The sequence below is a fragment of the Streptomyces sp. NPDC036984 genome (genome assembly GCF_055607665.1).
Genome location: NZ_JBVJRL010000010.1, coordinates 111840 through 164978, shown reverse-complemented (window position 1 = coordinate 164978; position 53139 = coordinate 111840). Strand labels below are relative to the sequence as shown.

The 53139-nt window shown below is 72.0% G+C and carries 56 protein-coding genes, 4 pseudogenes and 1 riboswitch (2 of these 61 running past the window's edge); of the genes and pseudogenes, 26 read left to right on the top strand and 34 right to left on the bottom strand.

Annotation, left to right across the window (positions count from 1 at the left end; translation table 11 throughout):
* Nucleotides 1-159 carry the 3' portion of an RNA polymerase sigma factor SigF gene (locus tag ACZ7DL_RS20300; protein WP_470775619.1) on the top strand. 687 nt of this gene lie to the left of the window's left edge, so 159 of the gene's 846 nt are visible here — the last part of the coding sequence; its start codon lies off the left edge, out of view; the stop codon is at nucleotides 157-159.
* Nucleotides 160-165: 6 nt separating this feature from the next.
* On the opposite strand, the gene ACZ7DL_RS20295 is transcribed toward ACZ7DL_RS20300, so the two are convergent.
* The 4 genes from ACZ7DL_RS20295 to ACZ7DL_RS20280 form a co-directional block, all read right to left on the bottom strand.
* A complete protein-coding gene (locus ACZ7DL_RS20295) occupies nucleotides 166-624 on the bottom strand; it encodes a response regulator (RefSeq protein ID WP_470775617.1) in 459 nt (152 codons plus the stop codon).
* A complete protein-coding gene (locus ACZ7DL_RS20290) occupies nucleotides 621-2192 on the bottom strand; it encodes a sensor histidine kinase (RefSeq protein ID WP_470775779.1) in 1572 nt (523 codons plus the stop codon). The genes ACZ7DL_RS20295 and ACZ7DL_RS20290 overlap by 4 nt, the downstream gene beginning before the upstream one ends.
* 100 nt (nucleotides 2193-2292) lie before the next feature.
* Nucleotides 2293-3537: a PP2C family protein-serine/threonine phosphatase gene (locus tag ACZ7DL_RS20285; RefSeq protein WP_470775616.1), complete on the bottom strand. Its 1245-nt coding sequence runs from the start codon at nucleotides 3535-3537 to the stop codon at nucleotides 2293-2295.
* 188 nt (nucleotides 3538-3725) lie between these two features.
* Nucleotides 3726-4175 (bottom strand): MarR family winged helix-turn-helix transcriptional regulator, encoded by a 450-nt coding sequence (locus tag ACZ7DL_RS20280; protein WP_470775614.1) that lies wholly within the window; start codon nucleotides 4173-4175, stop codon nucleotides 3726-3728.
* A 285-nt stretch (nucleotides 4176-4460) separates the two neighbouring features.
* On the opposite strand from ACZ7DL_RS20280, the gene ACZ7DL_RS20275 reads away from it, so the two are divergent.
* Nucleotides 4461-4955: a MarR family winged helix-turn-helix transcriptional regulator gene (locus ACZ7DL_RS20275; RefSeq protein ID WP_470775612.1), complete on the top strand. Its 495-nt coding sequence runs from the start codon at nucleotides 4461-4463 to the stop codon at nucleotides 4953-4955.
* 55 nt (nucleotides 4956-5010) lie between these two features.
* Here the strand turns inward: ACZ7DL_RS20275 and ACZ7DL_RS20270 are convergent, their stop codons facing one another.
* The 5 genes and pseudogenes from ACZ7DL_RS20270 to ACZ7DL_RS20250 form a co-directional block, all read right to left on the bottom strand.
* Entirely contained in the window at nucleotides 5011-6201 is a 1191-nt protein-coding gene (locus tag ACZ7DL_RS20270; RefSeq protein WP_470775611.1) for a PP2C family protein-serine/threonine phosphatase, read from the bottom strand.
* 209 nt (nucleotides 6202-6410) lie between these two features.
* Nucleotides 6411-6854: an anti-sigma regulatory factor gene (locus ACZ7DL_RS20265; RefSeq protein WP_470775610.1), complete on the bottom strand. Its 444-nt coding sequence runs from the start codon at nucleotides 6852-6854 to the stop codon at nucleotides 6411-6413.
* Nucleotides 6854-7114, bottom strand: a pseudogene (locus ACZ7DL_RS20260) (STAS domain-containing protein); the annotation flags it as partial. The pseudogene ACZ7DL_RS20260 and the gene ACZ7DL_RS20265, both read right to left, overlap by 1 nt.
* Nucleotides 7114-7383 (bottom strand): annotated as a pseudogene (locus ACZ7DL_RS20255) (RsbRD N-terminal domain-containing protein); the annotation flags it as partial. The pseudogenes ACZ7DL_RS20260 and ACZ7DL_RS20255, both read right to left, overlap by 1 nt.
* A 132-nt stretch (nucleotides 7384-7515) precedes the next feature.
* Nucleotides 7516-8688 (bottom strand): PP2C family protein-serine/threonine phosphatase, encoded by a 1173-nt coding sequence (locus ACZ7DL_RS20250; RefSeq protein ID WP_470775608.1) that lies wholly within the window; start codon nucleotides 8686-8688, stop codon nucleotides 7516-7518.
* Nucleotides 8689-8890: 202 nt separating this feature from the next.
* On the opposite strand from ACZ7DL_RS20250, the gene ACZ7DL_RS20245 reads away from it, so the two are divergent.
* The 3 genes and pseudogenes from ACZ7DL_RS20245 to ACZ7DL_RS20235 all read left to right on the top strand — a co-directional run bounded on the left by ACZ7DL_RS20245 (nucleotide 8891) and on the right by ACZ7DL_RS20235 (nucleotide 12391).
* Nucleotides 8891-9325 (top strand): MarR family transcriptional regulator, encoded by a 435-nt coding sequence (locus ACZ7DL_RS20245; RefSeq protein WP_470775778.1) that lies wholly within the window; start codon nucleotides 8891-8893, stop codon nucleotides 9323-9325.
* A gap of 809 nt (nucleotides 9326-10134) precedes the next feature.
* A pseudogene (locus ACZ7DL_RS20240) lies at nucleotides 10135-10212 on the top strand (CBS domain-containing protein); the annotation flags it as partial.
* Between the two features lie 394 nt (nucleotides 10213-10606).
* Nucleotides 10607-12391: a SpoIIE family protein phosphatase gene (locus tag ACZ7DL_RS20235; RefSeq protein ID WP_470775606.1), complete on the top strand. Its 1785-nt coding sequence runs from the start codon at nucleotides 10607-10609 to the stop codon at nucleotides 12389-12391.
* Between the two features lie 15 nt (nucleotides 12392-12406).
* Here the strand turns inward: ACZ7DL_RS20235 and ACZ7DL_RS20230 are convergent, their stop codons facing one another.
* Entirely contained in the window at nucleotides 12407-13075 is a 669-nt protein-coding gene (locus tag ACZ7DL_RS20230; RefSeq protein ID WP_470775604.1) for a hypothetical protein, read from the bottom strand.
* Here ACZ7DL_RS20230 and ACZ7DL_RS20225 point away from each other — a divergent pair.
* From ACZ7DL_RS20225 to ACZ7DL_RS20185, 9 genes are all read left to right on the top strand, one after another.
* A complete protein-coding gene (locus ACZ7DL_RS20225; RefSeq protein ID WP_470775602.1) occupies nucleotides 13062-13265 on the top strand; it encodes a hypothetical protein in 204 nt (67 codons plus the stop codon). The genes ACZ7DL_RS20230 and ACZ7DL_RS20225 overlap by 14 nt on opposite strands.
* A gap of 120 nt (nucleotides 13266-13385) precedes the next feature.
* Nucleotides 13386-13646, top strand: a complete 261-nt coding sequence (locus tag ACZ7DL_RS20220) for a hypothetical protein (RefSeq protein ID WP_470775600.1) — start codon at nucleotides 13386-13388, stop codon at nucleotides 13644-13646.
* Nucleotides 13647-13862: 216 nt separating this feature from the next.
* On the top strand, nucleotides 13863-14333 hold the full coding sequence (locus ACZ7DL_RS20215) for a DUF5994 family protein (protein WP_470775598.1): 471 nt from the start codon (nucleotides 13863-13865) through the stop codon (nucleotides 14331-14333).
* A gap of 466 nt (nucleotides 14334-14799) precedes the next feature.
* Entirely contained in the window at nucleotides 14800-15003 is a 204-nt protein-coding gene (locus ACZ7DL_RS20210; protein WP_007383480.1) for a cold-shock protein, read from the top strand.
* A gap of 243 nt (nucleotides 15004-15246) precedes the next feature.
* Complete coding sequence (locus ACZ7DL_RS20205) at nucleotides 15247-16755, top strand: DEAD/DEAH box helicase (RefSeq protein WP_470775596.1); 1509 nt, start codon at nucleotides 15247-15249, stop codon at nucleotides 16753-16755.
* 80 nt (nucleotides 16756-16835) lie between these two features.
* Nucleotides 16836-17243 carry a CBS domain-containing protein gene (locus tag ACZ7DL_RS20200; RefSeq protein WP_470775594.1) on the top strand — a complete coding sequence of 136 codons (408 nt, stop codon included), beginning with the start codon at nucleotides 16836-16838 and terminating at the stop codon, nucleotides 17241-17243.
* 32 nt (nucleotides 17244-17275) lie between these two features.
* Nucleotides 17276-17563 carry an SCO5918 family protein gene (locus ACZ7DL_RS20195; protein ID WP_470775592.1) on the top strand — a complete coding sequence of 96 codons (288 nt, stop codon included), beginning with the start codon at nucleotides 17276-17278 and terminating at the stop codon, nucleotides 17561-17563.
* Between the two features lie 288 nt (nucleotides 17564-17851).
* Nucleotides 17852-18346 (top strand): N-acetyltransferase, encoded by a 495-nt coding sequence (locus ACZ7DL_RS20190; RefSeq protein ID WP_470775590.1) that lies wholly within the window; start codon nucleotides 17852-17854, stop codon nucleotides 18344-18346.
* Nucleotides 18347-18524: 178 nt separating this feature from the next.
* Nucleotides 18525-19733: an MFS transporter gene (locus ACZ7DL_RS20185; RefSeq protein WP_470775589.1), complete on the top strand. Its 1209-nt coding sequence runs from the start codon at nucleotides 18525-18527 to the stop codon at nucleotides 19731-19733.
* Nucleotides 19734-19816: 83 nt separating this feature from the next.
* Here ACZ7DL_RS20185 and ACZ7DL_RS20180 read toward each other — a convergent pair whose 3' ends face one another.
* Both ACZ7DL_RS20180 and sigJ read right to left on the bottom strand, forming a co-directional pair.
* The gene (locus ACZ7DL_RS20180) at nucleotides 19817-21031 is read right to left on the bottom strand and encodes an NAD(P)/FAD-dependent oxidoreductase (RefSeq protein ID WP_470775587.1); all 1215 of its coding nucleotides are present in this window, start codon (nucleotides 21029-21031) and stop codon (nucleotides 19817-19819) included.
* A 93-nt stretch (nucleotides 21032-21124) separates the two neighbouring features.
* On the bottom strand, nucleotides 21125-22069 hold the full coding sequence (sigJ, locus tag ACZ7DL_RS20175; protein WP_470775586.1) for an RNA polymerase sigma factor SigJ: 945 nt from the start codon (nucleotides 22067-22069) through the stop codon (nucleotides 21125-21127).
* A gap of 245 nt (nucleotides 22070-22314) precedes the next feature.
* Here sigJ and ACZ7DL_RS20170 point away from each other — a divergent pair, with 245 nt between their 5' ends.
* The 4 genes from ACZ7DL_RS20170 to ACZ7DL_RS20155 all read left to right on the top strand — a co-directional run bounded on the left by ACZ7DL_RS20170 (nucleotide 22315) and on the right by ACZ7DL_RS20155 (nucleotide 25867).
* Nucleotides 22315-22977: a TetR/AcrR family transcriptional regulator gene (locus tag ACZ7DL_RS20170; protein WP_470775584.1), complete on the top strand. Its 663-nt coding sequence runs from the start codon at nucleotides 22315-22317 to the stop codon at nucleotides 22975-22977.
* A 140-nt stretch (nucleotides 22978-23117) separates the two neighbouring features.
* Entirely contained in the window at nucleotides 23118-24341 is a 1224-nt protein-coding gene (locus ACZ7DL_RS20165; protein ID WP_470775583.1) for a cytochrome P450, read from the top strand.
* A 51-nt stretch (nucleotides 24342-24392) separates the two neighbouring features.
* The gene (locus tag ACZ7DL_RS20160; protein WP_470775582.1) at nucleotides 24393-24587 is read left to right on the top strand and encodes a ferredoxin; all 195 of its coding nucleotides are present in this window, start codon (nucleotides 24393-24395) and stop codon (nucleotides 24585-24587) included.
* Nucleotides 24584-25867 carry an NAD(P)/FAD-dependent oxidoreductase gene (locus tag ACZ7DL_RS20155; RefSeq protein ID WP_470775581.1) on the top strand — a complete coding sequence of 428 codons (1284 nt, stop codon included), beginning with the start codon at nucleotides 24584-24586 and terminating at the stop codon, nucleotides 25865-25867. The genes ACZ7DL_RS20160 and ACZ7DL_RS20155 overlap by 4 nt, the downstream gene beginning before the upstream one ends.
* 67 nt (nucleotides 25868-25934) lie before the next feature.
* On the opposite strand, the gene ACZ7DL_RS20150 is transcribed toward ACZ7DL_RS20155, so the two are convergent.
* From ACZ7DL_RS20150 to ACZ7DL_RS20130, 5 genes are all read right to left on the bottom strand, one after another.
* Nucleotides 25935-27251, bottom strand: a complete 1317-nt coding sequence (locus ACZ7DL_RS20150) for a C1 family peptidase (protein WP_470775579.1) — start codon at nucleotides 27249-27251, stop codon at nucleotides 25935-25937.
* Nucleotides 27252-27398: 147 nt separating this feature from the next.
* Nucleotides 27399-27977 carry a TetR/AcrR family transcriptional regulator gene (locus ACZ7DL_RS20145; RefSeq protein WP_470775577.1) on the bottom strand — a complete coding sequence of 193 codons (579 nt, stop codon included), beginning with the start codon at nucleotides 27975-27977 and terminating at the stop codon, nucleotides 27399-27401.
* Between the two features lie 106 nt (nucleotides 27978-28083).
* Entirely contained in the window at nucleotides 28084-28872 is a 789-nt protein-coding gene (locus ACZ7DL_RS20140) for a DUF5707 domain-containing protein (protein WP_470775575.1), read from the bottom strand.
* Nucleotides 28873-28991: 119 nt separating this feature from the next.
* Entirely contained in the window at nucleotides 28992-29573 is a 582-nt protein-coding gene (locus tag ACZ7DL_RS20135; protein WP_470775574.1) for a TetR/AcrR family transcriptional regulator, read from the bottom strand.
* A gap of 85 nt (nucleotides 29574-29658) precedes the next feature.
* Nucleotides 29659-30135: a hypothetical protein gene (locus ACZ7DL_RS20130; RefSeq protein WP_470775572.1), complete on the bottom strand. Its 477-nt coding sequence runs from the start codon at nucleotides 30133-30135 to the stop codon at nucleotides 29659-29661.
* Nucleotides 30136-30243: 108 nt separating this feature from the next.
* Here ACZ7DL_RS20130 and ACZ7DL_RS20125 point away from each other — a divergent pair, with 108 nt between their 5' ends.
* Nucleotides 30244-30906: a peroxiredoxin-like family protein gene (locus ACZ7DL_RS20125; protein ID WP_470775570.1), complete on the top strand. Its 663-nt coding sequence runs from the start codon at nucleotides 30244-30246 to the stop codon at nucleotides 30904-30906.
* On the opposite strand, the gene ACZ7DL_RS20120 is transcribed toward ACZ7DL_RS20125, so the two are convergent.
* Both ACZ7DL_RS20120 and ACZ7DL_RS20115 read right to left on the bottom strand, forming a co-directional pair.
* Nucleotides 30903-32228: a M64 family metallopeptidase gene (locus ACZ7DL_RS20120; RefSeq protein ID WP_470775569.1), complete on the bottom strand. Its 1326-nt coding sequence runs from the start codon at nucleotides 32226-32228 to the stop codon at nucleotides 30903-30905. The genes ACZ7DL_RS20125 and ACZ7DL_RS20120 overlap by 4 nt on opposite strands.
* Nucleotides 32229-32331: 103 nt before the next feature.
* Nucleotides 32332-33366 carry a L,D-transpeptidase gene (locus ACZ7DL_RS20115; RefSeq protein ID WP_470775567.1) on the bottom strand — a complete coding sequence of 345 codons (1035 nt, stop codon included), beginning with the start codon at nucleotides 33364-33366 and terminating at the stop codon, nucleotides 32332-32334.
* A 158-nt stretch (nucleotides 33367-33524) separates the two neighbouring features.
* Between ACZ7DL_RS20115 and ACZ7DL_RS20110 the strand changes: the two genes are divergently transcribed.
* Together ACZ7DL_RS20110 and ACZ7DL_RS20105 are read left to right on the top strand one after the other, a co-directional pair.
* On the top strand, nucleotides 33525-34043 hold the full coding sequence (locus ACZ7DL_RS20110) for a SigE family RNA polymerase sigma factor (RefSeq protein ID WP_470775566.1): 519 nt from the start codon (nucleotides 33525-33527) through the stop codon (nucleotides 34041-34043).
* Nucleotides 34033-34710 (top strand): L,D-transpeptidase, encoded by a 678-nt coding sequence (locus ACZ7DL_RS20105; protein ID WP_470775565.1) that lies wholly within the window; start codon nucleotides 34033-34035, stop codon nucleotides 34708-34710. The genes ACZ7DL_RS20110 and ACZ7DL_RS20105 overlap by 11 nt, the downstream gene beginning before the upstream one ends.
* A 59-nt stretch (nucleotides 34711-34769) precedes the next feature.
* On the opposite strand, the gene ACZ7DL_RS20100 is transcribed toward ACZ7DL_RS20105, so the two are convergent.
* The 6 genes from ACZ7DL_RS20100 to ACZ7DL_RS20075 all read right to left on the bottom strand — a co-directional run bounded on the left by ACZ7DL_RS20100 (nucleotide 34770) and on the right by ACZ7DL_RS20075 (nucleotide 39355).
* Nucleotides 34770-35543 (bottom strand): hypothetical protein, encoded by a 774-nt coding sequence (locus ACZ7DL_RS20100; RefSeq protein WP_470775563.1) that lies wholly within the window; start codon nucleotides 35541-35543, stop codon nucleotides 34770-34772.
* Nucleotides 35544-35552: 9 nt separating this feature from the next.
* Nucleotides 35553-35903, bottom strand: coding sequence for a hypothetical protein (locus ACZ7DL_RS20095; protein ID WP_470775561.1), 351 nt, complete (start codon nucleotides 35901-35903; stop codon nucleotides 35553-35555).
* A 177-nt stretch (nucleotides 35904-36080) separates the two neighbouring features.
* Nucleotides 36081-37028 carry an MIP/aquaporin family protein gene (locus ACZ7DL_RS20090; RefSeq protein WP_470775559.1) on the bottom strand — a complete coding sequence of 316 codons (948 nt, stop codon included), beginning with the start codon at nucleotides 37026-37028 and terminating at the stop codon, nucleotides 36081-36083.
* 100 nt (nucleotides 37029-37128) lie between these two features.
* The gene (locus ACZ7DL_RS20085) at nucleotides 37129-37794 is read right to left on the bottom strand and encodes an SDR family NAD(P)-dependent oxidoreductase (protein ID WP_470775557.1); all 666 of its coding nucleotides are present in this window, start codon (nucleotides 37792-37794) and stop codon (nucleotides 37129-37131) included.
* A 40-nt stretch (nucleotides 37795-37834) separates the two neighbouring features.
* Nucleotides 37835-38542: a DUF4328 domain-containing protein gene (locus tag ACZ7DL_RS20080; protein ID WP_470775555.1), complete on the bottom strand. Its 708-nt coding sequence runs from the start codon at nucleotides 38540-38542 to the stop codon at nucleotides 37835-37837.
* A gap of 126 nt (nucleotides 38543-38668) precedes the next feature.
* Entirely contained in the window at nucleotides 38669-39355 is a 687-nt protein-coding gene (locus tag ACZ7DL_RS20075) for a DUF6445 family protein (protein WP_470775553.1), read from the bottom strand.
* 244 nt (nucleotides 39356-39599) lie between these two features.
* Between ACZ7DL_RS20075 and ACZ7DL_RS20070 the strand changes: the two genes are divergently transcribed.
* Nucleotides 39600-40346, top strand: a complete 747-nt coding sequence (locus ACZ7DL_RS20070; RefSeq protein ID WP_470775776.1) for a DUF4142 domain-containing protein — start codon at nucleotides 39600-39602, stop codon at nucleotides 40344-40346.
* Here the strand turns inward: ACZ7DL_RS20070 and ACZ7DL_RS20065 are convergent.
* Together ACZ7DL_RS20065 and ACZ7DL_RS20060 are read right to left on the bottom strand one after the other, a co-directional pair.
* Nucleotides 40343-42001 (bottom strand): glycoside hydrolase family 13 protein, encoded by a 1659-nt coding sequence (locus ACZ7DL_RS20065; RefSeq protein WP_470775551.1) that lies wholly within the window; start codon nucleotides 41999-42001, stop codon nucleotides 40343-40345. The genes ACZ7DL_RS20070 and ACZ7DL_RS20065 overlap by 4 nt on opposite strands.
* Before the next feature lie 79 nt (nucleotides 42002-42080).
* Nucleotides 42081-42431: an ArsR/SmtB family transcription factor gene (locus tag ACZ7DL_RS20060; protein ID WP_470775549.1), complete on the bottom strand. Its 351-nt coding sequence runs from the start codon at nucleotides 42429-42431 to the stop codon at nucleotides 42081-42083.
* A 78-nt stretch (nucleotides 42432-42509) separates the two neighbouring features.
* Nucleotides 42510-42694: riboswitch (cobalamin riboswitch) on the top strand.
* A 26-nt stretch (nucleotides 42695-42720) separates the two neighbouring features.
* On the opposite strand from ACZ7DL_RS20060, the gene nicT reads away from it, so the two are divergent.
* A complete protein-coding gene (gene nicT, locus ACZ7DL_RS20055) occupies nucleotides 42721-43830 on the top strand; it encodes a Nickel transporter NicT (protein ID WP_470775547.1) in 1110 nt (369 codons plus the stop codon).
* A 16-nt stretch (nucleotides 43831-43846) separates the two neighbouring features.
* On the opposite strand, the gene ACZ7DL_RS20050 is transcribed toward nicT, so the two are convergent.
* The 3 genes from ACZ7DL_RS20050 to thrS form a co-directional block, all read right to left on the bottom strand.
* Nucleotides 43847-44347 (bottom strand): ricin-type beta-trefoil lectin domain protein, encoded by a 501-nt coding sequence (locus ACZ7DL_RS20050; RefSeq protein WP_470775546.1) that lies wholly within the window; start codon nucleotides 44345-44347, stop codon nucleotides 43847-43849.
* A gap of 290 nt (nucleotides 44348-44637) precedes the next feature.
* Entirely contained in the window at nucleotides 44638-45603 is a 966-nt protein-coding gene (locus tag ACZ7DL_RS20045; protein WP_470775545.1) for a nucleoside hydrolase, read from the bottom strand.
* 31 nt (nucleotides 45604-45634) lie between these two features.
* Nucleotides 45635-46861: a threonine--tRNA ligase gene (gene thrS, locus ACZ7DL_RS20040; protein ID WP_470775544.1), complete on the bottom strand. Its 1227-nt coding sequence runs from the start codon at nucleotides 46859-46861 to the stop codon at nucleotides 45635-45637.
* Between the two features lie 363 nt (nucleotides 46862-47224).
* On the opposite strand from thrS, the gene ACZ7DL_RS20035 reads away from it, so the two are divergent.
* The gene (locus ACZ7DL_RS20035; RefSeq protein WP_470775541.1) at nucleotides 47225-48019 is read left to right on the top strand and encodes a hypothetical protein; all 795 of its coding nucleotides are present in this window, start codon (nucleotides 47225-47227) and stop codon (nucleotides 48017-48019) included.
* A gap of 3 nt (nucleotides 48020-48022) precedes the next feature.
* Here ACZ7DL_RS20035 and ACZ7DL_RS20030 read toward each other — a convergent pair whose 3' ends face one another.
* Nucleotides 48023-49366 carry a helix-turn-helix domain-containing protein gene (locus ACZ7DL_RS20030; protein ID WP_470775539.1) on the bottom strand — a complete coding sequence of 448 codons (1344 nt, stop codon included), beginning with the start codon at nucleotides 49364-49366 and terminating at the stop codon, nucleotides 48023-48025.
* A gap of 79 nt (nucleotides 49367-49445) precedes the next feature.
* Here ACZ7DL_RS20030 and ACZ7DL_RS20025 point away from each other — a divergent pair, with 79 nt between their 5' ends.
* Nucleotides 49446-49649 carry a hypothetical protein gene (locus ACZ7DL_RS20025; RefSeq protein WP_470775537.1) on the top strand — a complete coding sequence of 68 codons (204 nt, stop codon included), beginning with the start codon at nucleotides 49446-49448 and terminating at the stop codon, nucleotides 49647-49649.
* On the opposite strand, the gene ACZ7DL_RS20020 is transcribed toward ACZ7DL_RS20025, so the two are convergent.
* Both ACZ7DL_RS20020 and ACZ7DL_RS20015 read right to left on the bottom strand, forming a co-directional pair.
* A complete protein-coding gene (locus ACZ7DL_RS20020; RefSeq protein WP_470775535.1) occupies nucleotides 49646-49906 on the bottom strand; it encodes a DUF397 domain-containing protein in 261 nt (86 codons plus the stop codon). The genes ACZ7DL_RS20025 and ACZ7DL_RS20020 overlap by 4 nt on opposite strands.
* Nucleotides 49866-50709 (bottom strand): annotated as a pseudogene (locus ACZ7DL_RS20015) (helix-turn-helix domain-containing protein). Before ACZ7DL_RS20015 ends, ACZ7DL_RS20020 begins: the two are co-directional and overlap by 41 nt.
* A gap of 402 nt (nucleotides 50710-51111) precedes the next feature.
* Between ACZ7DL_RS20015 and ACZ7DL_RS20010 the strand changes: the two are divergent.
* Complete coding sequence (locus ACZ7DL_RS20010; protein ID WP_470775532.1) at nucleotides 51112-53085, top strand: Ig-like domain repeat protein; 1974 nt, start codon at nucleotides 51112-51114, stop codon at nucleotides 53083-53085.
* A 3-nt stretch (nucleotides 53086-53088) separates the two neighbouring features.
* Here ACZ7DL_RS20010 and ACZ7DL_RS20005 read toward each other — a convergent pair whose 3' ends face one another.
* Nucleotides 53089-53139, bottom strand: the 3' portion of a protein-coding gene (locus ACZ7DL_RS20005) for a hypothetical protein (RefSeq protein WP_470775530.1). The gene runs 1389 nt beyond the window's last position; the window shows 51 of its 1440 coding nt (coding positions 1390-1440); its start codon lies off the right edge, out of view; it ends in the stop codon at nucleotides 53089-53091.

Here is a 53139-nt window from a genome sequence, read left to right as displayed (position 1 = left end):
CTGGATGAGCGGGAGCGGCGGATCCTGCATCTGAGGTTCGTGGAGGAGAGGACCCAGGCGGAGATCGGCGAGGAACTCGGGGTCTCGCAGATGCACGTCTCCCGTCTCATCTCCCGCATCCTGACGCGGCTGCGCTCGGGCATGCTCGCCACCGGCTGACCCGTCTCACCTCTGCGTCAGGTTCGGACGGGGCAGGCGTACGACCGTCACGAAGAACTCGTCGATCTGGCGGACCGCGGCGATGAACTGGTCGAGGTCGACGGGCTTGGTGACGTAGGCGTTGGCGTGGAGTTTGTAGCTGCGCAGGATGTCCTCCTCGGCGGAGGACGTCGTCAGGACGACGACGGGGATGTGGGCGAGGTCCGGGTCGGACTTGATGCGTTCCAGGACCTGCCGGCCGTCGTACTTGGGCAGGTTGAGGTCGAGCAGGATCAGGTCGGGGGTCGGGGCCTGGGCGTAGGCGCCGCGGCGGTAGAGGAAGTCGAGGGCCTCCTCCCCGTCCCGGACGACGTGCAGGGTGTTGCCGATCTTGTTGTCCTCGAACGCCTCGCGGGTCATCAGCTCGTCGCCGGGGTCGTCTTCGACGAGGAGGACCTCGATGGGCTCTGCGGCGGGCGCGGTCATACGGCTTGTCCTTCCGGGGTGGTGCGGGCGGGGACCGTTCCGGCGGGCGACGGGGCGTTGCGGGCCGGGGCGGTGGGCAGCGTGAAGCAGAAGCGGGTGCCGCCCGTGTGGGTGGTGTCGATCCAGATGTGACCGCCGTGGAACTCCACGATCTTCTTGCAGACGGCCAGGCCGATGCCTGTGCCGCCGTAGGCGTCCCGGCCGTGCAGGCGCTGGAAGATGACGAAGACCTTCTCGGCGAACTCCTCGGGGATGCCGATCCCGTTGTCCGTCACACTCAGCCGGACGGTTTCGGTGCCCTCGTCGGCGTCGGGATCGGGCTCGCAGGTAATCCGGATGCGGGGTGCGCGGTCGGGGTCACGGAACTTGATGGCGTTGCCGATCAGGTTCTGCCAGAGCATGACCAGCAGCGTCGGGTCGCCGGTGATCTCGGGCACCGTGTCGGGACGCTCGATCACGGCGGCGGACTCCTCGACCGCCGCGGTGAGGTTGGCCACCGCCTTGTCCAGGGTCTGCCCCAGGGCGACGGGTACATGGGCGTCGTTGACCCGTCCGACCCTCGAGAAGGTGAGCAGGTCGTTGATGAGGGTCTGCATGCGCTTGGCGCCGTCGACAGCGAATGCGATGTACTGCTTGCCGCGTTCGTCGAGTTTGTCCCCGCATCGCTTTTCGAGCAGCTGGCAGAAGGAGGCGACCTTGCGCAGCGGCTCCTGGAGGTCGTGGGAGGCGACGTAGGCGAACTGCTCCAGCTCGGCGTTGGAGCGGCGCAGCTCCACCGCCTGGGCGTCCAGGTCGGCAGCCTGCCGGGTGAGGTGCTCGTGCTGCACGCGGGAGGCGTCGAGTTCGGTCACCAGACGCCGGCGCATGGCTTCGACGTCGTTGGACATGGCGCGGATGTCGGCGGGTCCCTCGGCGCTGATGCGGTGCTGGAACTCGCCCTGGGCCACCCGGCGCGACGCGGTCCGCAGGCGGCCCAAGGGCCGGGCGACCAGGGTCTGGACCAGTACGGCGAGGACCACGGCGGTGAGCAGGAAGGCGGCGACCATGCCGGCCAGCACCCAGTTCCGTACGGTGCGGATGTGCGCCAGCTCGCTCCTGCCCTGTTCCCTGGCCTGGATCAGGTGTCTGTTCTGCGTGCCGAACAGTGCGCGGATGTGGTCGAAGGCGGCTTTGCCGCGTTCGGTGGTGGCCTGGCCGGCCGGCCGGGGAGCGCCCGGGGTGACACCTGCGATCAGGGGATCGGCGTACGCGCGGCGCCAGTCGGCCGCCGCGCGCTCGATGGCGTCCAGGTCCTGGCGCAGGGTCGTCCGGTCGCCGACGAGATGCCGCAGCCGGGTGGCGGAGTCGTGCTCGGCCCGCTGCCCCTCGGTGTACGGGGTGAGGAACTGCCGGTCCGCCGCCAGGACGTAACCACGGGCACCCGTCTCCTGGTTCAGCAGGGCGTTCTGGAGGCGGAGCGCCTCGGCACGGGCCGGCTGGATGTCCTCGAGCAGCTGGTCGGAGACGCGCGCGGTCCGCGCCAGCAGCTCCGCGCCGATCACCGAGCCGGTCACCACCAGGGTGATCATCACGGCGAGTGCCAGGTGGAACCAGCCCTGCACGGTGATCCGGCTGCGCCGGCGGGGGCTGGGCGATACGGGGGGCGTTGTCACCGTCACGATTCCTCGTTCACTCGGGCTGCCGGTGCCACCGCAGGTGGAGCACGGCCACGTCGTCGGCGAGACCGCCGTAGTCCTCGGCCAGCGCCTCGGCACGGCCGATGAGTTCGTCCACGAACGCCTCCGCCGGCAGGGTCGCCACCGAACGGGCCAGTTCCAGGAGCCCCTCCTCCCCGAGGCGTTCGCTCCCGGGGCCGGTCCGGCCCTCGAACAGGCCGTCGGTGAACAGCACGATTCCCGCGCCGTCCGGCAGCGTGAGGTGCTCCACCGGCCAGCGGGCCGCACCGACCGGCAGCACCCCGAGCGCCGGTCCCCCGGGCACCTCGACCCAGCCCACGCCGTCGCCGGCACGCAGCAGCATCCCGGGATGGCCGGCGCGCATCACCCGCGCCGAGCGGCCGTCGGGCGGCAGTTCGATGCTGGTGAGCGTGGCGAAGATCTGTTCGCCGGTGCGTTCGGCCACGAGAATCTCCTCCAGCGTGCTCAGCTGCCGGGCACCGGTGGCACCACTGACCACGAGCGTGCGCCAGGCGATGCGCAGCCCCACCCCGAGCGCCGCCTCGTCGGGGCCGTGTCCCGAGACATCACCGATCAGCACGTGCACGCAGCCGTCCGGGGTCTGGACGACGTCATAGAAGTCCCCGCCGAGCAGCGACTGTTCCCGGCCCGGCAGATAGCGGGCGACCACCTCCAGGCCCGTCGCGTCGTGCAGCAGCGGCGTGGGCAGCAGTCCGCGCTCCAGCCGCCGGTTCTCCTCCGCCCGCAGCTGGCCCGCCTGCAAGGCCGCGGCCGCCTGCTCCGCCAGCTTGCGCTGGATCGCGTACCTGACCGCCCGGCCGAACAGCTCCGCCTCGACGCGTCCCTTGACCAGGTAGTCCTGTGCGCCCGCAGCGACCGCCGCCAGCCCGGTGCTCTCCTCGGCCAGTCCGGTCAGCACCACGACCGCGACATCCGCGTACTGCCGCACCCGGGCCACGCCGTCCAGCCCATGGGAGTCGGGCAGGTGCAGATCCAGCAGGACGCAGTCCGGCGCCTCCGCCGCCAGTACGGCGCGCGCCTCGGCCAGGGAGCGTACCCAGGTCAGCCGCATCCCCGGCGAACAGTCGGCGACCAGCTCCTCCACGAGGAGGGCGTCCGCCTCGTCGTCCTCGATCAGGAGCACCGAGGGCTCCTGCCAGGCCCATGCCGCTCCCGCCACCGTGGGGGAGTCGGGGGAGACCCGTGCGCCGACAAGCCCATGCTGTGTTGGGAGCATCCGTCCTGCTTCCCCCTCCAACGCTCGGCCGAGCCTCTCGGTGCTCCTCATTGCCATAGGACAACGAACGAAGCGTACTGGCAGCGACCCGTTCTGTCCCCCGGGGGTGTGATCACACCGGGCCGGAGATGCTTTCCGGCCACGACGCGCCTTCCCCCGACGTCTGCCGCCTGGCTCCGGCCGACCGGTCAGCGCGGCGAACGGCTCCGCGGCACCCGGGCCAACGGGCGCGGCCGTCCATACAGTTGGTCGAGCATGTCACGCAACACCGGGCGGTCCGACGGCGCGGCCGCCACCGCAGCCTGTTCCATGAGCTGCCTGCGGCGCTGACGCGTCACTTCCAGTACGCACGTGCCGCCGCCGGTGAGGGTGAACGCTCCGGACGGGACGCGGCGCACCAACCCGCGCTGCTCCAACCGGTCGAGCAGCCGAGTCATCGAGGCGGCGTCGACGCCAAGACACTCGGCGATCCTGGTCGGGTCGCCCGGACCGCTTTCCAGAGCGAGCAGGGCGCGCATCTGCTCGCCGGACATCGTCGGTGCGACGTCCTCGTGTGCCCGCCGCCACAGCTCGATCATCGATGCCGCGACGTGTTCCGCCACCGGCGATACTTCGGCAGGTTCGGGTTCCACTGACATGTTTTCCCCTTCCACGATGCCGTCGAGTAGCGGGCTTACCCAGCGGGCGGCACTTCAGCCCCGCCGCTTTGTTCGAAAATGCACTGACCTGTACCGCAGCACGACGAATCCCCGCCCGTGATCGGCCATGTGAGCGACTCTTGTCGCTGCTGTTGCGGCCGACGCGGCGACCGCGAGAGGGTCACGCACCCGAACAGGCGGTGCTTGCCCGGCGGCTCGTCGGGTACCGCGTTTGAATGAGGGTGGTATCCGTATGGGCAGGCCATTACTGAAAGCGATGTGTTCGTGACTCGTCTCAGCGGCTCCGGGGACGACCAGCCGCACGGACCGGGGGACGATCTCCTGTCCGTCGCGCGGGAGATCGCCGATGCCGTGGACGGTCTCGCGAATCTGTGGTCGGTGGCCGCCCAGGGCGCGAGTCTGCGGCTGTCGCCGCACCAGTTGCGGGCCCTGCGGATCCTGGAGGCCGAGCCGGGGCTCAATCTCACCGCGCTGGCGGAGGGCATGGAGATAGGTCCGCCGACCGCCAGCCGACTGTGCGACCGGCTGGAGGCTGCGGGCCTCCTGGAACGTCTACTGCATCCGCACAAGCGACGTGAGGTGCAGTTGGTGCTCACGGGGCGCGGCCGGCAGGTGTTGAGCGAGGTGGCCGAGCGCAGATCACAGGCGCTCGCCGTGGTCCTCGCCGGCATGAAGCCCGCCGAGCGGGAGGCGCTGAGCCGGGGCATGCGGGCCTTCCTGACCGCTCAGGACGGCACCGGCCGAATCGGGCCTTCCTGACCGCGGAACGGCACCGGCCGGCAAGCCGACGGACCGCGGCCCTGACCGGGGCGGGTCAGGTGCGGCGGCCGTGCCAGTCGAGACAGACCACGGCGGCGTCGGACATCAGTTCCTGGCTGCCGTAGTGCTCGACCAGCCCGGCGACGACCGCCCGTGCCGTCTCGTGCGGCTGTGCGGGGCGGGTGGCGCCGAGAATCTGGCGCAGGGCCCGTTCGCCGAAGAGATCGCCTGCCGTGGAGCGGGTGCCGTGCACACCGGTGCTGACCGCGATGAGACGGTCGCCGGGCTCGACCTGGAACGTCTGCTCCTCGTAGAGGGTCTCCTCGAACATGCCGAGCGGCAGCTGCGCGTCCAGTTCGATCCGCTCGGTGAGCCCGTCGCGCTGCCGGAACAGCTGGGGGGAACCCGCGTCGACCGCGCGTACCGTGCCGGTGGCCAGGTCGAAGCGCAGCAGCAGCGTGGAGGCGTACACCTTGCCGCCGTACTGGGCGTAGACGGCCTGATCGGCGAGGCACGCCTGGTCGGCGAGGGCGATACCGGCGCGGCGGGCGTTGCGCAGGGCGCCCACCGCGAGGCTGGTCAGCAGCGAGGCCTCGATGCCCTGCCCCATGCCGTCGGTGACGGTGAGGACGAGGTGGTCGGCGCTGGTGGACCAGTCGAAGTTGTCGCCGCCGATGGCGTAGGCGGGTTCGAGGTGGGCCCCGATGACGAATTCCTCGCGGGCGCAGCCGCGGCCGGGGAGGAGTTGCCACTGCATCTCGGCGGCGAGGGTGAGGCGGCGGGTGCGGCGGGCCTGGAGGTAGAGGTCGGTGTCGCGGCCGGCGGTGGCCACCTCGTGGCCGAGTGCCGTGGCGAAGTCGCCGAGCCGGAGCACGGTGTCCGGGTCGGCTGCCCCGGGGGGCAGCCGTACGGAGAGGACTCCCAGGCGGTCGCCGCGCACCGTGATGGGCAGGTGCACCAGGTGGCCGGCCGGCTCGTGGAGGACTTCGACCACCGGTTTCTGGGCGAGGAAGGCGCTGCCCGCGGGGCCGTCGTGGGCGGGGACCGGGATGCTGGTGTGCGGCAGGTGGGACGACACCGGCTGGAGGACGGTCAGTCCGTAGTCGGCGAGGAGGAGGGTCACCTCGTGGGCTCCGACCCGCTCGGCGAGGAGCCGGCGAGCCGTGGCGACCAGTGCGTGCGGCGCGGCGGCGCGCAGTTGGGCTTCCGCGGACGGAAACGGTTCGAAGGCTTTCACGGCATCCACCTCTCGCCTCGTCGGCTCCACGCTACCGCCGGTGGACCCTCTTGCAGGAGCTCGGCCAGGCAGGGACCGCTATGCCTACCCGCGCTGCTCCTGCCCGGTGGAGGTCAGGGTGTGGAGGAAGCGGGCTCGTTCCAGCGCCGGCGCCCCGGGCCCCCACGATGCCCGGGTGACCCTCCTGCTCGCGGGGACCGGGGTGTCCCAGACCCTGCTCATGGCGCACCCGTGCGGGGCGCGGGCAGGCCGGAGACCCAGTCGGTGATGGTGACGGTGGTGCCCCGGCCGGGGCGGCTGTCGAGGGCGAACTCCTGGACGAGCCGTCTGGCACCGCTCAGGCCCAGGCCCAGGCCGCCTCCGGAGGTGTAGCCGTCGGTCATCGCCAGGTCGACGTCGCGGATGCCGGGGCCGGCGTCCACGAAGGACAGCCGCAGCCCGCGCCGGGCGCCCTCCCCCAGCCGGGTCATATCCATGTGCCCGCCACCCCCGTGCACGAGAGTGTTGCGGGCCAGTTCACTGACGGCGGTCACCAGCTTCGTCTGCTGCACCAGGCTGAATCCGAGGTCGGCGGCGACCCTGCGCACATGCCGGCGCACCCAGGACAGGTCCGCGTCCGAGCCGATGGGCAGGCGGGTGGTCGAGGCGGGTGGGGCATGCATCACGCACCCTCTTCCGGGCGAGCGGATGGGGTTGCCGGGAGGCCGTGGCCCAGCAGGGACAGTGCCCTCTCGGCGTCCAGCGCCGTGTCCGGGCCGGGCAGGGCGAGGCCCGGCTCGACCAGGGTGATGGCCACGGCGGGACGCATGCCGGCCAGGACGGTGCGGGTGGCCGGCAGGCGTGCGCTCGCGGCGATCTCGGCCAGTATGCGACCGGGGAAGGAGTCGACGATCTCCATGCCGGAGATGTCGATCACGCCGCCGCCCGGGAGCGGGCGGCGGCCATGCGGCCGAGCTGGTCCCGGACGGCTCCGAAGCCCGGAGCGTCGACGTCCTCCAGCAGCCCGGTGCGGGCCACCTCGGCCAGGGCGTCCACCACGGCCTTGCCCGCCTCGTCCCGGGAGACGGTGAAGACGGTACGGAACAGCGCGGCGTCCGCCCATCGCCGGGCGATCTGCTCACGGCGCCGTCCCAGAAAGGCGCCCAGCTCCTGCACCACTCCGGGTGTCGTGTCGTGCTCCGCCATCTGCATCGTCTCCCTGCTGCGAGCGCCTACGGCCGGTCCGACGGCGAGCCATCACGCAATTATTGCCGCATGACAAGCATGAGGGCGAGGGCGCGGGGCAGCCAACACGCGATCGTCACACCCGCGCGATGCCGCCGCTCACGTACCGGCCGGCCGCCCGTGCCAGTCCAGGCAAACGATCAGGGCGTCGTCGTCCGGGACAGGCTTGCCGCGGTGGCCGGTCAGCTCCCGCAGGATCGCGCGCGGCACCTCGGCGGCGGGCAGCAGCCGTGTGGAGTGGATCGCCCGTGCGAGAGCGGTGTCCCCGTACGCCTCGCCCTTGGGGGAGTCCACCGCGTGCACTCCGTCGCTGACGAAGACGAGACGGTCGCCGGGCTCGACCCGGAAGTCCTGGACGACGTAGTCGGTCTCCTCGAACATGCCCAGGGGCAGTTGGGCGTCGAAGGTGACGTGCTCCACGGAACCGTCCCGCAGCCGCAGCAACTGGGGAGAGCCCGCGTCCACGACACTGGCCCGGCCGGTGGCCAGATCGAAGTCGAACATCAGGACGGACAGGTAGCAGCGCCCCCGGTAGTGGGCATAGACGGCCTGGTCCGCGAGGGCCGCCTGGTCGGCGATGGGGATACCGGCGCGCCGGGCGTTGCGCAGCGCGTTGATGGCCAGGTTCGTCAGCAGCGACGCCTCTATGCCCTCGCCCATGCCGTTGGTGACGTACAGCATGAGGTGGTCGTCGGTGGCGGACCAGTCGAAATTGTCACCGAAGATGGCGTACGCCGGTTCCAGCTGCGCCCCCAGCTCGTACTCGGGGCGGGAGCAGGAGCGGCCGGGCAGCAGCTGCCACTGCATCTCGGCGGCCAGCGTGAGCCGGTCCTTGCGGCGCGCCTGGAGATAGAGGTCGGTGTCGCGCTCGGCCACGATCACCTCGTGCCCCAGCACGTCGGCGATGTCGGCCAGCTCCTGCTCCCAGCGGCGAACGGCGTCGGCGCCGGGCAGGGTCACGGTCAACACCCCGAGCCGGTCGCCGCGCACACTGACCGGAAGGTGCAGGCGGGCGCGCCCGTCGCGCCCGTCCTCGCAGTACGGCCGCTGCGAGCCGAAAGCGCGGCCGGCCGGGCTGTTGTGCACCGACACCGGCTCCAGGGTGTGCGGCAGAACCGAGACCGGCTGGAGCACGCTCAGGCCGTAGTCGGCCATGAACAGCTCGACGTCCTCCGCGCCGTACTGCTCCATCAGTACGGCACGGATGGCGTCGAGCAATGCGTGGGGAGCCGCTGTGCGCAGAGCGCGTTCAGCGGCCATAAATCTGTTCATAAGGGAGTATTCACCAATCCTTCGCCGGACAACGTACGTGCCTCACCCACGAGGCCGAGCTCCTTGACGAACCGCGTCGGTCATCCCTGGGGCACCCGCAGCCAGCGGGCGTGCCTAGTACGCTGACAGGCGCCCCAGTGCCTGCGAGAGTGTGACCGTGACTGCCTTCCGCCGCCGCCCAGAGCCCGACGAGGTCGCGCGTGTGACCACCACGGCCGTCGAGCTGCTGGAAGTCGTGTGGGGCCGTGCCTCGACCGCGCCCACCTCTGCGTCCCAACTGCGCGTGCTGCACATCCTCGAGCACCACGACGGCATCAACCTGCGCACGCTCGCCGAGTTGCTGGCGTCCACCCCGCCGTCCACCAGCAGGCTGTGCGACCGGCTGCAAGCCGCCGGATTCGTCGAGCGAGTGGCGAGTCCGGAGGACAGGCGGGAGGTGCGCCTGCACCTCAGCAGCCGGGGTCGCGCCTTCCTCGCCGACCTGCGGACCCGCAGGGAGAGGGAGTTGCGGAAGGTGCTGGCGGATATGCCCGCCGCCAAGCGGGTCGCACTGATGGAGGGGCTGGAAGCGTTCTGCGCCACCGCGGCGACGCAGATACTCGACGACGCATCGGACTCCGGCAGCCAGACCGCCTGAGCCACCGTTCGCGGCACCGGTGCCACCGCTGCCTTTCGGCGATGGCGACCAGCACACGGAGTGCTCTCCGTCCACCGGAGCATTCCAGGTCCTTCCCCGTGCACATCCGACACGTTACTTTGTTGCGTCATGGCTATTGTTGTCAAACGGCAACAGTGTGTCTGACAGCCCCTGCTCGAACCCGGATACCCCGTGGCGGCAAGTTCTGCCGGAGCGTGTGCGTCATGTCTCCGAAGGAGGGGTACGGCGCATGTTCAGGGCCATCGCGGGAAGCCGCCGCGCATGGCGCACGGCTTGTGCCCGTGGCTCACCTCGGCTCGACGTCAAGCGGCGTCGGACGACCGCCGGCCGGTATGTGACCGGGTACCGGCCCCCCGCCCGCCTCCCTGGATCAGACGCAGGTGACGGGCACGGGCATGACGCGGTGGCCGGGACGAGCGCATCAGCCAGTCCTCGACACGGTCCATGCCGTACAGCAGCAGTCCCACGATCGGCAGCAGAAGGCATGCGACGACGACCACGCTCGGGCTCCCTCCCGGCAGACAGCCGTGGACGGGTGCCCATTCGGCACTCGGCTACCGGGTGCTCGTGTGAACATGCTGCGTCCTCACCGCCGGACCGGTGCGGACCACCCGCGAGTCCATGTCGCTGCCCGTCCCCTTCCTGAAACGGCTGCCCGCGCTGTGCCGTTCACGGTTTCGGAGCGGCGCGAGGGGTGGTGCGTATGTCTCCCTGCGACGGCCTGGCGCGGAGGGCGCTCCGGTACGACGCTGGGCTGAGGTAGGGAGCAGTCAGACGAGGAGCCGATCGTGCGTGCACGTGATCTGGCGGTGGAGTACGAGTCGGTGAGTGTCGACAGCGACGCCCTGGACGCGGCCCGGCTGATGGGCACAGGTTACTGACGGGCACCGCCGGGTCCGGGACATCGCCGAGGGCTCGTAGCCGGCCACTGGGCGGGCGGGCGGAGAGTAGCGTGGAGGCGACGGCAGCGAGGAGGTCGTGATCCCGCCGGGCACGCCGTTGCCCGTGGCGAGGGCCGTGAGGGCTCCTGCGGTCCGTGCCGGTGACCTCCGGCAGGCCGGGCGGGTCCCGGTCGGCAACGCCGGTGATCAGGTCCTTGTCCCACCGGCCCGGCCGGGTAGCGGCAGGCGCCGGTCCGGCGGATCGTCGTGGCAACCGAGCGGGCAGGTTCTCGTACGGGATCATCTGGGCGCCGGAGTTCCGATGACCCGGGGGCCAGGCCCCGGCGCAGAAGTGTCCCGTGAGGGGGGTGGGCGCGTGATGGAGGACGTGAGGCCCGGCGGCGAGCCGGAGCGGCGGCTGCCGACGGCGGAACCGGGTCTGTGGCACCGGGTGGTCGAGCAGTTGGGCACGGCCGTGACCGTACTGGACCCGGCGGGGCGGATCGTCGCGGTCAACCCGGCCGCCGAGCGGTTGCTGGGACGCCCGGCGGCGGCGATGTACGGCCAGGACGTGCACGACCTGTGCCATCGGGACCCGGGAGGCGCCCGGATCCCCCGGGAGCGCTGCCCGCTGCTGCGGGCACTGGACGAGGGGCGTTCGGCGTGCGGGGACGACGACAGGTGCCTGCGGGGTGATGGACGGCTGGTCCCGATCTCCTGGTCGGCCACGCCTCTCACGGACAGCGGCGGCTGCGCGGGCATGGTCGTACTGATCGTCGAGACCGCGGCGGACCGCCGTGGCCGCCGGGAACACGCGGAACGTGCGGAACAGTCGGAACGGGCCGAGCGAGCGGAGCGAGCCGCCCGGACGAGCGCCCTGGAGGATCTCACCGAGCGGCTGAAACTCGTCGCCGAGATCACCGACGTGCTCGGGCAGACCCTCGAAGTGGACGAGGCCCTCGCCCGGTTGGGCCGGCTTCTGGTTCCCCGTCTTGCCGACTGGGCGGCGGTGGACCTGCGGGTGGGCCCCCGCCAGGTGCACCGGGTGGCGGTGACCGGCCCCGAGGGCCGGGACGCCCGGCAGGAGGACTGGCGCGGTCACCTTCCGCCGGCCGGGGAAGCGGGCCACTCGCCCCTGGTCCAGGTGCTGCACGGGGGCGGCCCCGTCCTCCAGGACCGGTCGGGCACGGACGTACCGCCCGACTCGCCCCTCGCCGCCGTGCACAGTGCCTTTCTCCGAGCGACCGGCGCGGCATCCGTCATCACCGTGCCGCTGGGCACCAGACGGCAGGTCACCGGCGCCCTGACGCTGGTCCGCACCGATTCGGCACATCCCTTCCGCAGCGGCGATGTGGACGTGGTGAGCGACATCGGCCGCCGGGTGGGCCCGGTCATCGACAACGCCCGCCGGTTCGGCCGCCAGCGCGCGGTCGCCGAAGCCATGCAGCGCAACCTCCTCCCCCCGCTGCCCCGGCACGGGCGGGTCCAGCTGGCCGCTCGGTACCAGCCCGCTCCGGCCGGTTCCCAGGTCGGCGGCGACTGGTACGACGCGTTCACCCTGCGGGACGGCACGCTAGCCCTGGTCATCGGCGACGTCGTGGGCCACGATCTGACCGCCGCGGCCGGCATGGCGCAGCTGCACGGCATCCTGCGTTCCCTCGTCTGGGACCACAGCGGGTCGACCGGCGCCGTCGTGGACCGTCTCGACGACGCCATGCACGCGATCACCAGCGTGCCGATGGCCACCCTCGTCCTCGCCCGCCTGGAAGGACCGGACACCGGCCCCTGGACGCTCCGCTGGACCAGCGCCGGGCATCCGCCGCCCCTGCTGCTGACCCCCGACGGGAACGCGCAGTACCTCGAAGCCGGGCAGGGTCTGCTCCTCGGCACGCACCCGCACGCCGGCGGCCACCGGCCGAGCGCCGCCCTCGCCCTTCCGCCGGGATCCACGCTCCTGCTCTACACCGACGGTCTGATCGAGGTTCCCGGGAGCGACCTGGACACCGGGCTCGGCCGGCTGCGCCGCCACGCCCTCGCCCTCGCCCACGAACCGCTGGACACCCTGTGCGACCAGTTGTCCGCCCGGATGCCCCCGGGGAGCACCGACGACATCGCCCTCCTCGCCGTACGCCTGCCCGGGCCCCGAACCGGGCGCGAGCCATGACCGACGGCGGAGGGCTCACCCCTCCGGAGTCAGCACCAGAACGCGGAACGGGCCGGGCGGCACCGCCGTACGGGTGTCGTCCCCGGCGCTCCGCCACCCCCAGGACCGCAACGTCTTCACGGTCCCGTCGTCCCGGGCGTCGACCAACGCGACTCCGAGCGCGGCACCTTGGTCGGCGAGCAGGCGCCGCTGCATGCGCCGGGCGAGGTTCCAGGTGCGGTTCTGGTGCTCCCAGCGCACACGGGGCGGGACGACGATCCCGGAGACGACGAAGAGCCGCCCGAGGGCGGCGCGGCGCAGCAGACCGCCCCGCACGTGTCCGTCGAAGCCCGCCCACCACGGACCGGCGCCACCCGCGGGAAAGCCGTAGGCGCATCCGGTCAAGGCGGTGGTCTCCGCGATCAGCAGCGCGAACCCGGGCCGTCGTGCCTCGGCCGCGAGATGCCGCAGAAAGGCAGTGCGCGCCTGGTTCCACGCCCATGGGCTGCCGCCGGAGGTCTGCGCGTACAGATCCCCCAGTTCCTGCCGGAAATCCTCGACCTGACCACGGCTCAGCTCACGCAGGCGTGCTCCCTCGGGGGGCGAGGATCCCTGCTGCCGCTTCGGTCGGCCCGGCGTGCCCCTGCGCGGCGTGCCCGGAGCGGGGAGGTTCGCCGTAGCCGGGAGAAGTATGAGCGCGGTCATCGGGCGGACCCTGCCCCGGGAGCGGTCCAGGACCGGCCCGGCGTCGTCGATCGCCGAGAGCGGCACCGGTGTCGGAGCCGGTGCGCGGCGTGCCCTCGGTATCTCCACCGTACTCCCGGCCGAGTCCGCAACGGCGGCCCGGCAGGCGGCCGGACCGCCGGTCGGTCGCTGCACGCACGGCCACCGGTGACCGGCATACCCTTCAGACGAGGGCCGCCGCGGAAACGCGCCACGGCCCCCGCAGCGTCGCCCGGCGTCCCGGACGGGGAGCGCATGCCGGTTGTCACCCGTCGCCTGCCAGGAGGTACGTATGGAGCAGGAGCCGTTGCCCGCCGAGGGGCACGCCGAGGTCCGCATCGTCGCGGCGACTCCGGAGGTGGCCCGGCGCGTCGCCGAAGTGCTCCGCCGCTGCTTCGCCTCCACCGAGCAGCGCAGCTACCCCGCCGGCCGGGAAGGCGGGACCCGGCTCCATCTCACCCTCGACACCGGGCACGCCGCGGAACCCGCACGGTCCTGGCTCGCGACCAGCGAGCCGGGACAGGAGGTGCAGACGCACTCCGATGAGGTGTGACCCGGCGCGTCACGCCACGCGGAACCGCCGTCGTCGCGCCCCGGCCTGCCCCATGAGCCTCCCCCATGAGAACGGTCGTCCGACCGGTCCGCTTTCCCCCGATCACGGGTAGCCTGACCGCACCGAGAGCTTTTCGCGCAGCGCGACCGGCGGTGCCGTTCCCGGCGAGTGACGAAACGGGCAGTCGCCCGGCGACTCCCGGAACGGGACCGCACGATGGAGCTCAGCAGCACGCCGGCCGACGGCCCGACACCGGGCGACGGGCACACGTACCGCATGCCCCTGCCTCGCCTGACCCTCACCCCGGACGTCGGTCACGGCCCGCTGGACGGGGCCTGGTGGCCGCGCTGCAACGCCCTGGAGCTCGAACTTCCCTCGCTCCTCGACTCGTTGGAGCCGGGCTCGGGCGCGACGGTACGGGTCACGGTGGATCCTGCCGCATGGCCCGGCGCGCCGGGTACGGTCATGGCGCCCGGCCGGGTGATCGCCGTGGAGCCGGCCGGACCCGGAGGCGAAGCGCACGTCATCACCCTGGAGTGCGGCACCGTGGGACGCTGGGTCCTTCTGGTCGTACCGCCCGCGGAGCGTGCCGGAACAGCCGCCCGGCTGATGACCGCCGCGGCCGACCCCGGCAACCCGCTGACCGCCACACGGATGCTGGCAGTCGCCGCGACCTGGCGCCGGTAGCGCACGAGGGGGAGGCACACGGAGCCGAGCTGGTCCGGCCGCGCACGGAAATCTGTTCCGGCGAGACCACATCTTTGTACCTCGCGGCACCAGGGTTGCCGCGGGGCATACCGTGCTGACACCGCGGAGTGCGGGTGCACACCCGGGCCCGCGCCCGTGATCCGGTCGGCCGGGGCACCCCCGTCGAGGCCACCTGCCTCCCCGGAAGCCGGCCGAGCGCGACACGAATACCTGGTGCCGCCGGTACAGAATTAGGGTCTGCGGCGGGACGAGAATTACCGGAAGATCCGGAAAACGCATGGCCGCCGCCACCCGACCTGTGTTAGCGTGATAGCAGTTGCAGTTTTGGTTGCCAGAGAATTTTTCTTTGCAGAGCTTTCCGGATCTTTCCGGAGGGGTGATCATCGCGGCGACTCGGCTTCCGTAAAGTGCGGAGTCCGGCACTGCCCCCCAAGGGAGATTCAATATGGCATCTGGCACCGTGAAGTGGTTCAACGCGGAAAAGGGCTTCGGCTTCATCGAGCAGGACGGCGGCGGCGCTGACGTGTTCGCCCACTACTCGAACATCGCCACCTCCGGCTTCCGCGAGCTTCAGGAAGGCCAGAAGGTTACCTTCGACGTCACGCAGGGCCAGAAGGGCCCGCAGGCCGAGAACATCGTTCCCGCCTGACGCTGACGCGAATCGTCGCGAGCCAGTGGCTCGCGCATCATGTGGCTGGGGCCCGCGCTCTTGGGGTGCGGGCCTCAGCCCATTCCCTGCCCGCCTCCGGATTGCCGGACCACGGGCAACTCCGGCTTCAGCAGTAAGAGGCCCGGCTTCTCACATTTTTCTTCGGCTCATTCTTGCGAATCCTCGTACGGTCATGCCGTCGGACGGAATTCCTCGATACGCCGCATCGAGGAAGGTTCCTCCATGAACCGCACGCGTCGCACCGCCGGTGCCTCCGGTGGCTTCCGCGCGGACGGCAGGTCCACGCGTTCGGCGGGCTCGGCTCCCGGCAGCCGCTCGCGTACGCAGGGGACGGGCCGCCAGGGTGCCCGTCCGGGCACCGGACGGAAGACCGGCCAGGGCACCCGCCCCGCCGCGCGCCGGCAGGAGTTCGCCCCGCCGGTCACCCTCACCGAGCCGCTGCCGGCGGTCGAGACGTTCGCCGAACTGGACATGCCCGTACGGTTGTCGGCCGCCCTCGACACCGAGGGTGTCGCCGTGCCCTTCCCGATCCAGGCGGCCACGCTGCCGAACGCGCTGGCGGGCCGCGACGTCCTGGGCCGGGGTCGTACGGGCTCGGGCAAGACGCTCGCCTTCGGCCTGCCGGTGCTCGCCCGTCTGGACGGACAGCGGGCCCAGCCCCGGCAGCCGCTCGCCCTCGTCCTGGTACCGACCCGGGAACTGGCCCAGCAGGTCACCGACGCGCTCGCCCCCTACGCCCGTGCCCTGCACCTGCGGCTCGCCACCGTGGTGGGCGGCGTGTCGATCGGCCGTCAGGTGAGTGCGCTCCGCGCCGGCGCGGAGGTCGTCGTCGCGACACCCGGCCGCCTCAAGGACCTGATCGAGCGCGAAGCCTGCCGACTGGACCAGGTCGCCGTCACCGTGCTGGACGAGGCCGACCAGATGGCCGACATGGGGTTCATGCCGCAGGTGACCGCACTGCTCGACCAAGTCCCGGCCCGCGGCCAGCGATTGCTGTTCTCGGCCACCCTGGACCGCAACATCGACCTGCTGGTACGCCGTTACCTCCACGACCCTGTCGTGCACTCGGTCGACCCGTCCGCGGGAGCGGTCACCACGATGGAGCACCATCTGCTGCACGTGCACGACGACGACAAGCACACCGCCGCGACCGAGATCGCCGCCCGCGACGGACGCGTGATCATGTTCCTGGACACCAAGCACGCGGCGGACCGGCTCGCCAAGCACCTGCTGTCCGTCGGTGTGCGTGCCGCGGCCCTGCACGGCGGCAAGTCCCAGCCGCAGCGCAACCGGACGCTCACCCAGTTCAAGGACGGCCATGTCACGGTCCTGGTGGCCACCAACGTCGCCGCCCGTGGCATCCACGTCGAGGGCCTCGATCTCGTCGTGAACGTCGACCCGCCCGGTGACCACAAGGACTACCTGCACCGCGGCGGCCGTACCGCCCGCGCCGGCGAGTCAGGCACCGTCGTCACCCTCGTCCTTCCGCACCAGCGCCGCGCGATGGACCGCTTGATGGGCGACGCCGGCATCACGCCGCACACCGTGCGGATCCGCCCAGGCGAGCCCGAACTGCATCGCATCACCGGCGCCCGGACCCCCTCCGGCGTGCCCGTCACCCTCCCCGCACCGGCCGACGGACGACGCGAGGGCAAGGAATCCACCGGACGGCAGCGCAGGGGCCGGCCCGCCGCCCGAGGCCGTCGACCCGCTCGGAAGAACAACGCATAGCCCGAACACGGGGGAAGCGCTCCCTGCGGTCGGAACGAGCCGTCGCCCGTCCTGCCCGCCCCGCCGACGAGGAGAAGCCCTTGACGCCGTTTCCGCCCCGAACCCAGCCGGCCTGCAGCACCGCAGGCACCGGTCTGACCGCCCGCGACGCCATGCACGCCCCCGGACCGCAGGTCGACGACCACATGGCCGTCGACGTGGCCCTGTCCGTACTCATCGGTGCGCGCGTCCCGCACCTGCTCCTCCAGGACGAGGACGGGCGGTGCACGGGACTGGTCACCCGGGCCCAGCTGGCCGCGCACCGCGGCGGCTCGTGGTACAGCGATCGGACGCGGCTGCGGGACATCCCGCTCGACCGCGGACCGTTCACCTCGTCGCTGGCCCTGCTCGGCGAGGCGGAAGCCGCCATGCGGGGCCGGACCCTGGACGTGTCCCCCGTGATCGACGAGCACGGATACGCCCTGGGCGTCCTGGCTCTCGCCCCCTGACCGTCGTTCCCCACTCTGTTCCGGAGGCATCCATGCGCTGTGTCATCGCCCGTTTCCCCTTCGACCTGATCAAGAGTGAGGTCGAGCAGGCCATGAGCGGCATCACGCCCGAACCGGTCACCGGTGTGTCCGTGACCATCGGCCGCCGCATCTACCCCGTGATGCAGGTCGGCGAAGTGATCACCAGGCAGAACCGCCGGGACTTCACCGTGGGCGAGATGCGCCGGGCCCTGACCCGGCTGGGCTTCACCTGCCATGAGGCGCGCCCGGTCGCCCCGGCCGGCGATGCGCGAAGCGCCGAGGACGCGCTCGGCTGGTGACGCTTTCCGAGGGCGGCGGCAGATGATGCGTCGTCCGCGGGTTGGAAGCCGGAGGATGTGGCACCCGGCTTGTGGCGGACCGGACGCGCGAGCCGCGTCCCGTAGGGCCGACGGTTCGGCCATGAGCCGTCGACGCGCGAGGCCGGTTCGGCCCGCTCCCCCGGTTGTCGTCGCGGGGCTGCCCGGCGACAACCGGGTGTGGCGCGTGCGTGCCGCACCCCGGCAGCCGCGCGGGCCGCGAGATATGTCGATGGTGTGGCCGCGGAGCAGCGGTTAGCCTCGCGGCTCATGAACTGGCTTCCTGCTGACTTCGCCCGCCCTCTGCACGTGCCGCTCCCCGGCGGCCATCACCTGCGTCCCATCTCCGCTGCCGACACAGAGCTCGACTACCCGGCCGTCATGGGCTCGCGAGAGCGGCTGTGGTCCCTCTACGGCGAGGCATGGGGCTGGCCTCCCGCCACCATGACGTACGACCAGGACTATGCGGATCTGCTGCGCCACGAGCAGGAGATGGTGGAGCACAAGTCCTTCAACTACGCGCTGTTCGACGACGCCGGCACCGCCCTGCTCGGCTGCGTGTACATCGACCCGCCGCAGAAGGCCGGCGCCGATGCCGAGATCTCCTGGTGGGTCGTGGACGACAAGGTCGGCACCGACCTCGAACGCGAGCTGGACGCGCTCGTCCCCCGGTGGATCGCCGAGGTGTGGCCCTTCCGCACGCCGCGTCTCATCGGCCGCGACCTCCCCTGGAAGGAGTGGCTCGCGCTCCCGGACGCCGTCTGAACCCCCGCTGAGTACCGAGCGGGCTTCGGCAGCGGCCGAGCTGACTTCTGCCTGCGCCGGAGCCGCACCGATCAGATGATCGTCTTTGCGGGAGACGTCGGGCCGTCTCCCTGACGCGCGGGTGCGCAGCGGGAGCGGCCGGATGGCCGCGCCCCGGGGGAGGCTCTAGCGTCGGACCATGCACGCGCACCGCGGCGAGCCGGCCGCCGACGCGGTGCCCGGACTGTCCGCCGGGCCGGTCGCGCTGGCCTGGCTGACGCAGTTCCTGGTCGGCACCGACCTGTTCGTGGTGGCGCCGCTGCTCCCGCACATCGCCGCGTCGTTCGCCGTCTCCACGGCCGGCAGCGGCCTGCTGATCACGGCCTTCTCGATCGCGTACGTGGTGGCCTCGCCCGTCGCCGGCCGGGTCTCCGACCGCTGGGACCGCGCCACCGTCCTGGTGGTGGCCCTGGTGCTGTTCTCCGCGGCCAACATCGGCACCGCTCTGGCGCCGGGCTTCGGTGTGCTGCTGGTGGCCCGCGTGGTGGCCGGTGTCGCGGCCGCCGCGACCGGCCCCACCGTGTACGCCCTGGTCAGCACCCGTGCGCGGGCCCAGGCCAGGGCACAGGTGCTGGCGGTGGTCGGATCGGGCCTGCTGACCGCCCTGTGGGTGGGCGCCCCGGCCGGATCGCTGCTGGGGCGGTACGTGGGCTGGCAGGTCGCCTTCGTCATCCTCGCCGCGGGCACGTTCCTGCTGGCCTTCCCCCATGCCTTCGTCTGGCGTGCCCGTCCGGTCCCGGCGGCCGCCGCCCCGCCGGGGGCGCCGCAGCGGGCCGGGCGGCCCGGCACGGGCGTCGCGGTGTCCGCCGTCGCGGTGACGGCCCTGTGGGCCTTCTCCGTGTACAGCCTGTACACCTTCCTGGCGGTCGCGCTGCACTCCGACGGCAGGGCCACCGCCGTGACGTGGCTGCTGGCCGTCTACGGCATCGGGGCCGTCGTCGGCGGGCAGGTGGGCGGCCGGTTCGCGGACCGGGCCGACGCCGTGCGGGTCACCCGGTCGGCGCTGGCGCTGACGGCGGTGCTGGAAGCCGTCGTCGCCCTCGCGTTCCCCGTCACCTGGGCGCTGGCCTGCGCGCTGGCCCTGTTCGCGCTGGCGGCCTACGCCTTCTTCCCCGCGCAGCAGCGCCACCTGGTCGACCTGTTCCCCGAGCGGGCGACCGCGATGCTCTCGTGGAACAACAGCGCGCTGTTCGTGGGCCTGTCCCTGGCCGGCGCCGTCGGCGGGCAGATCGTGCATGCCCTGGACTACCCGGTGCTGCTGTACATCGGCGCCGCCGTGGCCGTACCGGCGTGCCTGGTCGCCCGTGGCCGGCCGGCCAGGCCCCGCGGGAAGGAGGTACGGCCCTGACGGCCGCGTCGGCTGCACAGCCCTCACGCGCTCCCGGCCCGTGCGCGTCAGGGAGCGAGGGGACCGACCTGGAACTGCACGCATCACCCGTGGTTCATGGGCGACTGAAGCACCGGCTCGGCCGGTGAGGCCACTTGGGCGTGGGGCCGTACGACGCGGCGCCGGCGGGTCGGTGTCAGGGTCGGGTGGGCAACGCCCCAGGCCGCGCCCTTGCAGATCAGCTCCTTGTAGAGGGCGGCGAGGCGCCCCGTCAGGGCCGTGCGGACGGCGCGGTCGTCGGCGGTGACGTACTGGATCAGGCCCTCCTTGCGGCCCAGCGAGATGCACTGGTTGTAGTAGCGGATCGGTACGTGAGGAACCTTTGTGCCGGTCAGACGGGCCGCGATGGCGTCGGCGGCCTGCCACGCGGTGGGGACGCCCGAGGCGCAGGACATGCGCAGCGGCTTGTCGCCGGGGCCCGTCACCAGGGCAGCGTCGCCGACGGCGTACACGTCCGGGTGCGTCACCGAGCGCATGGTCCGGTCGACCACGATCTGGCCGGTGCCGGTGACGTCCAGGGTGGTGGCCTGCGCGATCGGGTGGACCGCGAAGCCGGTGGTCCACACGGTGAGTGCGGCGGGGATCGTGCCGCCGTCGGCGGTGGTGACGCGGTCCGGCCCGACGGCGGTGACGGCGGTGTGCTCGTGCGCGGTGATGCCGAGGGTGCCGAAGACCTTGTGCAGGTGCCGGCGGCCCTTGGGCGAGAGCCAGTCGCCGAGGCCGCCGCGGGCGGCGAGGGCGACGTCGAGGTCGGGGCGGGCCTCGGCGATCTCGGTCGCGGCCTCCAGTCCGGTGAGGCCGCCGCCGACCACGACCACGGGCTGTCCGGCGGCCAGGCCGGCCAGCCGCTCACGCAGACGGAGCGCGCCGGGGCGGCCGGCGATCTCGTGGGCGTGCTCGGCGGTGCCGGGGACGCCCTGGTCGTCCCAGCCGCTGCCGAGGGCGTAGACCAGGGTGTCGTAGGCGAGTTCCGCCGGGCCGTGCGCGTCGGTGACGGTGACCGCCCTGCGGTCGACGTCCACGCCGGTGACCTTCGCGACCCTCAGTTCCACACCGGTGCCCGCGAACATCTCGCTCAACGGCCGGGGTGTGAGCTGCTGACCGGCCGCGAGCTGGTGCATCCGGACGCGCTCGACGAAGTCGGGCTCGGCGTTGACGAGGGTGATGGCGACGTCCTCGCGGTGCAGCCGCCTGGCGAGGCGCCCGGCGGCGATCGCTCCGGTGTATCCGGCTCCGAGGACGACGATGCGGTGCTGCATGTCCCTGCTCCTGTCTTCAGCGGATTCGCCCCTTGAACCGGGCGGCCCGCCGTTTCCTGACAGAAGTGCGGTGTGAAGCGGGTCACATGGCTGTCAGAAGGCCCTGAGCAGTGCTTCGCCGTGGTCGGCGGCCGCCCACCGCCGGTTCGCACGCTCCAGCTTGTCGGGGTTGGCTTGGTTGCGGAACGCGGCGATGCCCTCGGCGGTGATCTCCAGGCACATGACGCCGATGACCCGGCCGTCCACGACCACCACGAGGGCGGGGCCGCCGTTGGCGGTGGTGGCGTAGAGATCGGGTGAGCCGCCGACCAGGGCGCGCTTGGCCTCGCTGGGTTTGAACAGACCGCGCATGAACTTCGCGACCGCGAGGGCGCCTTCGAACGCCTTGGTGCGGGCCGGGACCTTCCCGCCGCCGTCGCCGATCGCGATGGCGTCCTGGGTGAGCAGCCGTACGAGCGGCTCGGTCCGGCCGCTGGTGGCGGCCGCGAGGAACTCGTCGATGATCCGCCGGGCGGCGGCCCGGTCGATCTCGGTGCGGGCCTTGCCGTCCGCGACATGCTTCTTGGCACGGTGGAAGATCTGCTGGCTGGCGGCCTCGGTGATGTCGAGGATCTCGGCGATCTCCCGGTGCGGGTAGTCGAACGCCTCCCGCAGCACATACACCGCCCGCTCGCCCGGGGTCAGCCGCTCCAGCAGGGTGAGGACCGCGTACGACACCGATTCGCGCTGTTCGGCGGTGTCGGCGGGGCCGAGCATCGGGTCACCGGGGAGCAGCGGCTCGGGGAGCCACTGGCCCACGTAGGTCTCGCGCCGCGCGCGGGCCGAGGTGAGCTGGTTGAGGCACAGGTTGGTGAGCACCTTCGTCAGCCAGGCCTCGGGGACCTCGACGCGGTCGACGTCGGCGCCCTGCCAGCGCAGGAACGTTTCCTGCACGACGTCCTCGGCCTCGCTCGCGGAGCCGAGGAGACGGTAGGCGATGGCCTCCAGGCGGGGCCTGGACGCTTCGAACCGGTCTACGTCGTTCATGGTCAGGGCCATGGCCGGATCCTAGCCTTCGCGCCGCGCGACGGCCGCCGTATTACGGGCCTGCCTCGGTGGCGGGGCGGGCCGGTCAGATGGCCGGTCTTCGATGTGGTCGACACGACTGCCGTCGCCGCGGCCGGCCCTGGTGGTGCGGTGACCGGTGTCGTGTACGGTTCGGGGCGGCTGGCGCGCGGATGGGCGAACGGTCCACCGGATCGGCGGCCGCGGTGGCCGTGTCCGGACGTGAGGGAGGTGGGACGGTGGTGACCGAGTCCGAGCGGGACCTCGACAGTTGCGCCGATGCCCCTCCGGAGCGGACGGCGCGTACCCGCAACCCGCGCGGTCAGGGCGAGCGGCTGCGCGAGGAGATTCTGCGCGCCGCCGGGGGTCTGCTGGAGAAGGTGGGCAGCGAGGACGCCCTGTCGCTGCGCGCGGTGGCCCGGGAAGTCGGTATCGCCACCCCGAGCATCTACCGGCACTTCTCCGACAAGACCGAACTGGTCTGGGCGGTGCTGGAGGAGCACTACGAGCGGCTGGCCGCCCTGATGGCCGAGGCCGATGCCTCGGCGCCCGCCGACGACCCGCTGGAACGGCTGCGGTCCCGGTTGCGGGCGTACTGCCGTTTCGCGGTGGCGAACCCGGCGAAGTACCGCCTGATGTGCGAGACATGGCAGACCCCGGTGGACGAGGAGCGCCTGCACGGCCACCCGGCGGGACTGCTCCTGCGCGGTCTGAGCCGGGCGCTCACCCGCTGCGAGGAGGCCGGCTGGCGGGTGCGGGGCACACGCCCGGAGGCCCCGCATCTGCTGTGGTGCGCGCTGCACGGCCGGGTCACCCTGTGGCAGGTCATGCCGCGCCGCAAGGACACCGCCCGGCTGGACCGGTTCGTGGACGAACTGCTCGGCCTGCTCCTGGAGCGCTGACCCGCACCCGCGGTTCGCCTCGTCCACCACTTCACCCGATTTCCTTCACCTCTTCTTCGATCACGGTCGCATCGCACCCTAAGGAAACGGTCGTAAGCTAACAGTCGTTAGTCGAAGGCCCTCCCCCCACAAGGAGTGGTATGACCATCACCGCGCCGCTTCCGCCACTGCCTTCCCGCCCGCCGTCCGGCTGCCCCTTCGACCCACCCGAGGGACTCGCCCGGCTGAGGATCGAGGAACCCCTGACCAAGGTCGGCCTCGAAGACGGAAGTTGGGCCTGGCTCGCCACCCGGTACGCGGACGTCCGGGCGATCCTCGGCGACGCGCGCTTCAGCTCCGACAACTCCACGCCCGGCTTCCCGGTCAGCGGCATGACGGGCGGTCAGCCGCGTCCGGGCGCCATGCGCGGCTTCATCCGCATGGACCCGCCGGAGCACACCCGGCTACGCCGCATGGTCACCCGCGAGTTCATGGTCAAGCGGGTGGAGGCGATGCGCCCCACCCTCCAGCAACTCACCGACGAACTGTGCGACGCCATGGAGCGCGTCGACCGCTCCGAGCACCCCGTCGACCTGGTCGAAGCCCTGGCGCTCCCGCTGCCCTCCCTCGCCATCAGCCTGCTGCTGGGCGTGCCCTACGAGGACCACGACACCTTCCAGCGGCTGACCGGAACGCTGTTGTCCCGGGAGTTCACCGAGGAGCAGCGGGCGCCCGTCCGCGCCGAACTGTTCGCCTACGTGAGCGAGTTGGTGCACGCCAAGAAGGCCGATCCGGGCGACGACATGATCAGCCGGCTCGTCACCGAGCAGTACGCGCGGGGCGAACTGACCCACGACGACGTCGTCGCGTTCGCCGTGCTGCTGCTGATCGCCGGTCATGAGACGACGGCCAACATGATCGGCCTGAGCGCCCTGTCCCTCATGCTCGACCCGGAGACCGCCGACCGGCTGCGCGAAGACCCCTCCCTCGTCCGCGGCGCCGTCGAGGAACTGCTCCGCTTCCACAGCATCATCCGCAACGGCCCCCGGCGCGCCGCCCTGGCGGACGTCGAGGTCGGCGGACAGCTGATCCGTCAGGGCGAGGGCGTCATCGTCGCCGTACCCTCCGCCAACCGGGACGAGGACGTCTTCCCCGACCCGGACCGGCTCGACATCTGCCGCCCCAACGCCCAGCACCACGTCGCGTTCGGGTACGGAATCCACCAGTGTCTCGGCCAGTCCCTGGCCCGCGCCGAACTCCAGGTGGTCATCAGCACCCTGCTGCGCCGCTTCCCCGGCATGCGTCCCGCCGTACCGGTCGAGGAGATCCCCTTCCGCACGGACATGGTCATCTACGGCTGCCACGCCCTCCCGGTCACCTGGTGACCGGGAGGCCTTCCCCCACGTCATCACCCGCCGTCACCGAAGGAACCACCCATGCAGATCACCATCGACGAGGAGAAGTGCTGCGGCGCCGGCCAGTGTGTGCTGATCGCCCCCGAGGTCTTCGACCAGCGGGACGAGGACGGCATCGTCGTCCTGCTGGACAGCGCCCCGGACGCCGGCCGGCACGCCGCCGTCCGGGAGGCCGCCACCGTCTGTCCGGCCGCGGCCATCCAGGTGCGGGAATGAGCACCGGCCGCCCCCGGATCGCCGTCGTCGGCGCCGCCGCGGCCGGCCTGGCCGCGGCCGAGGGGCTGCGGCGCCTGGGCTGGGACGGGGAGATCTCCCTCATCGGCGACGAACCCCACCTGCCCTACGACCGGCCACCGTTGTCCAAACAGGTCCTCTCCGGCGCCTGGGAGCCGGAGCGCACGGCGCTGCGCGATCCCGGCCGGATCGCGGGCCTCGCCCTGGACCTGCGCCTGGGCACCCGGGCCGTCTCCTACGACCCCGTCCACCGCACCCTCGCCCTCGGCGACGACGCGCACACCGTGCTGCGCTGCGCCGGCGTCATCGCCGCGACCGGGGTGACGCCCCGGGCCCTGCCCGGCACCGAGGGGGTCGAGGGGGTGCACGTCCTGCGCACCCTGGACGACGCCCTCGCCCTGCGCCGGCGCCTCGCCACGCCCGGCCGGCGGCTGGCCGTCGTCGGCGGCGGTGTGCTCGGTGCCGAGGCCGCCGCCGTGGCACGCGGGCTCGGCCACCACGTCGCCCTTCTCTGCGCCCGAGGCACCGTGCTGGAAGGGGTCCTGGGCGCCGAGACCGGCCGGCTCCTCGCCGGTCTCCACCGCGCCCACGGCGTCACCCTGCACACGGGGCAGGCGGTCACCGGCATCCGTGCCGAGGCCGGCCGGGCGGCAGGCGTGGTCCTCGCCGACGGCACCACCGTGCAGGCCGACGACGTCCTCCTGGCCATCGGTTCCGCCCCGGCCGTCGACTGGCTGCGCGGCCCCGGCGCGGCGGCCGCGGGCCTGGACCTCTCGGACGGCCTGGGGTGCGACGAGTTCTGCGCGGCGGCCCCCGGGCTGTACGGCGCGGGCGACGTCGCCCGCTGGTACCACCCCGTCCTGGGGCGGCACCTGCGGATGGAACACCGCATGAACGCCGCCGAACAGGGGCTGGCCGCCGCCCGGAACCTCCTGGCCGAACTGCACCCCGAACGCTTCGGCGAGCGGCGTCCGTTCACTCCGGTGCCGTACTTCTGGTCCGACCAGTACGACGTCAAGATCCAGGGCTACGGTGTCCTGGCCGGCGCCGACCGGATCGAGGTGCTCGCCCGGGACGGCGATCCGCTGCGGCTGGCCGCCCTGTACGGCACCGGGGACCTGGTCACCGGAGCCCTGTCGATCGGGCTGGCGCCACGCCAGGCACGGGCCCTGCGTGCCGTGGCCGCCGCCCCCATGCCCTGGCCGGAGGCCGCCGCACGGCTGGCGGACGCCCTGGAGCCTGCCGTCCTGGCCGGCCGCTGACGGGGACGTCACGGCGGGCCGGAGCCGGAGCACACCGGCGCCGGTCCGTCGTGCACCCGCGGCGGCCTCAGTGGGCCAGGGCGCCCATGGGGTCCCAGGCCGGGAGGACGATCGGCGGCTGGTCGAGGGCGGCGGCCAGGTCCGGCGGCAGTGCGGAGCGCCGTACCGCGATCTCGAAGACGTGCTCACCGAACCACGAGTCGTTCATGGTCCAGAAGCCCTTGTCGGCCTTCTCCTCGCCCCAGCTGTTCTCCACCCGCCAGCGGCGCGGGCTGCCGTCCACCACGTCCACGCCGGTGAACAGCATCGCGTGCGTCATCTCGGTGTCGTGGTGCAGCAGCCGGGCGGCCTTGTCCAGGGTGAAGGGGGTGTCGTAGACGGCCGCGTAGTCGAAGAGACCGGCGTCCCAGACGCCGGCGTCGGCGCGCATCATCTTGGCCACGTCGCAGCCGAACCACACCGGCTCGCCGCCGACGACCGTCTCCATGGCCAGCCGCCTCAGCAGCCCGATCGGCGCGTTGAGATAGACCACGGGCGGGGCGTCCACGACATTGCCCAGGTACTCGACGGTGAAGGTGCGGCCGACCGGGCTCGACTCGCGCGGGTCGTGCACCAGGCAGACGTACTCGTCCAGCGGGAGCCGCACGTACGAGGCGGCGAACTCGGCCGGGGTGAGCCAGCCGTCGCGGTGGAACTCCTTGTCCTTGTCCTCCCACTGCCACAGGAACCGCCGTGGAGGCGTGCCGAGGTGGATGCTGAGCACCCGGTGGACGGCGGCGAGCACCTCCCGCTTGCGTTCCCGCTGGGCCGCGACTCCCTCGGCGGCCTGCCCGCGCAGATCGCGGGCGCCCTGGCGGAGCAGGGTCTTCAGGGCCCGGTTCATCGCCCGGGTGGAGGAGGAGCTGTCGGTCTCCGGCATGGCCGACTTGGGGACCAGGCCGTGCTTGGCGACCAGCGCGACGAACATGTTCCACTGCCCGCCGTCACTGATCGGGTCGGCCAGCAGATGCGCCACCGTACGGTCGTCCAAGTCCCGGTCCGAGGTGTCGATGACCGCTTCGAGGAAGTGGTTCGCCCGCTCGAACTTGTCCCACCAGAGCAGGTAGTTCTGGGAGAACTCGAAGTCCTGTACGCCCAGCTTCCGCGCGGCGCCGACCCGGAGCAGGTTGAGCCCGGCGAACATCCAGCAACGCCCGCTCTGCTTCTGGTTGGTGACCTTCCAGTCGTCGAGGTGGTGCGAGACGGAGTGGTCGATGCCGGTGAGGATCCGCCGGTCCAGGGCGACGTCGTCCACCGGTGTCTGGGTGACGGCGTTCTGCATCAGCCGGTTGACCGGCCGAGCGGCGAACTCCTTCTCGAACAGCTCCAGCTGATCCGGTGTCAAACCGCGTTCCATGGCCTGGCGGGAGCCATCGGGTGCGAAGGTCACGGCGGTCCGCCTCCAGTTCCCCGGGGAGAGTGCAGCGCGCCTTCACCGTCGCACGGCCGTTCAACCACCGTCAACGGCGCACCGAGCGCCGGTTCCGGGCCCTCAGCCCCGGCCGGCGCCGGCCGCGAGACCCGCCACGACCTGGCGCGCGCCGTCGACCGCCCGGCGGAACGCCGCGGGGTCCTGATGGGCGCGGGCCAGGACATAGCCGCCCTGGACCGTCGCCATGATCAGTGACGCCATCAGGTCCGGGTCGGTGCCGGGCCGGAACTCGCCGGCCCGCACCCCCTCCGTGAGCACCTCGGTCAGGCGCCGGCCGAGCCAGGTGAAGAAGTCCGCCGTGGTCGCGCGCAGGACGTCGTCGGCGACCACTTCGTGGTCCTGCGCGAGCCGGCCCATACGACAGCCCGCGAGCGGGTCGCGCTCCAGGTCGAGGAAGGAATTGAGACGGTCGACGGCCGGCCCGTCCCCGGCCAGGGCTTCCTCCGTACGGGCGCGCAGCTGCTCGCTCATGCGCGCCATGGCCGCGACCGCGAGGTCCGCCTTGCCGGAGAAGTGGTGATACATGCTCCCCTGCCCGGCCCCCGCACGCTCCAGGATCATGGCCGGACTGGTCCCCGTGTACCCCCGCTCCCACAGCAGTTCGCCCGCCGCCCGGGTCAACGCCTCCTTCTTGCTCATGCGTTAATCGTACATACCATTCGGTACACCAGGCCGTTGGTGACAAGGCGGCGCCCCCGCCCCCAAGGGGGAGCGGGGGCGGCCGGGAAACCGGGTGCGGCCGCGGTTACCGCACGTCCACGAAGTCGCCGGCCGCCTTGACGGCCGGGGTGGTGGAGGTGCCGGCGAAGGACCAGCGCCAGTAACCGTCCTCGGCCGCGGTCACCGTGGTCGACAGGGTGCCGGTGCCGGAGGTGTACACCGTCTTGACGGTGGTGTAGGCCGTCGTGCCCGCCTTGCGGAACTGGAGCCGGACCGGCTGGCCCGCGTATCCCCGGTGGTCGAGGGTGTCCCAGTTGGCCCGGCTGAGCTTGCCGGTGACGGTGAGGGCCCCGCCCTTGGCGACCGGCTCCGGACCGGCGTTCACGGTGAGCCTGGACTCCCGCTGGAGTCGGGTCGTGGTGTAGTCCGGCGTGTGGGTCCAGCTGTCGTCGTCGGCGACCCCCTGGACGCTGACCTTCCAGGTACCGGCGGAGGCGTTCGTGAGCGTCCAGTCCGGCTCGAAGGTGAACGTCTGCGAGCAGGTGGAGGTGGTGGCACTCGTGGCTTCGCAGTCCGCGTGGACGTAGTACTGGTTCGACACGATGCGGTCGTCATAGGTCTGGTACGGATTGGCTCCGTCCGGTCCGCGCCACAGGACGAAGTCCGCGTCCTGGATGCCGGACGGGTGGGTGAACGTCCCCGACACCGTGACCGTCTTGTCGTAGATGTCGAGTACGACGTCGGGGTTGCCTTCGAACGCCACGTCGGCGATCCGGACATCACCCTGGGTTCCCTCTGCGTGGGCACCGGGGACGGCGAGGCCGGCCAGCGCGGCGACGGCACCGAGCACGGCAGAGGCAGCGCGCTTGCGCATGTATCTCCTTCACGGAGCGAAGAGCAGGAAGTCGCCGCGGGGCGCGGCGGGGCAGGTGCGGCGGGCACAGCGGCCGCACGGACTGCCCGCTCTCCCCAGCGCACCACCGGACCCGAACGTCACAGCGAGTTCAGCGCGGCGGTCACCGTGCCGCGCAGGGTCCGCGCGTCGGCGCCGGCGCGGGAGCGCAGGTTGACGCCGTAGGCGAGCAGGGCGAGGAGGTCCGCCACGGCCGCCGGGTCGGTGCCCTCGGCCAGCTGCCCCTTCGCCTCGGCCGTGGTGAGCGCCGCGTACAGGGCGTCGCGCAGCTCTTGGTGGTGCCGGTCGAGGACGGCGCGTACGCCGGGGTCGCCGTTCTCGGCACCCGCGTGGGCGTTGGCGGCCATGCAGCCCCAGCGGGCGTGCTCGCCCGAGCACCGGGCCCGGATCAGCCCGTCGAAGAAGTCCGCCACGGCGGGCAGTCCCCGGTCGTCCTCGGCGAGCCGGCGGAACATCGGACGGGACCGCCGCTCCAGATAGCGGCGCAGCGCGGCGAGGTACAGCTCCTGCTTGCCGCCGAAGGTCGCGTACAGGCTGGAGCGATTGAGGCCGGTCGCGGTCACGACGTCCTGGATCCCGGTCGTGGCCGCGCCCTGCCGCCAGAACAGCAGCATCACGGTGTCCAGGGCCGCGTCCGGATCGAAGTGCTTGACGTCCGGCATGTGTCAGCTCACCTGCCATCTTGAAATACTGGTTCCAAGATACCGCGGCGCGTCCCGATGCCGTTGGCCGATTCGGGCTTGGCCATCAGTCCCATGCGTTGAAGAGCACTCCGCCCAATGTGGTGATGCCGTAGAGGCGAACTTCGCGCCACTCGCCCTGGGTCAGCACCGAGGTGTCGATGTCCGAGAGCGACAGAGTGAGCTGCGCGCGATCAAGCACTGCGAACCCCAGGTCGGCAAAGACATGGGCCCACGGTGGCGGTGCGAGGAACTCCTCGGTGTACCAGTCCCGGCGCTCCTGAGCGAATGCGATCCAGGGGTGGTGGGCGTGACACAGGACGACGCACTCGCCTGCGCCCTCGATGACCGTCGCGGTGTGGAACGTACGAGGGTACGTCTGTTCCTCCATCTCGCCCACATGGCCTTTGGCCGCCCGGGCGGCTGCATACAGCGCCGCCCGGAACGCCCGCGGGTCGGTTTCCGGTGGCGGCCCGTCCTCCGGCCGGAAGAAGCCCGTGGCGCCTCGCGGCAATGTGAACGCTGCGTCCTTGTCTCCAGCCATGCGGCTCATTCTCTCCAGCCCTGGTGCGGGGCCGCGCTCCCCCGTATCTTGGAACGATCGTTTCAAGTAGTGCGGTCCGAGCCGGCCACCATCCGGAGGAAACCCACCATGACCAGCCTCACCACCGAACTGCGCACCTTCTACGCGGCACGCCAGGAGCAGATCCCCGCCGAGATACGGGAGGTCATGCGGCGGGCGGACCGGGATCTCGCCGCCTCCGGGCAGGCCGAGCGCGCCCGCGCCGCCGGCGACCGGGCCCCGCGCTTCCGCCTGCCCTCCGCGACGGGCCGCACCGTGGCCCTGGACGACCTGCTCGCCACCGGCCCGGTGGTGCTCACCTTCTACCGCGGCGCCTGGTGCCCGTACTGCAACATCGCCCTGCGCGCCCTCCAGCGGCACCACGCCGGCATCACCGCCCGGGGTGCCCGCCTCGTCGCCGTCTCGCCACAGATCCCCGACGAGTCCCTCACCCTCGCCGAGAAGCACGACCTGGCCTTCGACGTGCTCAGCGACCTCGGCTCGGACACCGCCCGGCAGTACGGCCTCGCCTTCGACCTGCCCGACGACCTCGCCGCCGTCTACGACGAACTGGGCTTCGACCTCCAGCGCGTCAACGACGGCCACCCGCGCACCCTGCCGATACCGGCCACCTACGTGATCGACCGGACCGGCACCATCCGCTGGGCCTTCGTGCACACCGACTACACCACCCGCGCCGAACCCGCCGACATCCTCCGGGCCCTCGACGCCCTGGACTGCGGCAGCGCCTAACGGACCGTCCAGGTCAGCGAGTTGGACGCCTGGGCGCGCGCCGCCGGGTCCCGCAGGGCCGCCGTGCGATCGGTCACCGTCGCCGTGACCGAGTGGCCGTGGCCGCGGACACCCAGCACGTGGGGTGTCACCGCGCGGGCGCCGGCCGCCCAGGGGATCTCCCTGCCGTCGACGTACCAGGTGAGGCGGAGGTCGGCGAGGCCGGTCAGCGGGGCGAGGCGGACCGTGATCGGCCGGTTCCCGCGCACCGGCTCGGCGGTCGGGACGGAGGAGGTCAGCGCGTCCGCGTCGGCGTAGAAGCCGGCGATCATCGCCTCGCGTCCGACGACGTTGAACTCGGTCGAGGCCAGGGTGCGCATGAGGGAGGTGTCGGTCGGGCGGTGGATGCCGGTCTCGTAGTAGCCGCCGCCCTCGTAGGTGCCGACGACCGAGCCGGTCGGGTCCTGGGTCCCCGCCCAGCGGTGCCACTTCGCCGCCGCCGGGTCGCGGGGGAGGGTGAGGTTGGCCGCGGCGGGCTCCTCGGCCCAGGGGTAGGCGCCGTAGCCCGGGTACTGGTACTCGTCGGCCAGCCTGCCTATGGAGTGGCCCAGTTCATGGGCGCCTATCAGGTACGACCGGTCGTTGTCGGACGACATCGTCGCCACGCCGTGGAAAGGAGAGGCCGGCGGCAGGTCGGCGGTGGAGTAGCCGGCGCCGCCGTACTTGGCGGAGTTGGCGACGACGAAGACGATGTCGGCGTCCGGGGCGAGGCCGGCGTACCGGGCGACCGCGTCGGTGTCGACGCACAGCAGGCGTTCGAGGCCGTCGCAGAAGAAGGCGGAGCGCAGCGCGGTGTCCTTCACGACGTCGGCCGTGGGGTCGCCGGAGACACCGGACTCGGCGGAGACGGTGTCGACCAGCCAGATGTTGAACAGGCCCCGGTAGCTCCGGTACGGCTCGACACCGAAGATCGCGTCCAGTTTCTCCTCGGCGTCCGCGGCGAACTCGCCCTGCTCGTCGGCGGTGTAGCCGTCGCCCAGCACCACCAGGTCGAGCCGCCCGGACACCGGTCCGGTCCGCTGGAGCCGCCGCACCGCCGGCTCGGCGGCCTCCCGCGGTGAGCGGTGGGCGGCCGGGCCGTGCCCGGCCGGGTGCACCGGGACGGTCACCTGGCGGGGCTCGCCGCCGGGGCCGGGGAAGTACTCGACGTGCTGGGTGCGCTGCGCGGGGGCGGCCGCCTCGGCCGTCCCCGAACCCGCTCCCCCGGCCAGCGCCGCCACGGCGGCGAGAGCGGCTGCGGCGGCGCTGATCCAGCGTGTACACGGTCTTGCGCGGTGCGGCACGGCGACCTCGCTAAGTGCTAAGTTAAGTGCATTTAATGGCGCGCTTAACTTAGGGGCGCGGACGCGAACAGGCAAGACCGAAAAGCAAGTTGAGTGCACCCGATCACTCGGTGCCGGCGCTCCCGTGCCGCACCGCGCTGTGGGCGAGCCACTCGGACCAGGTGAGGTTCCAGTCGCCGTAGCCGTTGCCGGCCTCGACGATCTCCTTGGAGCCGGTGACGCGGATGACGTCGCCGGGGATGACCCGCCGGTAGAAGCGCTCGGCGGTGCCGTCGGTGGCGAGGCCGACACAGCCGTGGGTGACGTTGGCCCGGCCGGCGTTGGTGTCGGCGTTGGGGTTCTGGTGGACGTAGGTGCCGGACGTGGTGACGTGCACCGCCCAGGCGTAGTAGCCGTGGTAGGCGTCGCCGAGGCCGACGGTCCGGGAGTCCATGTAGACCTTGGGCTGCTTGTCCAGCACCACCATGGTGCCGTTCCAGGTGTCCAGACCGGGCCGGCCGGCGGTGACCGGGATCCGGGTGACGGGCCTGCCGTCCTCCCGGACCGTCATGGTGTGGGCGCGCACGTCGACGGTCGCGGTCAGGGAGCGGCCGATGGTGAAGTGCCGTACGGCCTTGGTGCCGACGCGCAGGGTGACGCGGGTGCCGGGCTTCCAGTACGCCGGGGGGCGGTAGTCGACGCGCTGTCCGTCGAGCAGATTGCGGTCCTTGACCCAGCTCCAGGCGCCCGCGACGGCGGGCTCGGTGCCGACGGTGAGCCGGCGCTCGACCTCGGCGCGCTGGGCGGCGGGGACGGGGTGCGGGAAGGTGACGGATATCGGCATGCCGACGCCGACGGTGGCACCCTCACCGACGTTCACCCTGGCCTCGGCGAGGACGGCCGGTTCGGGGGCGGCGGACGCGGTCCGGCCGGGCGCGGCGGTGGGCGTGGCCCCGCCCGTGCCGGTGCGGCCGGTGGGCTCGGTCGCGGCCGACGAGGTGGTGGCCGCACAGCCGGTCGCCGCGAGTACGAGCGCGCAGGCCGCCGCAAGGGCGCCGGCGACGGTCCGCGCGCGGCGCGGGTGACGGACGGCCGGGTGGTGCGGGCGGTCGTCGGCCGGGCGGTGCGAACGGTTGCTGGTCGAGTCGTGCGTGGACACGGAATTCCCCCTGAAGTGTGTGCTGTCGTGGTCTCTACGCACCGCAGTGGGGCCGGGTTGCATCCGGGTTCGGGGAATTCCACGGCTTCCCTGTCCGGGCGGACGGCGGGCCCGGTCCGACCCGTAGGATCACCTCTCCACACGGGGATGGGGGGCCGATGACCGAGGAGGAGTTCGACGCCTTCTACGCGGCTGCCTTCCCGCGCCTGGTGGGGCAGTTGTACGCGTTCACCGGCGACCACGCCGAGGCGCAGGACGTCGTCCAGGAGGCCTTCGTCCGGGCCTGGGACCGGCGTGCGTCGTTCGACGCGGCCGAGGCGCCCGAGGCGTGGATCCGCACGGTCGCCACCCGGCTCGCGGTCAGCCGCTTCCGGCGGGCCCGGCGCTGGCTGGAACTCGTCCGCGGGAACACCCCGCCGGAGCAGACCCCGGGGCCCGGGCCCGAGCACGTCGCCCTGGTCGCCGCCCTGCGCGAACTGCCCCCGCCACAGCGGCTGGCCGTGGTCCTGTACCACGTGTGCGACCTGAGCGTGGAGCAGATCGCGGCGGAGACCGGCTCGCCCGTGGGGACGGTCAAGGCACGGCTGGCCCGCGGCCGCGCCGCCCTCGCCCGCCATCTGTCGCCCGAGGAGGCTGAGACCATGACCGGGACGAAGGAGGCCACGCATGCCTCATGACCCGTCGCTCCCGGCCGCGTCCGGGGAGCCGGCCGACCAGCTGACCACCGCGTTGCGCGAGGTGGCCGCCCAGGGCCGGCGCTCCGCCCCCGGCTCCGGTGCCGCCGTGCGGCGCCGGGCCGCGGCACGCCGCCGGACCCGCCGGGCCGGGCTGGCCGCGGCGGGGCTCGTCGTCGCGGGCTCGGCCGTCCTCGCCGGTACGGCCCTGCTGGACTCCGCCGAGCGGCCGGCGCACCCGCCCGCGGCGACCGCCTCCACCACCGCTCCGGCGCCGCCCCCGTCCCCCGAGGACGGCACCGTCCGGGACGTCAGGATCGACCTGACCACTCTGGAACTCCGGGCGGGCAGGCGGACGTTCGCCATCTCCGCGCCCGGCATGAACCAGCCGTTCCGCGACGATTCCGTCGGCCGCGTCACCGAGCGCCTGCGCAGCGTGCGGTTCAGCTCCTCGCCGACGGGTGAGGTGGAGCAGCACGACTGGGTGCTGGCCTTCCAGGGCCCGCGGGGCGAACAGCACTTCCTCTACGGCGCCGACGGCACGGCCGACGTTCCCGGGCGCCGCCCGTCGACGCTGGGCCTGATCGGCCTGCGCACCGCCGACGCGCGCTGGCTGTACGAGCACACCACCGTCGGCGCACGGGTCACGATCACCGGCAGCGGCACCTGAGCCGGCGGGTGAGGTGTCTCCGGGTGGCGTCTGCCGCCGGGTTCACGTGGTCGCCCGGATCAGCCGGCGGCCTTCCACACGGTGACGTCCATGGCGATCACGGGGGCCGCGACGGCCTCCTTATGGAAGATCTGCGTGACCTTCGAGGCGACCACCCTGCCCTGGTCCGTGACGGTGCACAGGGTCGCCCCCTCGACCACCTCGTTCGTCTTCGCCTCGGTGACGTCCTGCATCTGCGTGGAGGCCAGCGGAGCCGTACCCGCGGCCTCGACGCAGGAGGCCGCGGTGGCCGTCTCCCCCGAGGGCAGGACTCCCGTCGCGCGCTTGCCGTCGGGTGACAGGTAGCCCCAGAGAGGGTTGCGGTAGTTCAGCTCGTAGCGCGCCCTCTCCTCTTCGGTCTGCTGGGTGTACTCCTCGTCGGTGAGCGGGACCACCCACGGCTGGGCGTCGAAGTCCACGACGAAGTATGCGTCGGGAGCGGTGAGCCGCAGTCTTCCGGTGTGCTCGACCTCGTACACCGGGGAGGCGGAGGGGCTTGCCGCCGCCGGGCTCGGCGTGGGCTTCGCGGCGGCCGCGGACGAGCCGGGCGTGTGCCTCGCCGTGCTGCCGTGCGCGGAGTCGCCGGCAGAGCCGGAGGAGTGGTCCCCGCCGGACTTCACCGCATACACCGTGAAGGCGACGGTGGCGGCCACGGCGGCGGCCGCCCCGACCACCGTCCACGTGCGCCGCTTGCCACCCGGCGGTCCGGGCGGACCGGGCGGCAGCGGCGGCACCGTGTAGTAGTTGTTCGTCTGGGTGCGGATGCTCTGGTTCCGCTGATCGAACTCGGACATGACCGCTTCTCAGAAGAGGCCGGGCAGCGCGGCGATGAGGGAACTCAGCGCCGTGGCGAGGCCGGCGGCGGAGCCGATGCCCGCGAGGATCGCCCGGCCGCGGCTCAGCCTGCGGCCCACCGCGTCCGCCGTGGCGTCGGGGCGCTGCGCGGCCTGTGTGGCCTGGCTGATCTCGTGCCGGACGTCGGCGGCGGTCTCCTCGTCGAGCACGCCGTGTTCCTCGGCCCGGCCGATCTCCTCGGCGAAGGACCTGAGCCGGCTCAGCAGCTCCTCCCGGCTCGCCGCGTTGCCGTAGTCGGCACCGAAGGCCACGTTGTACTGGGTGGTGACGTTCTGGCCCCGCTGGTCGAACACGCTCACGCTGTCTCCTGGTCGGCACGGTGGGGCAGCAGAGTAGCGGACCGGAGGATGCGCGAACGCCTTTTCCTGCCAAGCGAGTTGGCCGGGACGGACGTGAGTTCGGACAGCGCCGGGTGACCGGCGCCCGCGGTTCCCGGCGGGCGGCGCCCACCCGGCCGCGGCGGGACCCGCCGGGTCTCACTCCTCGTCGCTGGTCCGCACCGGAGTCGACCGTCCCGGCTCGGGCAGCTCGGCCAGCTCGGCCCGGACGAGCAGGACGTCACCGATGAACAGGTCGTACAGGAGGATGCCGATCATGCCGCCGATCAGCGGCCCGGCGATCGGGATCCACCAATAGGCGCTGAACGCGCCGGACACGCTCCCCGGGAAGGCCAGGCTGTCCCATCCCGCCGCGTACGTGAACAGGCGCGGCCCGAAGTCACGTGCCGGGTTGATGGCGTAGCCGGCGTTGGCACCGAAGGACATGCCGATGGCGGCGACGGCGAAGCCCACGATCAGCGGCCCGAGGTTGGCCTTCACGGCCTGGTTGCGCAGGTCGATGACGGCGGCGATCAGCATGAGCAGGAAGGCCGTGCCGACGATCTGGTCGATCAGCGGCCCCCAGATGCCGCCGTGGAAGTAGGGGGCCGGGAAGGTCGCGAAGATGGAGAACGTGGCGTTCGTGTGTCCGTTGACCTTCGGCCCCGGCACGGTGTGGTCGTAGGCGTCGATCGCGTTGTGGTAGACGAGGTAGACCAGCGCCGCCCCGGTGAGGGCGCCGACGACCTGCGCGAACCAGTACGGCAGGACCTTCGCCCAGGAGAACCCGCGGCGCAGGGCCATCGCCAGCGTCACCGCCGGGTTCAGATGGGCGCCGCTGATGCCGCCGGCCACGTACACGCCGAAGACGACGGCCAGGGCCCAGCCCCAGGTGATCAGGAGCCAGTCACCGGCCGCGAGGAAGATCGTGGTGGTGGTGGCGGCCCGGCCCGAACCGGGCAGCGCGGCGACCGCCATCGCGACCACGCCGCAGCCGAAGGAGATGAGGACGAAGGTCCCGAGGAACTCCGCCAGGCACTCGCCCAGCAGCCCGCCCCGGCTTCTGAGCCGGGAAGGCCGGACGAGCGGAGGGATGTCCACAGCCATGGAGGCCCCCTTTGAAGAGAGCAATGCGGCCAATATCACCATATTGGCCCACAAAGTCACTCCCCGCAGGGTGACGCTCCCGCCGCTCCCGCCCGGCGGGTCAGCTGCCGAGGTCGGCGGCGTAGTGGCGGAAGCCGTGCCGGTCCCGGTGCAGGCCCCAGAGGGTCTCCGCGAGGACGTCCGGGTCCTTGCGGGCGTGCCCCGCGGTGATCGCCCCCGGGATCACCAGCTGCGCGACATGGATGCCCTCCCCGGCGAGCCGGTCGTGCAGCAGATGGCCGTACGCGCTCTCCGCGGCGAAGGCGATCGAGGTCCCGGCCCGCTCGGGATGCGGTACGGCGGCGGTCCCGCCGTTGACGAACAGGATCGTCCCGCGCCCGAGCCGCCGCATCCCCGGCAGCACCGCCTGCACGGCGGCCACCGCCCCGTACACCGAGAACTCGATCGGCCCCAGCAGGTCCCGGTGGCCGGTGTCCAGCACGGGCCGCATGAAGTCCCGGTGCGGGACCGGGCTGTACTGGAGCACCTCGACCGTCCCGAGGGCCCCGGCGAGGCCGGCGAGCGCCGCGGCCAGCTCCTCGGGCCGGCGCACATCGGCACAGAACCCGCGAGCGGTGATCCCCTCGTCCGCGAGCGCCTCGGCGATGACGTCCAGCCGTGCCCTGTCCCGGGCGACGAGCCCGACGCCGAACCCCTCGCGTCCGAACCGCCGGGCCACGGCCGCACCGAGCCCGGGCCCGGCTCCCACGATGGCGATACTGGTCATGCCCGGCATCCGTACCGCGCGGGCCCGCACCTCACACCGGCTACGACACCGCGGCCGCCGGCGCCCCGGCCGGCACCGCCCGCGCCGCCCGGAGGCGTTCCACCTGGGCGCCGGTGACGGCCCGCACCGCGAACGCCCCGGCGACGGCCGCCCCGATCACGGCCGCGTCACTGGCGAGCAGCGGCCACACCTCGGTGTACGCGCGGGCGATGATCTCGTCGGTGGAGTCGCGGTACACGATCCCCACCCCGCTGAGCATGCCGATCAGCCACAGCCCCCACCACACGTCGACGGAGACGGGCGGCTTGCGCTCCGGGGCCGTACACCGGAACGCGTCGACGACGATCCCCCGCGGGAACCACAGATTGACGACCGGGACGATCCACCCGAGGTACACCCAGATCCCCGCGTACTTGGGCGCCTGCCCCGACAGCGCCTGCGCGGTCTCGCGCACCCGCCACAGCCAGGACAGGAAGAGCAACGCGCAGAGCACGGCGGCGCAGCCGCCCAGGGCGGTGACGAAGTGGTACGAGTCCTCCAGCCCGTTGAGCGGCCGGTGCACCCCGTTCCCCTGGTCCGGCGGGCCCGACGCCGGCTCCCCGGCCAGCGCCAGCCGCGCCTCCCACACTCCGCGTACCGCCCAGGCGAGCCCGGCGAGCAGCAGTCCCCCGACCGCCAGCCGCCCGGCCACCTGTACGGGCCGGTGTGCGAGCGACTGCTCGACGGCCTGGTTCATCTGTTCGTTCACGGGCTCATCCTGACCCACCCGAGCCGCTCCCGACCAGGCCGCACGCCACCACGGCCGCGGCCGGACACCGGCTCGGCGTCACGCCCGCTCGGCGTCACGCCCGCACGGCATCACGCCCGCACGGCGTCACGCCATCCAGAAGAAGACCGCCGTCATGCGTCTCTCCTCCAGCGTCCTGCCGTGGTAGCCGGTCGCGCTGTGCACGAGGTTGGCGTTGTACAGGAGCAGCCGGTTGTACCGGTGCGGGACGCGGACGTCCTCCTCGAAGGCGTCCGGCGCGACGAAGCGGGTGCCGAGGGCCTCGACCAGGTTGGTGTGCGGGGCCTGCACGACGTTGCCGCCGAGCCGGCCGCCGGGCAGCGACTGGCGGTAGAAGCTGGTGCCGCAGTCCTTGGGCACGTTCGGGTTGAGGTAGAGCACGGCAGCGTACCGGCACAGGGCGCGGGAGTCGGTGTGCGGGCGGGGCCGGCTCTCGCCCTCGCCGACCACCTGGACGCAGTTGTGGTTGAGGGTGCCGCCGCCGGGCGTCTGCTGCACCCACAGCTCCTTCGCCCCGGTCGCCTGCTTCACCAGCCGCTCGACCCGGGCCAGTTCCGGCGGTTCCAAACCGGGCATGGCGCGCAGGCCGGGCCAGGCCTCGGAGGTGTACGGATACCCCTCGACCCAGTCGTCCTTGGCCAGGCACCGCTCCCGTACGGCGTCGATGCCGGGCAGGACGTCGTCCAGCACCCAGTAGTCACGGCCCTTGGTGGGCTTGCGGTAGGGCAGGACGGGCAGCGCGGCGGGGTGCCGGGGCGGAGGCTGTGGCGGCATGCCGCGAATCTAGGCGCGGGCCTGCCCAGGCTTCTCCCGCGGAGAGGTCAACCTTGCGCCGTGCACAGGTCAACTTTCGGCCAACGGCACCGGGGAGAATCTTTACCTGAAAACGCCGAGACGAATCGCTCCCGCAGCCGTACTCCTGTGCGTCCGAACCGCCCGCGCCGTCCCTGCGGGCAGGATCCACGACCGGGCAGGAGGCACGGTGCGCTTTTCGCGGAACGCGACGGGAACTCTCTTCGTGGGCGGTGCGATGGTGCTGACCCTCGCGGCACTCGCCTACCCGGGCATGCTCGGGCTCGACACCGTCTCCAGCTCCCAGACGCGCATCATCGCCAACACCCAGTGGGGGCCGCTCACCGAGGGCGACCGGGACTTCGTGGTCAAGGTGCGGGCGGCCGGCCTGTGGGAGTACCCGCTCGGTCAGATCGGGCTGCAGAAGGGCTCCAGCAAGGCGGTCAAGACGGCCAGCGAGCACCTGATCGACGGGCATGCCGCACTGGACGCCTCCTGCCGCAAGCTCGCCCCGATGCTGAACATCACGCTGCCCAACGTGGCGAGTCCTCAGCAGCAGGGCTTCGTCAACCAGCTCAAGGCGGAGAGCGGCAAGCAGTTCGACACCGACTTCGCCAACATCCTGCGGATGACGCACGGCTCGATCTTCAACACCATCGCGAAGGTCCGCTCCACGACCAAGAACTCGCTGGTGCGGGCCCTCGCCGACCAGGCCAACAACACGGTCCTGGACCACATCACGGTGATGGAGAAGACCGGTCTGGTCGACTTCGAGCAGACCATCTTCAACCAGACCACCCCGCCGAAGCTGCCCCAGTCCGACCTGACGCCGCCGGCCCCCGCCGCCGGCCAGCCGGAGGTGGTGCTGACCCCGCCGCCGACCGCCACCTCCACACCGCTGGACCTGAACGGCCTGTCCGGCGGCGCAGCGGGCAGTGGCACCGCACCCACCCCCGGCCCCACGGTGGGCTAGCCCAGCCAGACCGTCGTGTCCGGTGGCAGCACCTTCCCGTCCGGCAGCGGGGTGCTCGTCAGCAGCACCTCGCCCGGTGGCAGCGGTACCGGCTCGGCGCCCAGGTTGGTGACGCTCCGCCAGGTCTCGGTGCGGGTGAAGTCCAGCACTCCGGCGGGCGCGTCCTCCGTCCAGTCCAGCGTCTCGCCGTCCAGCAGCTTGCGGCGCAGCCGCAGAGCCGTGCGGTACAGCTCCAGCGTGGAGCCCTCCGCGTCGGCCTGCGCCTCGACGGCACAGGCCGCGAAGGACGCCGGCTGCGGCAGCCAGCCCGCCCCGGGCCCGAAGCCGTACGACGGTCCGGTCGTCGTCCACGGCAGCGGCACCCGGCAGCCGTCACGGCCCTTGCGGACATGGCCGGTCTGTTCCCAGATCGGGTCCTGGAGCACCTGGGTGGGCAGGTCGGCGACCTCCGGCAGGCCGAGTTCCTCGCCCTGGTAGAGGTAGGCCGAGCCGGGCAGCGCCAGCATCAGCAGGGTCGCCGCCCGGGCCCGGCGCAGGCCGGCCGCCGGGTCGACGGCGGGCGCCGTGCCGCCCGCCAGCAGCCAGGCGTCCGGGTCGGTACCGGGCGGCAGCATGAGGCGGGAGGCGTGGCGCACGACGTCGTGGTTGGACAGCACCCAGGTCGCGGAGGCTCCGACGGTCCGGGCCGTGGCCAGCGAGCCGGTGATGACCTGACGCAGCTCCTCCGCGTCCCAGTGGGCCTCCAGGTACTCGAAGTTGAACGCCTGGCCCAGTTCGTCGGGGCGGGCGTACAGGGCGCGGCGGGCGTCCGGGACCCAGGCTTCGGCCACGGCGGTGCGCGGCGGGCTGTAAGCGTCGAAGATCTTGCGCCAGTCCCGGTAGATCTCGTGGACCTCGTCGCGGTCCCAGTACGGGTGGCTGCCCGGCTCCACCCACCGCAGGGCCTCCTCGCCGGTCGCGCCGATGTCGCCGAGGTCCCGCAGCGGCTCGGTGAGGTCCTTGGCCAGACCATGGGCGACGTCGACGCGGAAGCCGTCCACGCCCCGGTCGGACCAGAAGCGCAGGGTGGCGCGGAAGTCGGCGCGGACGTCCTCGTTGTCCCAGTCGAGGTCGGGCTGTTCGGGGGCGAAGAGATGGAGGTACCACTCCCCGTCCGGGACCCGCCGCCAGGCGCTGCCGCCGAACACCGACTGCCAGTCGCTGGGCGGGAGTTCACCGTGTGCCCCGCGCCCCGGCCGGAAGACGTACCGGTTCCGGGCGGCGGAGCCGGGCCCGGCGCGCAGCGCCTCCTGGAACCAGGGGTGCAGATGCGAGGTGTGGTTGGGGACGATGTCCACGACGACCTTCAGGCCCAGCCGGTGCGCCTCGGCGACCAGGGCGTCGAAGTCGTCCAGGGTGCCGAGGCGCTCGTCGACACCGCGGTGGTCGGCGACGTCGTAGCCGCCGTCGGCGAGTTCGGAGGGGTAGAAGGGGCTCAGCCACAGGGCGTCGACGCCGAGCGTGGCGAGGTGGTTCAGCCGCTCGGTGACGCCTTTCAGGTCCCCGAGGCCGTCGCCGTCGGCGTCGGCGAAGCTGCGCGGATAGACCTGGTAGATGACGGCCTGCCGCCACCAGTCGGGGTTCCTGGACGAGAGGTCCGGCGAGAGGTCTGCCATACGGGCTCCATGGGACGGACTACAGTACAGAATCTGTATCTGTCCACATTGCCCGGAAAGGGAACCTTTCGATGGTGGGTCAGGGGGCGCAGTGCGCCAACAGGCCCTGTACCTCCGCGTCCACCACCCGGTAGCGCACCACGCGCCCCTCCTTCTCGCCCGCCACCACCCCGGCCGCCCGCAGCAGCCGCAGCGCCTGGGAGACGGCGGGATCGTTCATCCCCGTGGCGACCGCGAGATCGGACACGGCCAGCGGGCCGGTGCGATGCAGGGCGAGCAGCAGCGCGAGCCGATTGGCGTCGGCGAGCAGGGAGAACCGGTCGGCCCAGGCGCGCAGACGACCCACCTCACCGATGGCGGCGATCGCCTCACACACCCGGTGACCGTCGATGGTCCGACGGTCGGCTCGGTCGGCAGGCACGAGATGCATGCCGCCATCCTCGCAAACCTCTATGTGATCTTGAATACCTGCACAGGTGAGCAACTGTGCAGGGAGGGCCGAAGCCCCCTACTGTGGGCGGGCCGTGGTGTTCGGGAAGTCGATGCAAGGTCGACGCGGCCCTCGCCACTGTGATCGGGGAGTTCCCGTTCCGTCCGGCTGACCGCCGGGCCACTGGTCGCACGACCGGGAAGGCAGGGACGGCGGACGTACGACCCGTAAGCCAGGAGACCGGCCACGGCAGCTCATGAAAGATCCACGAGGTGCTGGAGCTGACCGCATGAACCCGCCCGGGACATCCCTGTCCGAGTCCAGGCCCGCGTCCTTCCGCTGGCGACGCGAGGACACCGTCAAGACGGTGGGGCTGATGGCCGTGATTCTCGCCCTGCACGTCGTCGCCTTCGGGATTCTCTTCCTGCTCGTCGCGCCCCGGCACTACCAGGTGGGCAGCGAGGTCTTCGGGGTCGGTCTCGGCATCACCGCCTACACCCTCGGCATGCGGCACGCCTTCGACGCCGACCACATCGCCGCGATCGACAACACCACCCGCAAGCTGATGGCCGACGGCAAGCGGCCGGTGTCGGTGGGGTTCTGGTTCGCGCTCGGCCACTCCAGCGTGGTGGTGCTGCTGGCACTGCTGATCGCGGGCGGCACCTCTCTCGCCGGGAAGGTGATGAACGAGGGCTCCACCACCCACCAGGTGCTCGGCTTCCTCGGTACGACGATCTCCGGCACGTTCCTCTATCTCATCGCCGCCCTGAACCTGGTCGCCCTGGTGGGCATCCTGAAGGTGTTCCGGGCGATGCGGGCGGGCTCGTACGACGAACAGGAGCTGGAACAGCACCTGGACTCGCGGGGATTCATGAACCGCGTCCTCGGCCGGCTGACGAAGTCCGTGTCCCGGCCGGGCCAGATGTACCCGCTGGGCTTCCTCTTCGGCCTCGGCTTCGACACGGCCACCGAGGTCACCCTGATGGTGATGGCGGGCTCGGGCGCGGCGGCCGGCCTCCCCTGGTACGCGATCCTCTGCCTGCCCCTCCTCTTCGCCGCCGGGATGAGCCTGTTCGACACGCTCGACGGCACGTTCATGAACTTCGCCTACCAGTGGGCGTTCTCCAACCCCGTCCGCAAGGTCTTCTACAACCTCGCCATCACCGGCCTGTCCATCGCGGTCGCCTTCTTCATCGGGACGATCGAGCTGGTCGGTGTCATCCACGAGAAGTTCGACCTGCGCGACCCGGTCACCGGCTGGGTGGCCGACCTGAACCTGGACAGTGTCGGCTACCTCATCGTCGGCCTGTTCGTGGCGGTGTGGGCGGCGGCCCTGGCGTACTGGCGGCTGGCGCGGGTGGAGGAGCGCTGGTCGGCCGCCGCCACGCCCGCCGAGTAGCCAGGAACGTGCCTGTTCACCCGGCCCGTTTGATCCACTGCTGTTCCTGGTCCCCGAACGCGCATTCGACGAGTTGCACCGGACCGTTCAGCTGGGCGGCCGCAAGGCATTTGTGCTGGGCGGCGTTCCGGTAGACCCAGCGGTTGCCGCCGACGGCGATCTGGTGCCACCTCGTCACTGCGCCACTGCTGTCGCAGTTCTGCATGGACACTTCGGCATTGCCGTTGAATACGGCGGCGGCGCACAGCTCCTGGCCGCCGATCCGTTGCATGAGCCGTACGGTGGTGCCGCCTTCGGGGTTCACGTCCCACACCTGGTTCGGCGAGCCGTGCCGGTCGTAGACCAGGACACTGGAGTCTGTTCCTCGGCCGCCGTCGTTGTCGAGGACGTATCCGGGGCTGGCGACGTTCTCCAGCACCAGCCCGCCCTGTGCCGCAGCCTGGCCCGTCAGCGCAGTGGAAACGAGAAGCGCGGCGCCGATCGAAGCGATGACCGCCCCTGTCCTGGTCCTGTCCACAGATGACTCCCTCGCTCTTGCCGGCCCCGGCGGCAGGTCGCACCGCGTCCCTGACCGCTTGCCAAGCCCTTGGACCACTACGGGATGATCCTTGCCCGCAAGCAGGCCGGACAGGGCATCTGCCCGCCTCCCGTCACCTGAAGTCGGTATTCCCCTCGACCGGGTGGCGCCATGGGGACGGTGTCGCAGAGCTGCCTCGATCCGCTGTTGCATCTCCTTCCCGTCCGGCCTGGACACCGACGACCGGCCGAGTGGCCGTCTGGCTCGTCACGTGATCGCCAAGACGCTGCCTAGCGCCGGACCGTCTCCAGGTACAGCTTCACGTACCGGTCGACGTCCACCTCCAACGCCACGTCGACCAGCGCCCGTTCGCGGCCACCCTCGTGGATCTCGGACTCGCCGAGGCGGGGGCGGCGGTCCACGACGGTCTGGCCGCGGGCCGGACCGGGGGCGAGGGAGACCTCGACCGGGAGGAGGCTGGTCGTGATGCCCGCCGGGTCGGCGACCGCGCAGACCGCGCCAGCGTCGCCGAGGCCGCCCGCCTCCTCGGCCTCCGGCGGCTCGCCCTGGTGGGCCGGCCGGTGGGCGAGCAGCTCGCCGGCCAGGCGGGTGCCGGGCTCGCTGCTCGTACGCAGCCGGTGCACCTCGTCGCTGTCCACGACGACCTGCCGGAAGACGTCCAGGCCGTACATCGTGATCGGTACCCCGGCCGTGAGCAGGATCGCCGCGGCCTCCGGGTCGTGCCAGACGTTGAACTCCGCGACCGGCGTGGCGTTTCCGATCTCCACCGCACCGCCCATGAACACGATCCGCTCGATGTTCCGGGTCACCTCGGGGTGGGTGCGCAGCAGCAGGGCGATGTTCGTCAGCGGCGCCGTCGGGATCAGCGTCACCGGGCGCGGGGAGGCGAGGATCTCGCGGTGCAGGAGGGTGACGGCGTCGACGGCCGCCGGGGTCCGGGTGGGCGCGGGCAGGCCCAGGTCGCCCATGCCGTCGGCGCCGTGCACGTGCCGGGCCGAGCGGGCCGGTTCGAGCAGCGGGCGCTCGGCACCCCGGCCCACCGGGATGTCGGGGGCGCCCGCCTGCTCCAGCACGGTGAGCGTGTTGCGGACCACCCCGTCGACGTCGGTGTTCCCGGCCACGCAGGTCACCGCCCTGAGGTCGAGTCCAGGGTGGCGTACGGCGAACAGCAGGGCCAGGGCGTCATCGACGCCGGTGTCGCAGTCGATGATCACAGGGATGGGCTGACCGGTCATGGCGGGCTCCTTCCGTCGTGCCGACCTTAGATCAGGCCCACAGTGCGGTGTCGCGTGCCGCCACCCGTTCGGCGATGCACCCGAGGAGTTCGCTCCCGGGCAGCGCACCGGGCCGGCGGCCGTCCCGCAGCCGTACGGCGGCCAGCCCGGCGCCGGCCTCCCGCGCGCCGATCACCGCCTGGTACGGCACCAGGCGCGCCGCGCGGATCCTGGCGCCCAGGGTGCCCTCCTCGGGCCCGGCGAGTTCGGCGCGCAGGCCGAGCGCGACCGCCTCCCGGACCAGCGCCGCCGCCTGCTCGCGCTGGTCCTCGCCGACCGGCAGCACGGCCAGCTGGACCGGGGCCAGCCAGGCCGGGAACGCTCCGCCGTGCGCCTCCAGGAGGTGGGCTACGGCCCGCTCGACGCTGCCGATGACGCTGCGGTGCACCATCACGGGCCGGTGCTTCGCGCCGTCGGCGCCGATGTAGTGCAGGTCGAAGCGGGCGGGCTGGTGGAAGTCGATCTGCACGGTGGACAGGGTGGACTCGCGGCCCGCCGGGTCCGCGATCTGCACATCGATCTTGGGACCGTAGAACGCGGCCTCGCCCTCGGCCTCCTCGTACGCCACCCCCGCCTCGGCGAGGACCTCCCGCAGCAGGTCGGTCGCCCGGCGCCACAGCTCCGGGTCGGCGACGTACTTGCCGCCAGCGCCGGGCAGCGACAGGCGGTGGCGTACGGCCTCGATGCCGAGGTCGGCGTAGGCGCGGGCGATCAGCTCCAGGGCGGCGCGGGCCTCCGCCACGGCCTGGTCGAGGGTGCAGAAGATGTGCGCGTCGTTGAGGTGGATGGCGCGGACCCGGGTCAGCCCGCCGAGCACGCCGGACAGCTCGGCGCGGTGCATGGCGCCCAGTTCCGCGATGCGCAGGGGCAGTTCGCGGTAGCTGTGGGAGCGGGAGCGGTAGATCAGGGCGTGGTGGGGGCAGAGGCTGGGGCGCAGCACGACCTCCTCCGCGCCGAGCTTCATCGGCGGGTACATGTCGTCGCGGTAGTGGTCCCAGTGCCCGGAGATCTCGTACAGCTCCCGTTTGCCGAGCGCGGGCGAGTACACGTGCCGGTAGCCGGCCCGGCGTTCGGCGTCCCGGATGTACTCCTCCAGGGTGTGCCGGACGACCGCACCGTCGGGCAGCCAGTACGGCAGGCCGGCGCCCATCAGCGGGTCGGTGTCGAAGAGGCCGAGTTCACGGCCGAGGCGGCGGTGGTCGGGCAGCCGGTGGTTCATTCCGGGACTCCTCGGTGAGGGAGGCGGACGCCCCGGGTGCACGACGAAGCCCCGGGGCGTGCGCCCCGGGGCTTCGATGCTGGTCAGGTGTCAGCGCGCCGGGACGGTCTCCGGCGTCGTCGTGCTCGACGGGTACTGCGGGGCGCGCTGCATGGACGCGACGCTACCGGCCCCGCCCGCCCCGCACCACGGATTTTCCGTTCGCCACCTCACCCGTACGCCTCTCCTCCCTACGCCCCTCACCCGCATACCTCTCTCCCCCACGCCCCTCACCCGTACGGACCGGAGCGCTGGTGAGCGGGTCGGGCCGGTGGTGCCGTGAGATCAGGCACCCGTCGGCCGCACGCAGCCCAGGAGGCTCCGATGACCCCCGCGATACGCCCGCCGCAGCTCCCCCGTGGCGTCCTGCTCTCCCTCCTCGCCACCGGTCTGCTCGCCGCCGGCGGCTGCGCGGCCCTCGGTCTGCGGCAGCCGGCGAGCGCGCCGCACCCCCTGCCCACGGTCGACGGGCCGGCCTCGACGGCCAAGGCGTCCGCGCGGCCCGACGGTGCCACGCTCAGCGACGAGCAGGTCGAGGCCGCGCTCATCAACGAGACCGACCTCGGCTCCCCCTGGACGCCCACGACCGGCGCGGCCACCTGGCGGGACGGGCTGCTGAAGGCGAGCACCACGGCCGGGGAGTGCCAGCGGCTGCTGGACGCCCTCTACAGCGACGAACTCCTCGGCGCGCCGGCCCGCGTCGCGGTCGGCCTGGACGAAACGGACAACGACGCCCAGCTCCGCTACCAGATCGGCGCCCGCCGCCCCTCGGACGTCGACGCCATGCTGTCCTGGCTGGGCACGCTGCCGACGCAGTGCGCGCGGTTCACGGCCACCACGGAACTCGGGCTGGTCGAGGACGTACAGGTGGTGGACGCCCCGCTGCCGGAGGTCGGGGACAGGCGCCAGGGCTTGCGCGTCACCCTCGCGAGTACGACGCCGGACGGGCGGGAGTTCCTGCTCAGCCTGGACGTGGCCGCCGTCCGGGTCGGCCAGGACTGCTTCGCGCTCACCAACGGCGGTCTCGGCGATGTGCCGAACGACGCGACCCAGGCCGCCGTCCAGATCGGCGCCCTGCGCCTGGCGGACGTCCGCAAGCAGGGCCGGGTCCAGGTGTGAGCCTCACAGCGGTGGCTGGGCCGGGGCCGGGCCGAGCGTGGTGGTGCCCGGAGTGGTGCGGTGCCCCAGGCCGGTGCGGTATGCGTCCAGGGCGGCCTCGGTGCGGCCGGTGCGGCGGAGCAGGTCGCCGAGGAGGCGGCACAGGTCGGCGAGGTCACCGGCGGCACCCGCGCGTTCCAGGATGCTGAGGGCGCGGACGTAGTGCTCCTCCGCCGCCTCGGTGTCCCGGGCGTCCTCGGCGATGATGCCCAGGAGGCGGTGCGCGGCGGCGGCGTGGACGGCGCCGCGCTCGGAGGAGAAGTCCCCGAGGACGCCCTCCAGCAGCTCGGCGGCCTCCTCGGACTTGCCCCGGCGGTGCAGGACGTCGGCCAGTTCGACGGCGGCCTGGCTGCGGTACAGGGCGGCGCGGCTCTCCGAGAGCATGGTGTGCGCCTGCCTCAGCTCGGCCTCGGCGCGGTCGAGTTCGCCGTTCTGGGCGCAGACGTAGCCGCGCATCCAGTGGCAGTTGGCCAGCTCGGTACGGAGCCGCAGCTGGCGGTAGAGCTCGGCCGCCTTGGCGAGGGAGGCGTCGGCCTCCGCGACCCGGCCCTCGGCGAGCAGGGTGCGCGCCACCGAGCGGTGCATACGGGCGATCAGCGCGGGATCGCCGGCCTGCGGGGCGAGCGCGAGGGCGAACTCGGCGGCCTGGGCGGCGCGGGCGTGGGCGCCCATGTCCATGTACGGGCCGATGACGCTGGCGTACAGCAGCAGCAGCGCGTCCGGGTCGTGCAGTCCGCCGCGGTTCAGCTCGTCGAGGGCGGACTCCAAAAGGTAGACCGCGTACCGGAGTTCACCCGCGAGGTAGTGGGCGACGGCCCGGCCGCGTACGGCGTGGACGCGCACCGGCAGGGTCTTGTCGGCCAGCAGCTCCTCGGCCTGCTCGAAGTACTCCCGCGCGGCGGTCAGCTCGCCGGTCTCCAGGGCGCATTCGCCGAGGCCGAGCAGGGCGGCGGCCTCTTCGCAGCCGAGCCCGTGGGTCTCCGCCTCGGCGCGCAGCGCGGTGTACTGGGCGGCGGCCTCCTCGGCGCGGCCGTCGGCGAGGATCCGCTGCGCCTCGGTGAGCCGTAGCCGCAGATCGGTGGCGAGGTGGGCGGGCCGGCCGACGGCCAGCTCCTCGAAGGCGACCCCGAGCCGGTCCGCGATGTGCCGCAGCGCCTCGTCGGAGGCCCGCGCCCGGCCCGCCTCCAGGGTGGAGATATAGGCGGGTGTGTACGCCGGTTCCGCCAGTTGCCGCTGAGTGAGCCCACGTTCGGTACGCAGCCGCTGCACCCGCCGTCCGATGACCTCCGGATCGTCCCGCTCCGGCATGCAGCGTGCCCCCCCCCAACTCCCCCGACGCCTCTTGCCGCCGAATCCGGCAGCCCCTAGGTTAAACGGCTAATTAAGCATGCTTAACAGGCCGCTGTCGTGTTGCGAGGTCGCCGTGTCCGGACGTACATCCGCACCCTACGCACGCCCCACCGCACGGAGGGCCGTAACAGCCGCGGTGATCGCCGCGGCGGCCCTGCTCCTCGCGGCGAATGCCGGCCCGGCCAGGGCGACGACAGCGGTCCCGGCCGCGCAGGTCACGACGTCCGCGTCGACACGTTAAAGAGCGCCGAGGAAGGCAGCCCACGCCCGGGGAGTCACGGCGAGGTGCGCCGCGTGAGGCTGCTTGGAGTCACGGACGGCGATGAGGGTGGGGAGGTCGGCGACCTCGATGCAGTCGCCGCCGCTGCTCCCGCTGTACGAGGACTTACGCCAGGCGGCAGTGCCGAGGGCGGCGCATTCGACGCACTCACCACCACTGGTGCCGCTGTACGAGGACTTACGCCACGTCGCGGCCTTCAGCTGCTTGCTGGTGTCCATAGCGCTCCTCCATGACGCGGGCGATCAGGTCGGCCGAGTCCTCCGATGAGAGGGCGGTGGCCTGCAAGCGAGCGTAACCGACTGAACGCTCCCTGATCACTTGTGGATTGGCGGTCATGTGCCCCTGGTCATAGCTCTCACAGTAGAAGAGGTCGGGATGGTCGTCGAAGCGCGCCACAGTGAATGAGCCCATCATTCCGGTGTGCGCGCCAACGGATGATGGCAGCACCTGGATGTGCACCCACGGGTTGTCCCGAAAGCAGGTGGCCTAGTTGCTCACGCATTACCCCCCGGTCGCCGACCATTTGGTGCAGCACTGCTTCGTCCATGACGATCCACAGCACCGGCGGCTGATCTCGTCGCAGTATGCGCTGCCGCTCCATGCGGGCGGCGACCATCTCCTCGACCCTGTCTGGATGGTCCACGCGCAGCAGCACCGCCGCGTAGGGCTTCGTCTGAAGTAGCCCGTACACCAACTGGCACTGGTACGTGGAGATATAGGTCGCCGTAGCCTCCATATCCGCATACGGCTGGAACCAGCTCGGCAACTGGCTCCGCAACACCAGCCCCACCAACCGCGAGAAGAACCCGTCCGTCATCAGCGCCGCGTCCACCCGCTCGGCGAACTCCCGCGTCGGCACCTTCAGCGTGGTCTCGATCTGGCCGATCAGGGAGCCCGTACAGAAGACGATCGCGCCCAGCTCCTTCTGCGTCAGCCCGGCCTCCTCGCGTTTTCTGCGCAGCTCCGATCCGAAGTAGTCCAGCGGAGAGGCACTGGGGTCGAGCGGGCGGATGTTGACCATGATGTGCGGCACCCCCTGCGATCGGTCTGTAGCAGGGCGTAACGGCCCGACTCCACAGCCGTACCGGAAATCACGAAACCGGCCTGCTCTGCGACCGCCGCTCAGCTGCCGCGCGCACCCCCGCCGCCGAGGTACGGAACGGGCTCCCGGCGGCACCGGCGGGGGAAATTTTTCGCGGTCGGAGCAACCACGACCCCGCCTCGCGCCCGACCTGTCCCCGGTTGCCCCAGGTGTCCGCACGCTCGCCTCCGGGGCCCTCGCGTTGTTGTCGGTTGCATGACCTAGTCTTTGCGCACACTCGCCACGCGCGGCGCACACGGCTCATGCACAGGGGGCCCACATCTCGCCGTGTCCGCGCGGGCACCCACGTCTTTTCATTCGTTCCGGGGGGTTCGAATCAGCGTGCGCAAGCGCTCTCTCACGGCTGCCACCACCCTGGCGGTCCTCTTCAGCTCGGCGGCTCTCGCCGCCACTCCGGCGTCCGCCGACTCCACCACCGCCCTGCCGGTGAAGCAGGCCGGTGACATCGTCGTGGACGCCGTCCACCAGCAGGTCTTCGTCAGCGACCCGCTCAACGGCAAGATCGTCGTGACGGACTTCGCCGGGAAGTTCGTCAAGCAGCTCGACACCAACCTCTCCGGCGTCAACGGCCTGGAGCTGTCCGCCGACTCCGGCACGCTCTACGCGGCCGTGCAGGACCTCGACGCCATCGCCGTCTTCGACACCGCCACCGACACCGAGACCGCGCGGTACGAGGTCGGCGACAAGCCGCTCAGCGTCGCCCTCGCGGGCGGCAAGCTGTGGTTCGGCTACGGCGGCGCCGCCGAGGGCAACATCGGCTCCGTCGACCTCGCGGCCGAGGACCACAAGATCACCCTCGGCCAGGACAACGGCTGGTACGCGGCTCCGCTGCTGGACGCCGCGCCCGGCTCCACCACCCTGATCGCGGGCGCCCTCGGGCAGAGCCCGGTCGAACTGGCCTCGTACGACGTCTCGTCGGGCACCGCCACGAAGGTGGCGAGCACCCGTGAGGCGGGCAGCAACCTCGGCGACCTCCAGGTCACCCCCGACGGCAAGGACGTCGTGGTGGCCAGCGGCGCGCCGTACTACCAGCAGGTGTTCCGGACCTCCGACCTGAACGAGGACGGCAAGTACGTCACGGACGCCTACCCGAACTCCGTCGCCATCGCGCCGAACGGCACGGTCGCGGCCGGCATCGACGGCTCCTACGAGCCGGACGTCTACATCTTCAAGCCCGGCACCAGCGAGGCGGTCCGCACCTACGACTTCCCGAACACCGGCACCACCAGCGGCTCCGACCTGCTGGCCCGGGGCGGTCTGGCCTGGGCCCCCGACGGCTCCCGGCTGTTCGCGGTGACCAGCAACAGCCAGGGCGTGTACTCGCTGCGTGTCCTGATCGCGCCCACCAAGGCGGCGTCCGCCGTCACCGTGGACGCGCCGGCCACCGCCACCCGCGCCAAGCAGCTCACCGTCAAGGGCAAGGTCACCTCCAAGGTGGCCGTCCCGGCCGGCACCAAGCTGACCGTGACCCGTACCGACCTGGAGTCCCCGAAGGGCAAGACCCTGGCGGCGGCGGTCACCAAGGCCGACGGCACGTTCTCCTTCACCGACACCCCGCCGGCCGGCGGCAAGGTGAAGTACACCGTGGCCTACGCCGGTGACGCCGACCACGCGGCGGCCTCCGCTTCGGACACCGTCGAGGTCTCCCGCGCCAAGCCGACGCTGACCGTCAACAACAACGGCAAGGTGTACTCGTACGGCAAGGACGTCACGTTCACGGCGCACCTCGGTACGACGTACTCGAACCGTACGGTGGAGATCTGGGCCGACCCGTTCGGCGGCGACAAGCCGAACAAGCTGGTGAAGTCCGGCAAGGTCAACTCCGACGGCAACCTCTCGGTCACCCTGGACCTGAAGCGGGACACGAAGGTCACCGCGAAGTTCGCGGGCGACTCCCGCTACAAGCCGGCGTCCGCGAGCAGCACCGTCGGCGCCAAGGTCAGCGTGTCCACGTCGGTCACCAACCACTACAAGTCGACGTACACGTGGGGCCACACGTACTACTTCTTCCACAAGACCAAGAACCCGCTGATCACGACCAAGATGTCGTACTTCCCGGGCCGGGCGCAGAAGCTCGAGTTCGAGGTGTACTACCAGGGCCGCTGGTACCCGGGCGACCCCGCGTACTTCAAGCTGGGCTCCGACGGCGTGTCCAGGGTCAGCATCACCGGCGACCACGGCCAGGACGTCGGCTGGCGCTTCCGCATCCGCTCGTCGTACATCAACAGCGCCTCCGGTGACACCGTGAACTCCACGACGCACGGCGCCTGGAAGTACTTCACCTACACCAAGTAGCCGCTAGGGGGTGCCCTGGAGCTGACGCAGCTGCCGCTGGACGTTCTCCAGCGC

What these genes read in the sequence shown, in the direction of transcription:
- ACZ7DL_RS20060 (WP_470775549.1), bottom strand. Translation starts at nt 42,431, where the DNA reads ATGCATCTCGTGCCTGCCGACCGAGCCGACCGTCGGACCATCGACGGT.
- ACZ7DL_RS20155 (WP_470775581.1), top strand. Translation starts at nt 24,584, where the DNA reads ATGAGCACCGGCCGCCCCCGGATCGCCGTCGTCGGCGCCGCCGCGGCC.
- ACZ7DL_RS20160 (WP_470775582.1), top strand. Translation starts at nt 24,393, where the DNA reads ATGCAGATCACCATCGACGAGGAGAAGTGCTGCGGCGCCGGCCAGTGT.
- ACZ7DL_RS20165 (WP_470775583.1), top strand. Translation starts at nt 23,118, where the DNA reads ATGACCATCACCGCGCCGCTTCCGCCACTGCCTTCCCGCCCGCCGTCC.
- ACZ7DL_RS20295 (WP_470775617.1), bottom strand. Translation starts at nt 624, where the DNA reads ATGACCGCGCCCGCCGCAGAGCCCATCGAGGTCCTCCTCGTCGAAGAC.
- ACZ7DL_RS20220 (WP_470775600.1), top strand. Translation starts at nt 13,386, where the DNA reads ATGGAGCAGGAGCCGTTGCCCGCCGAGGGGCACGCCGAGGTCCGCATC.
- nicT (WP_470775547.1), top strand. Translation starts at nt 42,721, where the DNA reads ATGAACCCGCCCGGGACATCCCTGTCCGAGTCCAGGCCCGCGTCCTTC.
- ACZ7DL_RS20035 (WP_470775541.1), top strand. Translation starts at nt 47,225, where the DNA reads ATGACCCCCGCGATACGCCCGCCGCAGCTCCCCCGTGGCGTCCTGCTC.
- ACZ7DL_RS20130 (WP_470775572.1), bottom strand. Translation starts at nt 30,135, where the DNA reads ATGGCTGGAGACAAGGACGCAGCGTTCACATTGCCGCGAGGCGCCACG.
- ACZ7DL_RS20190 (WP_470775590.1), top strand. Translation starts at nt 17,852, where the DNA reads ATGAACTGGCTTCCTGCTGACTTCGCCCGCCCTCTGCACGTGCCGCTC.
- ACZ7DL_RS20140 (WP_470775575.1), bottom strand. Translation starts at nt 28,872, where the DNA reads ATGCGCAAGCGCGCTGCCTCTGCCGTGCTCGGTGCCGTCGCCGCGCTG.
- ACZ7DL_RS20265 (WP_470775610.1), bottom strand. Translation starts at nt 6,854, where the DNA reads ATGCATGCCCCACCCGCCTCGACCACCCGCCTGCCCATCGGCTCGGAC.
- ACZ7DL_RS20230 (WP_470775604.1), bottom strand. Translation starts at nt 13,075, where the DNA reads ATGACCGCGCTCATACTTCTCCCGGCTACGGCGAACCTCCCCGCTCCG.
- ACZ7DL_RS20090 (WP_470775559.1), bottom strand. Translation starts at nt 37,028, where the DNA reads ATGGCTGTGGACATCCCTCCGCTCGTCCGGCCTTCCCGGCTCAGAAGC.
- ACZ7DL_RS20075 (WP_470775553.1), bottom strand. Translation starts at nt 39,355, where the DNA reads ATGCCGCCACAGCCTCCGCCCCGGCACCCCGCCGCGCTGCCCGTCCTG.
- thrS (WP_470775544.1), bottom strand. Translation starts at nt 46,861, where the DNA reads ATGAACCACCGGCTGCCCGACCACCGCCGCCTCGGCCGTGAACTCGGC.
- ACZ7DL_RS20135 (WP_470775574.1), bottom strand. Translation starts at nt 29,573, where the DNA reads ATGCCGGACGTCAAGCACTTCGATCCGGACGCGGCCCTGGACACCGTG.
- ACZ7DL_RS20285 (WP_470775616.1), bottom strand. Translation starts at nt 3,537, where the DNA reads ATGCTCCCAACACAGCATGGGCTTGTCGGCGCACGGGTCTCCCCCGAC.
- ACZ7DL_RS20020 (WP_470775535.1), bottom strand. Translation starts at nt 49,906, where the DNA reads ATGGACACCAGCAAGCAGCTGAAGGCCGCGACGTGGCGTAAGTCCTCG.
- ACZ7DL_RS20195 (WP_470775592.1), top strand. Translation starts at nt 17,276, where the DNA reads ATGCGCTGTGTCATCGCCCGTTTCCCCTTCGACCTGATCAAGAGTGAG.
- ACZ7DL_RS20290 (WP_470775779.1), bottom strand. Translation starts at nt 2,192, where the DNA reads ATGATCACCCTGGTGGTGACCGGCTCGGTGATCGGCGCGGAGCTGCTG.
- ACZ7DL_RS20280 (WP_470775614.1), bottom strand. Translation starts at nt 4,175, where the DNA reads ATGTCAGTGGAACCCGAACCTGCCGAAGTATCGCCGGTGGCGGAACAC.
- ACZ7DL_RS20145 (WP_470775577.1), bottom strand. Translation starts at nt 27,977, where the DNA reads ATGAGCAAGAAGGAGGCGTTGACCCGGGCGGCGGGCGAACTGCTGTGG.
- ACZ7DL_RS20210 (WP_007383480.1), top strand. Translation starts at nt 14,800, where the DNA reads ATGGCATCTGGCACCGTGAAGTGGTTCAACGCGGAAAAGGGCTTCGGC.
- ACZ7DL_RS20100 (WP_470775563.1), bottom strand. Translation starts at nt 35,543, where the DNA reads ATGTCCGAGTTCGATCAGCGGAACCAGAGCATCCGCACCCAGACGAAC.
- ACZ7DL_RS20025 (WP_470775537.1), top strand. Translation starts at nt 49,446, where the DNA reads ATGCTTAACAGGCCGCTGTCGTGTTGCGAGGTCGCCGTGTCCGGACGT.
- ACZ7DL_RS20215 (WP_470775598.1), top strand. Translation starts at nt 13,863, where the DNA reads ATGGAGCTCAGCAGCACGCCGGCCGACGGCCCGACACCGGGCGACGGG.
- ACZ7DL_RS20105 (WP_470775565.1), top strand. Translation starts at nt 34,033, where the DNA reads ATGCCTCATGACCCGTCGCTCCCGGCCGCGTCCGGGGAGCCGGCCGAC.
- sigJ (WP_470775586.1), bottom strand. Translation starts at nt 22,069, where the DNA reads ATGGCCCTGACCATGAACGACGTAGACCGGTTCGAAGCGTCCAGGCCC.
- ACZ7DL_RS20250 (WP_470775608.1), bottom strand. Translation starts at nt 8,688, where the DNA reads ATGAACAGATTTATGGCCGCTGAACGCGCTCTGCGCACAGCGGCTCCC.
- ACZ7DL_RS20045 (WP_470775545.1), bottom strand. Translation starts at nt 45,603, where the DNA reads ATGACCGGTCAGCCCATCCCTGTGATCATCGACTGCGACACCGGCGTC.
- ACZ7DL_RS20110 (WP_470775566.1), top strand. Translation starts at nt 33,525, where the DNA reads ATGACCGAGGAGGAGTTCGACGCCTTCTACGCGGCTGCCTTCCCGCGC.
- ACZ7DL_RS20125 (WP_470775570.1), top strand. Translation starts at nt 30,244, where the DNA reads ATGACCAGCCTCACCACCGAACTGCGCACCTTCTACGCGGCACGCCAG.
- ACZ7DL_RS20205 (WP_470775596.1), top strand. Translation starts at nt 15,247, where the DNA reads ATGAACCGCACGCGTCGCACCGCCGGTGCCTCCGGTGGCTTCCGCGCG.
- ACZ7DL_RS20180 (WP_470775587.1), bottom strand. Translation starts at nt 21,031, where the DNA reads ATGCAGCACCGCATCGTCGTCCTCGGAGCCGGATACACCGGAGCGATC.
- ACZ7DL_RS20225 (WP_470775602.1), top strand. Translation starts at nt 13,062, where the DNA reads ATGAGCGCGGTCATCGGGCGGACCCTGCCCCGGGAGCGGTCCAGGACC.
- ACZ7DL_RS20085 (WP_470775557.1), bottom strand. Translation starts at nt 37,794, where the DNA reads ATGACCAGTATCGCCATCGTGGGAGCCGGGCCCGGGCTCGGTGCGGCC.
- ACZ7DL_RS20065 (WP_470775551.1), bottom strand. Translation starts at nt 42,001, where the DNA reads ATGGCAGACCTCTCGCCGGACCTCTCGTCCAGGAACCCCGACTGGTGG.
- ACZ7DL_RS20185 (WP_470775589.1), top strand. Translation starts at nt 18,525, where the DNA reads ATGCACGCGCACCGCGGCGAGCCGGCCGCCGACGCGGTGCCCGGACTG.
- ACZ7DL_RS20030 (WP_470775539.1), bottom strand. Translation starts at nt 49,366, where the DNA reads ATGCCGGAGCGGGACGATCCGGAGGTCATCGGACGGCGGGTGCAGCGG.
- ACZ7DL_RS20235 (WP_470775606.1), top strand. Translation starts at nt 10,607, where the DNA reads ATGGAGGACGTGAGGCCCGGCGGCGAGCCGGAGCGGCGGCTGCCGACG.